The organism is Neptunicoccus sediminis, from assembly GCF_001719615.1.
In the GTDB taxonomy this organism is placed as follows: domain Bacteria; phylum Pseudomonadota; class Alphaproteobacteria; order Rhodobacterales; family Rhodobacteraceae; genus Amylibacter; species Amylibacter sediminis.
On the sequence record NZ_MDVX01000002.1, the window covers coordinates 115,344 to 173,014 of the forward strand.

Below are 57,671 nucleotides of genomic sequence, written 5' to 3' on the forward strand. Positions count from 1 at the left end.
CCCTCTACAGTGTTGAAATGAATGCCTTCCCCTTCCAACTGCTGCAACAGCCCGACCACGGAAATCGCGTTCAACAAGCCAGCCATAGCCGAGGCATCCCGCAGCCGTGTGCGGTTCACATTCAGGCTGCCGTCGTAATTCCCCTCACCGGAACGGGGCACCAGCACCAGACGCATGTCGCCGCCTCGCGCGTTTTTCAGCAGGCCGGCGGATTGCAACACCCCGCCGGCGTCCTTGCTGGTCAATTCCAGCGCGGTGCCGTGTTCTTGGGGAAACAACTGTCCGTCCACCCGCGTACCGCCGTTGATCCGGCCCACAAAACTGCCGCGCAACCCCTGAAGCGTGGTCAGTTTCCCTGAAAACGCGCTGAGCGTCAGACTGTCGGTGATCCGCACCTGATCCAGCGCCAGTTTGATGGTCGAATCGCCCGATCCGCCGGAACCGCCGCCCCCTGTGCCATCGTCAAGAAAGCGCAGGTCGGCCCGTCCGCCGTTGACCGAGATCGTCGAGCCACCAGTCCCCGTCGGGGTCAGAACTGCGGATGTATCAAGCCAGCGTCCCACCGAAACGCTGTCAAACCGTGCGCGGCGCAGGCTGCCGTCAGGGTTCAGCTCAAGCCGGCCCTCGGCGGACAGGCCCGGGGCAGAAAACGCGATGCTGTCCACCTGTGGCTGCGCGCCCAGTTGTCCTGAAATATCCAGCCGCCCCGATGCGCCCGCCGCTTTGGACCAGTTCAGCGCCGGAATTGACAATTGCGCCCCTTGCAGGTCTGAAGACAGCGCAAATGAAGGGGCAGCCCCTTTTCGAAGCGTGATATCCATCGCCCCCCGTGTACGACCGCTGATCGTCCCGTCGGGTAACTGGATGCCCATAGACCGCAGGTTCGCCTCGGACAGATCAAATGACGCGTTTACAGAGCTTTCCTTGGGCAGATCTTTCCCAAAAGCCTGACTCCAGCGGGCTTTTACCGGAACCGAATCCAGCATCACATCCCCCGAAAGCACCACGCCTTTCTCGGTCACATCCGCCATCAACGCATCCGCTGTCAGGGTCTTGCCCTTAATCAGCGTATCAGAGCGCAAACCGCCGAGCCGTGCTTTCAGGTTCATCTTCACATCACGGGTGTCAGCGTCCTTATCCAGCGGCAGTTTGAACGTGCCCGCTACCACTGCTTGCCCTTGGGCCACATCTTCGGACAGGCCAACCTTGTTCAGAAACTGGAACTTCTCCACGTTGAGCAGGCCAAGCGCAGCCCCCACGCTGCCCTTGGCGTTCAGGGTGATTTCTCCGGGGGACGGACGCTGGTGAATATCCGGAATAAACAGCCCCGATCCGGCGACATCTACCTCAGACCCGTCAGGCGCCACCACATAACCGCTGCTCAGGTCGAGCCGCAGATCCTGATGGGTGAGATAGCCAAATCCGGTGCCTTCCTGCAATCGTGGCACGGTTTTGACAAAGCGGAAGTTGGCGGCCCTGATACCAAAGTTGAAGGCGTATTCGAATTTCCCGCTATAAGACCGCATACCGCCACCGAAATTGACGATCTGCCCCTGCGAGACGTTTTCGTTGATCCAGCGGCGGGTTTTATCGACCACAGGTTTGGGCCAAAGCTGTTTCAGCCGCGCCAGCCCGATCCGGTTCACATCCACATCATAGCTGTTTTCCCAATGGGTTTCACCGGCGACGGATTTCCCGCGGACCTTAATCGTGGTGTCCCCGTCAAACACCGCCAGCCGCCCCACTTCGATCGTAAGCGGCGCAAATGAAATCCGCGCATCAAGTGCAGCCGCGGACAGGCCCACATCCTGATCAAACAGATCAGGGCGCACGATATTAATGTCAGACAGGCGCAACTGGCCTGAAAGCGCATCCACACGCCCCGCATCACTGCGGTGCATCTGGGCGAATCCGGTGGCTTGCAACGCGCCTGAACTGGTTTGCAGGTCCACTTGTGTCAGGTTCAGCGCGTCTTTTTCGTGGTTATAATCAAAATAGACCTTTGCCTGACTAAAGGTGATCGGCTGGCTGTCGGGTGTCTCTGCCAGCGCACCTTCGGACAATTGCAAAACCCCGTGCAGGTTGCCAAGGGTGCCGTCACCGGACAGGCTCGCCCGTACAGAACCGGACAGCGTGGTCTCCAGATTGCGCAGCCAGTCAAATGCCTGAAAGATATCCGCTATTTCCGAAGGAGCGGCCTGTGCAAACTGAAAGGACACGGTCGCTTCCTTTGAGCCAAGCACATAATCCCCGTTCAGGATCATTGAGGCCGTCTTGGGCTTGGCCGCACTGGCCGCAGCGCCACCGTCTGCGCCGCTCAGGACCAGTTCGGCCCGCCCCGACAACCGATCACCGTCCCGCGTTATCGTCAGCGTCGAATTGGCCAGCACCCAAGAGCGCCCCGAGGCGCGATCAAGATAGGTCACTTCGGTGTCAAACAGTTCGATCTTTTTCAAACTGCGCAGCCCTACCCTGTTCTGAAGCCCGTCCAGCAATGCCAGCACATCCAACCCCTCGGTCAAGCCCGCGCCATCCCCGAACAGGGTGATCGTGCCATCTTCGGCCCGCTCCAGCGAAAGTTGCGAGCCGACAATCCCGATATCCTCGGGGGCGACGCGTCCTTGTAGTAGCGACAAAAGCGAAAAACGGGTGCGCAGCTCTGGCACCACCAGCAATTTGCGGCCTTCAGCGTCCGCAATCACCACATTGCGCAACTGGATGCTGTTGCCGACACCCTGCGTGCCGGACAAAAGCGACACGCCGCCGATCTGCACGGTCTCCCCCGCAAGCTGCGTGTTCAGACGCTCTTGGACCAGCGTTTGCACCATCGGGATTTCCAGCGGCCCGCTGCGCAATAGCACGCTGACCCCGCCGACAGACAGGACCGTCAGGACGATACCGGCCATCAGCATGGCCATTCCGGCCACCAGAACATGTCTAATCCAGATCAATGCCTCTCCGCTCGTCTTTCATCGGTAACAGTGACATGCGGTTATTTTCCACACTTGATCTCTGCGCGCCCACCCTATTTACGTGACCGGGCCGCTGATACCAGCGCCAGTTTAACAAGTTTTTGCGAACGGGGATATAAATGCCTGAAATCGGTGAAAAAGCGCCTATGTTCACTCTGCCACGGGACGGTGGCGGGTCTGTGTCACTGGCGGATTACAAGGGACGCGCTGTGGTGCTCTATTTTTATCCGCGCGACAATACGCCGGGCTGCACGAAAGAAAGCATCGGTTTTAGCGAGAAAACCGACGCGTTTGAGTCCGCGGGCGCCGTGATCATCGGCGTGTCAAAGGATAGCGTGGCCAGCCATGACAAATTCGTCGCCAAGCACAACCTTGGGGTGACACTGGTCTCGGATGAATCCGGTACATTGTGCGAGGACATGGGCGTCTGGGTCGAAAAAAACATGTACGGCAAGAAATTCATGGGAATCGAACGGGCCACATTCCTGATCGACGGCGACGGTGTGATCCGCGAAATCTGGCGCAAGGTAAAGGTGCCCGGTCATGTGGAGGCTGTTCTTGACGCGGTGAAAACCTTATGAGCCAGCCGACACTGACGGAACTGGCCTGTTCGGTCCTGAACACCGCCGACGGACGCGAGAAAACCGCCAAAAGCCATGCTGCCGCTGAATTGTGGTTTTCCATGAAAGAGGCCGGAACCCCGCTGGAGATCGGCAACAGCCAGCCGCCGGATTTTCCCGCGCGCCCCGATGCGCCCGAACTGCTGCCCCCTAACAAGGTGCCGCGCCGTAAGCTTGGCTCGGTTGAGGGGCGCAACACGCTGATCCATGCCATCGCCCATATCGAACTGAACGCGGTGGACCTGCATTGGGACATTATTGCACGGTTTTCCCATGTGAAAATGCCGATGGGGTATTTTGACGACTGGGTGAAAGCAGCCGATGAAGAAAGTAAACATTTCAACCTGTTATGCGACCGACTTGAAGCGCTAGGCAGCTATTACGGGGCATTCGCGGCCCATGCAGGCATGTGGCGTGCTGCCGAGGAAACCGCAAAAGATTTCATGGGGCGGCTCGCCATTGTGCCGATGGTGCTAGAGGCGCGCGGGCTGGATGTTACACCCGGCATGATCCAGCAGTTCAAATCCGCCAAGGACGCCGAAACCGTCGCCGCGCTTGAAATCATCTACGCCGAAGAAGTCGGACATGTGGCCTATGGCTCCAAATGGTTTCACTTTCTGTGCGGCCGCCATGATATTGATCCCAAAGACGAATTTCACCGTCTTGTGCAGCAGTATTTTCCCGGCGGACTAAAGCCCCCCTTTAACGATGAAAAACGCGCCGAGGCGGGATTGCCGCTGGATTTCTACTGGCCGATGGCGGGCGACTGATCCGGCGATTGGCGGAAACCTGCGGAGCGGACAAGAAAATCTTGCCTGTTTCCAAAGGGTTTTGTAAACCACTTGGGTGTTCTGAAACAAACCGAGCAACGGTCCCGACCAAGGGTGCCAGAATGCAAATGCAGAAGGAAAACGATGAACGGACCGTTTGCAAAACTGAACGCGCTGCTGGCACGTCATGTGCCCGAACAACGCATTTACATGCGTACCGAGCGCACAACCCGCTATTTTCGGGCAACCCCGCTGTTTCAAACGGCAGTCGGGGCGGTCATTACTGTGGGCGTCTGCTGGACCGTTATCGCTACTTCTACCCTGATGATCGACCGGATCAGTGCGCGGTCGGATAAAACGCAGGCGCAGGTGATGCAGCGCGCCTATGAAGCCCGCCTGAACGAGCTGAGCAAGGAACGGGACACCCGTGCCCTTGAAGCGCAAACCGCACAGGACAGGTTCTACATCGCGCTGGAACAGATTTCCCAGCAGCAAAGCGAATTGTTACAGGCCGAAGAAGAACGCCGCGAACTGGCGACCGGCCTGAAAATCATGCAAAAAAAGCTGCAAGTAGCGATTAAGGAACGGGACGAGGCGCAAAAACAGTCCGACAGTGTGATGGCCGAAATGCAGGCTGTGACCGGCAGTCTCAGCACCAAACTGGGCAGCGCGAATGATACAGAAGAAACCCTGACCACAATGGCACGCGCGCTCGAGGACACAGTGGCGCAGCGGGACCAGTTGGAAACCACGGCCGAGGAACTCTATACCCAGATGTCCGAAATGTCGCTGGCCCATCAGTTGAAGGAACAGCAGACCGCGCGGATCTTTGCCCGTCTGGAACAGGCGGTGGATGTCACGCTTGGTCCGCTTGAAAAAGCGCTCAGCAATGCCGGCATCAACACCGACAGTATTCTTGACGAAATGCGGCGCACCCATTCAGGCACCGGCGGTCCACTGACGGCGCTTTCAATTTCGACCAAAGGGGACTCCGCCAGCCAGTTGAACCGGGACGCGGTCGAGATTCTGGACAAGATGGATCGGGTCGGTCTGGCAAAAATGGCCGTTTCCAAACTGCCCCTGTCCTTTCCGGTTGATGGCGGTTATCGCAACACCTCGGGGTTTGGCTATCGTCGCGATCCCAAAACCGGCGGTCGCCGGATGCACAAAGGCAATGACATGGCCGGCGCACGCGGGACAGCGATCCTTGCGACCGGCGACGGGGTTGTTACCTTTGCAGGCCGTCAGAGCGGGTATGGAAAGCTCGTCAAAATCCGCCATGTGCGCGGATTTGAAACTTATTACGCCCATATGAGCAAAATTCGCGTGAAGTCCGGCCAAAGGGTCTCGCGCGGTGAGCGAATTGGTGATATGGGCAACACGGGCCGGTCCACCGGCGTGCATCTCCACTATGAGGTGCGCATAAATGGTACTGCAGTTAACCCCTCTAAATATATGAAGGCAGCTAGAAATGTTTTCTAAAAGCAAAATCAGTGAGACCAACAAGCCGGCCCCCGCGGCAGATGCAAACAAACCCTCCGGTGCGGCTCCAGCGACACCACCGTCCAAACCGGCAACGCCACCTACACCGGCTTCTGCGCCCTCCACACCGCCAAAGGCGAAGCCACCGGCCTCTGCCCTGTCGTCCGATCTGACCATCACGGGCAACTTGCAAACCACGGGTGACATTCAGATCGAAGGCAAGATCAAAGGCGACATCCGCGCCCATCTTCTGACCGTTGGCGAAGGCGCCACTGTGGAAGGCGAGATCATGGCCGACGATGTGGTTGTGAACGGCCGTGTGATCGGCCGTGTTCGTGGCCTGAAAGTGCGCCTGACCTCTTCCGCACGTGTTGAGGGCGACATCATCCACAAAACAATCGCTATCGAAAGCGGCGCCCATTTTGAAGGCTCCGTGCAGCGTCAGGAAGATCCCCTGAACGCCGGTAGCGCCGCGGCTGCAAAACCCGCGCCAGCGACACCAAACAACGGTTGATCCGGTCGATCACCGTTTAAGGGGCGTTAACCGCCCTGCCCGCACATCAAAACAGCCGCCGGAGACGATCCGTCGGCTGTTTTGTTTCAATTCTTATCTATCGCAAACCGGCTGTCTACAATCAGTCCTGCAATTCTTCCGCAAGATAGGCGAGCAGATTGTTGATGTCCTTGTCCTTCTTCAAACCGGCAAAGGTCATCTTGGTTCCGGGCACGAAATCTTTGGGTTTGTGCAGATACTTCGTCAGGTTCTCCGGCGTCCAGACAATCCCCGAATTGATCATCGCGTCCGAATAGCGGAAGCCTTCGACTTCACCTGCGGGGCGGTTAAACACGCCAGCCAGTGACGGCCCGACACCATTCTTACCGGCCTCAAGCTTGTGGCAGGCTTTGCACTTGTTAAAGACCCGTTTGCCCTTTTTCGCATCGCCATCAATCACGACTTTGGCAATCTCGGCCTCTGTGGCTGTGTCCGTTGTCGCTTCGGTGGCGGCGGTATCGGCACCGGTCGTTGTTGTAATCGCTGTTGCGGATTCTTCAGCCGCAACAATCCCGCCCAAAGCGACGAGGCTGGCTGTAGTGGCTGCAATCCAGATACGGTTTGACTTCATCAGAACATCCTTTCCCTGATTGGCTTACCTGACGAACAACCTAGCACTGTGCATCCACAGGACCAGAGAGAAATCCGGTCCAAGGCTGTTCTGCCGCAGGAGAACAGCCTTGGACAGGCTTCAGCTTGGGAGAATTAAATCAGCGTCACACGGGGCTCAGGCGGCCGTCGCGCGGTCCATCTGCAACAGCAGCAATTGGGGGCGTTCGGTTGCGATCCGGCGGTGTTTCAGCGTAGCGACAACATCGCGACCTTTGACAAATCCGATGGTGTTTGCGGCAACCGGGACTTGGGACAGACGGTTTTCAGGGCTGACACGTGGCGCATCCGGCCGCGCCGTGATCGTCGCCGGAGCAACCTGACAGACAATCGGGCGGATCAGCCGCGTGAACACGGCCAGCATCAACGCATTGGCGACCAGCGACAGTGCAAAGATCATGCCAAGCCCTGCAAAAACACTCCACATAACTTGGGTGTTCTGGACCAGACCATTTGCGGCAACACGGGCAAAGACGACCGGAGATGCTTCCGTTGCCAAGGTTGCGGCGTAATGGCTGTACAGCTCTCCAAGGGCGAGCAGGATCAGGCAGGTCACGGAAAGCGGCAGCATCTGTAGCGAGATATGCAGGCTGCGGGACATCAGCGAGCTGCGGGTTTCAGACCGCGCCAGACGGTTGGCAACGCAGATCACCGAAAAGACCAGAGATGCCGGTATGCTAAGCTTCAGGATAGTCATGAAATCTGTGCCGAACATCATCAGCGACAGGCCGAAGATTGCGATATTGGCGCTGACCAGCTCACGACGGAAAAATTCCGAGAAATCCTGTGATACTTTCGGGCGCTGCATCGCGTGAACGCCGTTCTGCGGGCTGTGGGCATCCGTTACATCTATGGAACCGGCGGCGTTCTTGGCAAGGCGGCGCAGATGGCATGTGACAGCCAGCCGGAAGATAATCTTGGACACTGTCACGCACAGCAACACGGCAGCCAGAACACCGCAAAGGGCTGTAACCAATGTATCAAACTGCACCGCACCGGCCACGCCGTTGAAGCGTGCCCATGTTTCCAGCAGATGCCCGCTCGCCAGTTGCAATGCAGCCTCACCGATCAACGTGACGCCGACAAAGACAAAGGCCAGCGTCCAACCGCGGTTGCCATCCACTTCCTGCCCTTCGGTGCGGGCATAAATCGCCGCAACTGGCAGTTGCGTCACAAGGATCAACCCGAAGGACAGCAGGATGCAGTCGATGTGCAGCCCAAAATGTTCAAAGGCGAGGAAGGTCAGCAGATAGGACGCCGCCAGCACAATCAGAACGAGAGCAGACTGCGTGATGATGTAGGAATAAAAAGGTCTGTTCGGAGTGTCGGCAAACATAGACTGTCCTTAAACTGCTATAAGCGGTGTCGGTTGTTAATCTTGTCGTTCGTATTTGATAGTTTTCAATTTGGGCCAAAAAAGGTCACAACTTGGGCAGCATCCTAATTTCTCAAATTAAGAACATGCGATTTTTCCAAGAAAACATTGCAATTTTTAGTCAAAACGGTCCGCTTCCGCCGCCGGCGGGCTGCTCAACCATAGGCTGAACTGTGACGTCCATGCGTCTTTTTCAAGGGGTTTAAGACATCAGGGGAATAGCCGGAACTACAGGCTGGCGGAGAGACAGGGATTCGAACCCTGGGAGGCTCTCACCTCAACGGTTTTCAAGACCGCCGCATTCGACCACTCTGCCACCTCTCCGCATTCGGGTGCCTGCTTGTCGCTGCTTTGGGTTTCGTAATTGCGCGCGCGCCAAACTGCAAGCCTCTTTTTTGTCGGCAACAGGCTGCTGGTTTCTGGGTGTCCTTGGATTAACAGGCTTCCATAACAAAGTGCTTTATGGTTAGGGTATCGTCAAAACCCGCGATACAGCGGGGCGAGGCGGAACACGATTGCGTTTTTGACTTTGGACCGGCGCCAGATCGGTAAAGCAAATGACGCAACCAAGGAGACAGGCACGATGATCTGGACAGGCAATATGAGCAACGGTAAATTTTCTTCTTCCAAAGGCAAGCTGGTGTTCGCACTTCTCGCAGGCGTGGCGCTTGCAGGGTGTGAAGACGGCGGTTTCGAGGGCATGAATCTCGGGTTTGGCAAGAAAGATGCAGAGACAGCAACGGCTGAGACCTCTGGCAAAGTCACACCGGGGTCCGGCAAGCCGATCAAGCTGGTGGAACGGGATGTAGAAGCCCCCGAAGTATTCGAGAAAAACGAAAACGCCCTGTGGGACGGACGCCCGTCACTGGGCGGCGTCTGGATCGCACATCCCGACAGCAAACAGCCCGAACGGGTCATCATCCGGAATGAAAGCAACGGTAAATTCGTCGTTGGCGCCCTGTTCCGCCGCGAGCGGGACAACCCCGGCCCGAGCCTGCAACTCTCCTCCGAGGCCGCAGCCGCGCTTGGGGTTCAGGCAGGCTCTCCGACCAAATTGCGGGTGACAGCGCTGCGCAAAGAAACCATCAACGAAAACGCCGAAATCGAAGCAGAGGTTCAGACCAACGTAACAGAGAGTGTCTCTGCCGTGGCCCTGGATGCGCCGGCAGAGGACGATCTGGCGGCCAAGGCCCGCGCCTCGGTGCAAAAGGCCGAAGCCAAGCCCAAACCTGTGGCAAAACCGGCCACGCCGCCCAAAGCGGCCAAAGGTGCGAAATACGCGCAGATCGGCTTTTTCAGCATCGAATCCAATGCCAAAGCCAATGTCGCCCGTCTTAAAAAGAACGGCGTTCCGGCGAAAATTGTGAAATCGACGACCAATGGCAAAGACTTCTGGCGGGTTCTTGCCGGTCCTGCAAGCTCTGCCAGTGAACAGCGCCAGCTTCTCAACATGGTAAAAGGGCAAGGGTTTGCCGATGCCTACATGGTGTCCGGTTGACGCCATCCCCAATGGATGGCAGCGTTAGGCGGTAAGACAATGTAACCCCGAACAGTAGTAGTCCCCGCTTCCCCAACAGGGGTCGGGGCGTCCTATCTGTTTCGTTCCAACGGAGCGCGGCATGCGACCTAAATTCCTACTCAGCGCGGCAGCAATCTGGCTGGCCACCACCCTGCCCGCCTCGGCCTTTGACACGATCGCACGTTCGGCACTGGTGCTGGATCAGGCCAGCGGCACCGTGCTTCTGGCCAAAGAAGCGGATATTCCGATCCCGCCGGCCTCTATGTCCAAACTGATGACCCTCAACATGCTGTTCGAGGCGCTTCAGGACGGGCGGGTGAACCTTGATACCGAATTCACCGTCTCGCAGAAAGCCTCGGAAAAGGGCGGCTCCAAGATGTTCGTCAAACAGGGCGACCGGATTGAAGTCGAAGACCTGATCCGCGGCATCATCGTGCAATCCGGCAATGACGCCTGCATCGTGGTTGCGGAAAATCTGGCCGGCTCCGAGGCAGATTTCGCACGGATCATGACCGCACGGGCGCGCAAGCTCGGCATGAACGACAGTACCTTTGCCAATGCCACCGGCTGGCCCGATCCAAACCACCGGATGAGTGCGCGTGACCTTGTCACATTGGCCAATCGCCTCATGACGCAATTTCCCGAATACTACGGCTATTTTGCCGAGGATTCGTTCACTTGGGCCGATATTACCCAGAAAAACCGCAATCCCTTGCTGGACAAAGGCATTGGCGCGGACGGGCTGAAGACCGGCCACACCGAAGAGGCCGGCTACGGGTTGGTCGGCACCGCCCGTCAGGACGACCGCCGGGTGATCCTGATGATTTCAGGATTGGACACAGCGGATGCACGCGCCCGCGAAGCCGAGCGGCTGATGAACTGGGCCTTCCGGCAATTCTCACAGGAGACCCTTCTCAAAGCGGGAAAGAACGTCGCCCAGGCAGAGGTCTGGTTGGGCGCAGAGACAACTGTCGGGCTGGAAGTTGCAGATGACATTTCCGCGCTGATCCCCTATTCCTCGCGGGAGGAAATCAAGATGAGCGTCACCTATGAAGGCCCAATACAGGCGCCGGTGGCCAAGGGAACCGAATTGGGCGTGTTGAACATCGAAATTCCCGGCCTGCCATCCCAAAGCTACCCTGTGTATGCCTCAAGTGATGTGCAATATGCCGGTCTGATGAAGCGTCTGAAGGTTTCTGCGCAAAAGCTCCAAGGGGCGTTGCGGTAAGTGAGGAGCGGATTTTTTATTACATTTGAAGGCATTGACGGGTCCGGTAAAACCACCCAGTCGCGCCTTCTCGCTACTTTGCTGCGGGATTACGGCCGGGATGTGCTGCACACACGGGAACCGGGCGGTTCGCCGGGCGCGGAAGACATCCGCCGCCTGTTGGTAGAGGGTGATCCAAACCGCTGGTCGCCCGAAACCGAAATCCTGCTGTTCACCGCAGCCCGCCGCGACCATCTTGAACGCACCATCCGCCCTTCCCTTGAGGCTGGTAAAGTGGTGATTTCCGACAGGTTTGCCGACAGCACCCGCGTTTATCAGGGTGCGGCACGGGCCGAACTGCGCACAACAGTGGACCGCCTCCACGATCTGATGATCGCACAGGAACCGGATTTGACTTTCATCGTCGATATGGACCCTGAAATCGCGCTCGGGCGCGGTTTGGCACGGGGGTCCGGCGAGGACCGTTTTGAAGATATGGGTCTGGGCTTTCAGGAAAAACTGCGTGCAGGCTTTCTGGGGCTGGCGAAACAGTTTCCCGACCGCTGCCATGTGATTAACGGCAACCAGTCGCCGGCCTCTGTGTCCGGTGAAATTCAGACTGTGGTTGAACAATGGCTGTCATAACGGCCGAGGACATCCCGGAACCGGATCGCGCCGAGGGTGCCCCCCATCCCCGCGAAACCTCTGTTCTGGTTGGGCAGGCGCAGGCCGAGGCAGCTTTCCTGTCGGCCTATAACGGCGGACGGATGCACCATGCGTGGATGCTGACCGGACCGCGCGGGGTGGGCAAGGCAACGTTGGCATGGCGGATTGCGAAATTTCTGCTGGCTCAGCCGGAAGACGACGGCGGCATGTTCGGCGCACCACCTGCACCCGAAAGTCTTGATGCGGACCCGAACCATCCGGCCGTGCGCCGCGCCATGTCTCTGGGAGAGCCACGCCTGTTTTTGTGCCGTCGCCCGTGGGACGACAAGGCCAAGCCGCCGCGCCTCAAGAAAGAGATTACCGTTGATGAGGTGCGCAAGCTCAAGAGCTTCCTGGCGCTCTCTGCAGCGGATGGCGGCTGGCGCGTGGCGATTGTGGATGACATCGACCTGATGAACGTCAGCGCCGCCAATGCGCTGCTGAAAATCCTTGAGGAACCGCCCGAAAAGACAGTTCTGCTACTGGTCAGTCACCAGCCCGCCCGCCTGCTGCCCACGATCCGCTCCCGCTGTCGCGATCTGCGCTGCACCGCCCTGTCGCCGCAGGACCAATCGGACGCGCTTATGGCCGCTGGTCTGGAAATTGGTGGCGATCCGGCACTTGCCGAACTGTCCGGCGGGTCAGTTGGGGCGGCCCTGCGGCTGGCCCACGGGGAAGGCGCACAAAGGTATGCGGCGCTTGTTGCCCTGATGGAACAGGCCCCCGGACTTGATCGCGGACAGGCTACTGCCATAGCAGAGAAATGCGGCGGCGCTGCCAATGCGGAGAACTACGACATCACCGTTCTGCTGATCGACCTGCTTTTGACCCGACTGGCGCGGTTTGGCGCCCTGCAACCGGCCATCTGGACCGAAGCCGCCCCCCATGAGGCGCGGATGCTGTCCAAACTGGCCCCCAACAGCGCCGCAGCCCGCAAATGGGCCAACCTCGCACAAGAGTTATCGGCCCGTGTCGGTCATGCCCGTGCGGTTAACCTTGACCCCTCCGGCGTGATCCTTGATATGTTGCTGAAACTTGACGAAGCGGCGCGCCTTTGATCGCACGCCAGTAGGCAGATCACATGACACCACAGATTGTAGACAGCCATTGCCATCTGGATTTTCCGGATTTCGACGGCGAAAGAGACGAAATTATTAAACGCGCCCATGATGCAGGGGTGGCCCGCATGGTCACGATCTGCACCAAGCTGGAGAACGAACCAACCGTGCGCGGGATTGCGGAAACCTATGACTCGGTGTTTTACGCCGCCGGCATCCACCCGATGAGCGCGGCAGACTATGATCTGGTCCCGACCGAGCGTCTGATCGAACTGACCCGCCACCCCAAAATGGTCGGGATCGGGGAAACCGGACTGGATTATCACTATACGGCGGATACGGCACAGATCCAGAAGGACAGCCTGCGCAACCATATCGCTGCGGCGCGGGAAACCGGATTGCCCCTGATCATCCATGCCCGTGCAGCGGATGACGATATGGCCCGTATCCTCAGCGAAGAACACCGCAATGGTGCTTATAACTGCGTGATGCACTGCTTTTCCTCGGGAATGGAACTGGCCAAAGCCGCGCTTGATCTGGGATTTTACCTGTCGATGAGCGGCATCGCCACTTTCAAGAAGAGTCAGGAATTGCGGGATATTTTTGCCACCGTGCCGCTCGACCGTGTGCTGGTGGAAACCGATGCGCCCTATCTGGCGCCAACGCCCTATCGCGGCAAGCGGAATGAACCCGCCTACACCGCCCATACCGCACAAACCGGCGCCGAAATCTTCGGGCTCGACTACGCGGAATTTGCAGCGCAAACCACCGCCAACTTTGACCGGCTCTTTACCAAGGCGGCGCGCTATAAGGCAGCAGCCTGATGGCGGAGTATATCTTTACCATTCTGGGATGCGGCTCTTCGGGCGGTGTGCCGCGGATCGGCGGTCATTGGGGCGCCTGTGACCCGAGCAATCCAAAAAACGCCCGCCAGCGCTGTTCCATGCTGGTAGAACGGATCACGGAATCGGGTAAGACAACGGTTCTGATTGATACCTCTCCGGATTTGCGCCGCCAGCTTCTGGATGCCGAGGTCAGTGCGCTGGATGCGGTGATCTATACCCATGACCACGCCGATCACACCCACGGGATCGACGATCTGCGGATGGTGGTGTTCAACATGCGCAAGCGTTTGCCGATCTGGGCCGATGCCACGACGCAAACCACCCTGCGCCAGCGCTTTGGCTACACCTTTGAACAGGTGCCCGGCACGCTTTACAAACCGATCCTCGAAATGAACGACATGACCGGCCCCGTCACCATAGACGGCGAAGGCGGTGCGATCACTTTTACGCCGTTTCTTGTGGATCACGGTCCGATTCAGGCGAACGGCTTTCGCATTGATGACCTGCTGGCCTATCTGCCGGATGTGTCGGCCATGAACGATACCGCGTGGCAGGCTGTGGCGGATCTGGAGTGCTGGGTGGTGGATGCCCTGCGCCGCGACCCCCATCCGACCCATTCCCACCTGTCCCAAACGCTCGACTGGATCAAGCGGGCGGCCCCCAAACAGGCTGTGCTGACCAATATGCATGTGGATCTGGACTATGACACCCTGTGCGGGGAAATTCCGGATCATGTAACACCGGCGTTTGACGGTATGAAAATCAGGCTCTCTGCCTGAAGAAGAAGATTAAATGTTAGAAGTTTTTACGGTCGTCCTGCCGGTGTTTCTGGTTGTCGGCGCGGGCTATGGTGCTGTGTATTTCAAGCTGTTCCGCGACGACCACGCCGATGCCCTGATGAAATTCACCCAGAATTTCGCCATTCCCTGCCTGCTATTCGGCGCGATTGCCAAACTTGACCTGTCGTCCGTCTTTCAGTTCCGACTGCTCGGCAGTTTCTATGCAGGGTCCATCAGCTGCTTCACCTTGGGCTGCCTTGGCGCGGTGTTCTTTTTCAAACGCCGTCCCGGTGAGGCCGTTGTACTGGGGTTTTGTGCGCTTTTTGCCAATTCGGTTCTTTTGGGTTTTCCCATCGTGGAACGGGCCTTCGGAGCCGAGGCTTTGGGGCCGATCACAGCCATTGTCGCCATCCACGCGCCGTTTTGCTATCTGCTCGGGATCACCACCATCGAACTGGTACGCGCGGACGGGCGCAGCCTGCCGACCACCGCTAAGATTGTGGTGAAAGCGATGTTCAAGAACGCGCTGATGATCGGGCTTGCGCTTGGCTTTACGGTGAACCTGACAGGCATGTGGTTGCCCGAGGGCCTTTGGGCTGCGACAGAGATGATGGCCCGCGCCGCCCTGCCCGCCGCGCTGTTTGGTCTTGGGGCGGTTCTGGTGCGTTACGGCCTGTCCGCCAACATCAAAGAGACCGCCTTTGTTGTGACCTTGCGTCTTGTGGTGCATCCGCTGATCGCGCTGTTTATGGCCACACAGGTCTTTCATCTTGAACCGGATGTCACCCGCGTGGTGGTTCTGACTGCGGCGATGGCCCCCGGCGTAAACGCCTATGTCTTCGCAAATATGTACGATCGCGCCAAAGGCAGCGCCGCCGGTGCGATCCTGCTTGGCACGGCTGGTGCAGTGTTCAGCGTTTCGATCTGGCTGGTCATCCTGCGCGCCTTGTAACCTTGCCACGAAAAACGGGGCCTAAAGCGGCCCCGTCCTAAATTCCTAACTGTCCGGTCCGGTTTAACCCGGTGACATGCCCCGCAGCCGTTCAGAGCGGCGGCGCAGCAGTTCTACCACTGTCAGCAAGGCAATGGAAATCGCGATCAGGATCGTCGCCACCGCAAGGATGGTCGGGCTGATCTGTTCACGCAGTCCGGTGAACATCTGCCACGGCAGGGTTTTCTGACCAGCAGAGCCGACGAAGAGCACGACCACCACCTCATCAAACGATGTGATAAAGGCGAACAGACCGCCAGAGATCACACCGGGCAGGATCAACGGCATCTGGATACGGAAGAAGGTGCGCACCGGCCCTGCCCCCATATTTGCTGCCGCCCGTGTCAGAGAGTTGTCAAAACCCACCAAAGTCGCCGTCACGGTGATGATCACAAACGGAATGCCAAGCGCAGCGTGAGCCATGACAACGCCCCAGTATGTGCCTTGCAGACCGATACGGGAGTAGAAGAAATACATACCCGCAGCCGAGATGATCAGCGGCACAATCATAGGAGAAATCAGGATCGCCATGATTGCGCGGCGGAAAGGAACATGCGGCTGGCTCAGGCCGATCGCCGCCAGTGTGCCAAAGGACACCGACAGGAAAGTCGCCATCGGCGCAATCCGCAGGGAATTCACAACCGCATTCTGCCAATCGGAGTTGGAGAAGAAATCGCGGTAGTGTTTCAGCGAATACCCTTCAGGATCAAACCGCAGCATCTCCGGCGTGAAGGTAAAGAAATCCTCTGCATTAAAGCTGAGCGGCAGGATCACAAGGATCGGCACGATCAGGAACAGAAAGATCAGCGTGCAGATGGTGCGAAAGCCATAGTACCAGGCCCGTTGCAGCGGTGATGCGTAGATTGGAAGAGCCATATTACCTTACCCCAGTTTCACGTTATCAATGCCCACGAACTTGTCGTAGAGCCAGTAGAGCCCAAGCACCACCACCAGCAGCAATGTCCCAAGCGCCGCAGCAAGGCCCCAGTTCAGGCTGGACGAAATATGGTAGGCAATCCGGTTGGAAATGAAGACACCTTTTGTGCCGCCCACGATTTCCGGCGTGATGTAATAGCCGATGGACAGGATGAAACACAGGATGGAACCCGCCCCGATGCCCGGTACGGACTGTGGGAAGTAGACCCGCCAGAAGGCCGTCCAGTCGTTTGCGCCCAGTGATTTCGCTGCCCGCACATAGGAGGGCGGAATGGTTTTCATCACGGAAAACAGCGGCAGGATCATAAACGGCAGCAGAATATGCGTCATCGCAATGATCGTGCCGGTCTGGTTGTTGATCAGTTCCAGCCGCGCGTTATCCGCTACCAGTCCAAGCCAGACCAGCGTGTCATTGATCACCCCTTGTTGTTGCAGCAAAACCTTCCACGCCGAGGTGCGCACCAGAAGCGAGGTCCAGAACGGCAACAGCACAAGGATCAGCAGCAGGTTAGAGGTGCGCAGCGGCAATGTCGCCAGCAGAAAGGCAATCGGATAGCCAAGCAAAATACAGCTGAAGGTGATGATCAGCGACATTTTCAGCGTGCGCAGCAACAGAGTATAGTAAATCTGTTCGTTCTCGGGCACCCGCTCAATACCCTCCGGCCCTTTGGTCAGATCCGCCGCAGCTAGGAAATAACCGTCGGTGAACCGTCCGGAAAAGGCTTTGATGGTCTGCCAGTTTTCAACATCCATCCATTTCTTGTTCATATCCTCAAATGCGGCGACGAAATCCGTCGTTTCTTCCACATCCAGACGCTTCACTTTGCGACCTGTTTGGCGGAACAGGCTGGAAATACCGGATTGTTCATAGTTCAGACGGGACCCAAGCCGCGTGTGACTTTTGTCCTCGACCGCCTCTTTCAAGTCCAGTGCCATTGCCTTGAACGTGGCGTTATCGGGCAATTCTCCGGTGGTTTCGTCCCAGTCTTTCAGGGCCACCACGGTACGGGGCAACACATCCCCGACGATGTTGTTTTCGACCGAGCGGAACAGCATATCCGCAATCGGCGCAATAAAGGTGAGAAGAACAAAGATCAGCAGCGGCGCAATCAACCCGAGCGCGCGCAATTTCTGACGGCGCAGACTTCGCGCAAGGCTGGCCTTCAAGGGCCGTCCGTCATTGCCCAGCACCGGACCTGTGACCGGCGCGGAATGGGCTATATCCTGGGAGCTGTCTGCTGTGTTTACCATGATCTTAGTACTGTCCACCTGTTGAAACCATCGGGTTCAGGGCATCAGGGCGGCCCGAGAGCCGCCCTGTGTTAATGATTATTGCGCAAGCCAGGCTTGGAATTTCGCGTCGATGTCGTCGCGGTAGTCAGCCCAGAACTCGTAGTTGTAGAGGAACGTGTTCTTTGCGTTCTCTGGGTCTGTTGGCATGTGTGGCGCCATGTCGATCCCCAGTTCGGCGTGCTTGCCAACCAGTGGTGCAGAAGACGCACGGGCCGGACCGTAGGAGATGTATTTCGCCTGATCGGCCAGACGCTGTGTGTCTGTCGCGAACATGATGTAATCCAGTGCGGCTTGCTTGCGCTCTTCGCTCAGGTTTGCAGGGATGATCCAACCGTCAAGGTCAAACACCTGTGCGTCCCACATCATTTTAACCGGCTGCTTTTGCTCTTCGATCAAAGAGAACAGGCGACCGTTATAGGTGGACCCCATCACAACTTCGCCGTCAGCCAGCAATTGTGGCGTATCCGCGCCGGCAGACCACCAGATCACTTCGTCCTTGATGGTGTCCAGCTTGGCCAAAGCCTGTTGCTGCCCCTCTTCGGTGCCCAGAACGTCATAGACTTCGTCCTTGGCTACGCCGTCACACAGCAGTGCCCATTCCATGTTGTTGATCGGACGCTTCTCAAGGCTACGCTTGCCCGGGAAGGCTTCCAGATCGAACACGTCACAGATGTTGCTTGGCTCTTTGCCGCCCCATGCGTCCACATCGGTGCGATACGCGAATGTTGTGGAATACACGATTTGCGGGATGAAGCATTCGGACACCAGCAGATCACCGAAATCCTCGGATGCTTTTGTGCCGTCGGGCGCATCTGCCAACATGGTGTCCGCGTCGATTTCCATCGCCAGACCTTCGTCACACAGGCGGATCGCATCAGAAGCAACAACATCCACCACGTCCCAAGTGGTGTTACCGGCTTCTGCCATCGCCCGCAGCTTGGCAACCGCTTCGGCAGAGCTTTCGTCGTTGATGATGTTCACATCTGGGTTCGCCTTCATGTAAGGCTGGTGGTAGGCTGCATCCTGAGAGGCCGAGTATGCACCGCCCCAGGATACAATGGTCATGTCCTTCGCACCAGCTGCAGATGCGGCGACGACGCCGGCTGCTGTGCTCAGAATAATAGACTTCATATTCATAGAAACTTCTCCTTGTTTACAGTTTACCCGTTCTATCGTTGTTCCATCCGTCCACGGGTGCGGAACGGTCGGTGTCTCTTAGGATTTCGTCCCCCTTGCTCAGGCGTCGAGCGCCCTGCAATCCGCAGTTTCCCAGCTGATCAAGGTCTTTTCACCCACTTGCAGGTGTTTGTGACCGGCAGCATTGGGTACTTTCACCACAAATTCGTCGTTGCCATGCACATGCATGCGGCAGCGGATGTGATCGCCAAGATAGATCAATTCCTTGACCTCGGCTTCTGTGGTGACAAGCCCTTCCTCGCCGCCGACATACACCCGCTCGGGGCGCAGCGACATCGTGGTCCGGCTGCCAGGACCGCCGCAATTTACGGCCAGTCCGCGCACTTTTGCCCCGTCATCCAGAGTGATCGCAGCCACTCCGTCCGTCACGGATTCCACAGTCCCCATCAATGTATTGTTTTCACCGATGAACTGCGCGCAGAAAGAGTTTTCAGGCCGCTCGTACAGGTCTTCGGGCGGAGCCAGTTGCTGGATCACACCGTCGTTAAAAACTGCAATCCGGTCTGACATCGTCAGCGCCTCGGATTGGTCGTGCGTCACGTAAACGACTGTAATGCCCAGATTTTCATGAATGTGTTTGATTTCAAACTGCATGTGTTCGCGCAATTGTTTGTCCAGCGCGCCAAGCGGTTCATCCATCAGAACCAGTTCCGCATCAAATACCAAAGCCCGCGCCAGAGCGATCCGCTGTTGCTGCCCCCCCGAGAGCTGTGCCGGACGCCGGCCCGCGAACTCTCCCATTTGGACCATATCAAGGGCCCGCTTGACCTTGGCTTCCCGCTCGGACTTGCCCATCTTGCGCACTTCCAGCGGAAAGGCGAGGTTCTCGCCAACCGTCATATGGGGAAACAGGGCGTAGTTTTGAAAGACCATGCCAATCCCGCGCTTGTGCGGCGGGATGTTGTTGATCGGATTGCCGCCCAACAGAATGTCCCCGCTTGTGGCCGTTTCAAACCCCGCAAGCATCATAAGACAGGTCGTCTTGCCGGACCCTGACGGGCCTAGCATTGTCAGAAACTCACCTTTAGCGATTTGTAGATTGAGATCTTTTACAACAAGTATCTCGCCGTCATAGCTTTTTTGAACGCGATCAAATACGACAAATGCGTCGTCGTGCGAAGTTGCAGTCAAAACTATCTCCCAGTTGACTTTTCAGGCCTGAAGACCCGTTTTTGTAATTTGTGCGATCTGTGCGACCGGATTTTTATCAGGCTGTTTTCAACCCGTTTTTTTGTGTTCAGGCCATTTGACCCTGTTGGTATGTGGTCAGACTAAGCGAACAATCTAGGAAATAGCAACCGCCAAAAACGGCCTTGAAATACTAAATTGCGACACAGTGTCAGACATTTGGCACCTCTTGGGGGTGTCGCGCCCCCGCGCCGGATTCCGGCTGAGGCCGCTCTTGATGGGGTTTGCGGTGAAGAGAAAACCAAGTTTGGGCAAATTGCTGCCCCATTTGCGCCTCAATTAAGCTCCATCAATTTTTTTGAGCGCCAGCTTCAAGAAATTCATAGTGTTTTAACTTTCGGCGCATAAATTAGTGAGCGAGTATCGGATATGACAGCAAATCTTCACACCTATACAATTGCCGCCAATACAACGCCGTTTGCCGTGACCAAAGGTGGCTTTGCCAGTTTCCGCGCTGGTACATGTGTGAAAAACAGCAGGATCAAAAACCTGAAAAGCACACCGAAGCCCAACGCGAATACCAATGCCGCCGATACGCAAATCGTATGGGTGTTGCGGGACCGTTTCACGGATGAGGTTTTTACCGCCCGTCAGGATATTTCCAGCAATCACGCCGCGCTCTACTCTGAACTGGTCAGCGACCGTCCCCTGCTCGAAGACCACATATACGAAACCGTTAGCGTTTCCATGCCCCATACCGGCGAAAATTCGGTGAAAGAAGCAGATTCACAGCAAAACAAGGCTGAAAACCGGCTCGGCATTGCACGGGGCACCCATGTGATGACCAACCGTGGTGAAGTGCGGGTTGAAAATCTGGTGGTCGGGGATCGTGTGATAACACGGGATCGCGGCATGCAGGACATTCGCTGGATCGGTTCCCATACAGTTGACATCACTCGGGAAAACGCCCCAATCCTGTTCCGCAAAGGCGCCATAAAAAACGCCCGCGATCTGGTCGTCAGCGCCGATCAACGTGTCGTCCTTAAAGGGGCCGAGGCGATGGCCGTGTATGGTGTCAAAGAGGTCCTGATCCCTGCGCGTATTCTTGTGGACGACGTCACTGTCATTCAGGCTGTCGGCGGCCGGATGGAGTTTTTCCAGATCGTCACCGACCAGCACGAAGTCATCTACACAGAAGCCGCCGCCTCGGAAAGCTTTATGCCAACACCGGAAAACCTGGACCTGCTGCCCGAAAACAGTCGGGATGAGGTGCTGGAAACATTCCCTGTGCTGCGCCGCAGACCTGACGCCTATGGTCCCTGCGCCCGCGGCTTTATAGACGCCTGATATTTACCCGCTGAATTGCAAAAAACACCGCTGGTGTCCATGCGGTGTTTTTTTGTGTTCATCGGGCTTCGGGCGGTTCAAACGACAACGCGACTGTCTCGCATAAGCCGATGGTCCGTTACTGATTACGCGAGAAAGGCGTAAATCAGCGTGAAACTGACAAACCCGACAAGAAACCCGATTGCGATACCTGATGCGAAGATGCTGGCAATGACCATTACTGATACTCACTTACACTGAACTACTGAAATTCAGACAACTGCGCCTGATACGTTGATGAGGTCGTTATAGCGCCAAAGTTTTGACAAATTTGTTTCTAATTTTTCACAAGTTTGTCCACGGATTCTGAACGTCACTTTAGGTTTGGTCTTTAAATTACTGAAGTTTAATGATTATACTAAACGGATCGCAAAACCAATATCCGCGCACCCCGCACCAACAAGGCCGCTCACCTCCGATAATCCCGCCACATTGCGGTCGCAATCTCCTTCTTAAACGCCCCCTGATCCAACAAATTCTAATCTCTCGCCACCAACTGATTCCCCGCTCCGGCACAAATTAACTGTCAGAGTCACAGAGAAAGACAGGCCGTCCGCTTCGTGATACACCCGCTTTACAGAACATTCACAACAGAGGAGCATGGCGATGGGTGCCTCGGACAGATTTGACGACACGCTCGAAAAGGCGTTAACGGAATTGAAAGATCAGGGGCTGTATAAAAGCGAACGGATCATAACCTCTCCGCAGTCTGGCGTGATACATCTGGGCGAACGGCAGGCCATAAATCTCTGTGCCAACAACTATCTCGGATTGGCAGACAATCCCGAACTGGTTGAGCAGGCGAAAAAGGCGCTGGATCAATACGGCTATGGCATGGCATCGGTCCGCTTTATCTGCGGCACGCAAACCCCTCATAAGGCTTTGGAAAAACGCATTTCGGACTTTCTGGGAATGGAAGACGCAATCCTCTACGCCGCCTGTTTTGACGCAAACACCGGCCTGTTCGAAACCCTGCTCGGGGCGGAAGACGCGATCATTTCGGATGCTCTGAACCATGCCTCTATCATCGACGGCGTCCGCCTCTGCAAAGCGCAGCGTTACCGATACGCAAACTCCGACATGGCCGATCTGGAACGTCAGCTTATCGCCGCCAAAGACGCCCGCTTCCGCTTGATCGCCACTGACGGCGTCTTTTCGATGGACGGATTTGTCGCAAAACTGCCGCAGATTTGCGACCTCGCCGAAAAACACGACGCACTTGTCATGGTCGATGACAGCCACTCCGTTGGTTTCATGGGCGAAAACGGCCGCGGCACGGCAGAACACTGCGGGGTTGAAGGGCGCGTCGACATCATTACCGGGACGCTCGGCAAGGCTTTGGGCGGCGCATCGGGAGGCTATACCGCCGCAAGCGCGCGGGTTGTGGACTGGCTGCGCCAACGATCCCGCCCCTACCTGTTCTCCAACACGCTCGCCCCTGTCATCGCCCAAAGTTCCATAGCTGTTTTTGACATGTTAGCCGATGGCGGGGAATTGCGCGCCCGATTGCGCCGGAATGCGGGCCATTTCCGCAACCGGATGGGCGCACTAGGCTTTGAACTGCTTCCGGGCGATCACCCGATCATCCCTGTCATGTTACGCGACCCGAAACTGGCCAGCGAAATGGCAGCCCGCCTTGACCAGCTTGGGGTTTATGTGGCCGCCTTCAGTTTTCCTGTTGTGCCACGGGATCAGGACCGCATTCGCACGCAGATGTCAGCGGCCCACAGTATCGCCGACCTCGACCGTGCAATCGACGCGTTTGAGACAGCCGGACGCGAGATGGGGGTTATCTGATGAGCAACAAAATGCGCGCCTTGATAAAATCCCGCGCGGAACCCGGACTGTGGATGGAACACGTGCCGATTCCAGAAATCGGGCGACGCGAAGTGCTGATCAAAGTACGAAAATCGGCAATCTGTGGCACGGATGTCCACATCTGGAACTGGGACGCCTGGAGCCAGAAAGCCGTGCCTGTCCCAATGATCACCGGACATGAATTCTGCGGCGAGATCGTCGAGTTGGGCGCGGCGGTCATGAACCTGAAAATCGGACAAAGGGTCAGCGGTGAAGGCCATATTGTCTGCGGTCACTGCCGCAACTGTCGCGCCGGCCGGGGTCATTTGTGTCGCAATACCAAAGGCGTTGGCGTGAACCATCCGGGCAGCTTTGCGGAATATATCGCACTTCCCCAAGACAATGTGGTGCCGATCCCCGACGATATTCCTGATGAGATCGCCGCGATTTTTGACCCCTTTGGCAATGCGGTGCACACCGCGCTGTCGTTTGACTGCGTCGGCGAGGACGTTCTTGTCACAGGTGCCGGTCCGATCGGCATTATGGGGGCGCTTGTGGCGCAAAAAGCCGGTGCGCGGAAAACCGTAATCACCGACATCAACCCGATCCGCCTGAAACTGGCGCAAGAGATGGGTGTCCAATATACCGTGAACGCCGCTGAGGAATCCCTGCGCGATACCATGGCACGGATCGGAATGACCGAAGGTTTTGACGTGGGTCTGGAAATGTCCGGCGCCCCGCCCGCCTTTCGCGATATGATCGACACAATGAACAATGGTGGCAAGATGGCAGTTCTTGGCATTGCGCCGGTAGGATTTGAGATCGACTGGAACAAGGTAATCTTCAAAATGCTCCACATCAAAGGCATCTATGGCCGTGAGATGTTTGAGACATGGTACAAGATGATCGCACTGGTTCAGGGCGGTCTGGATGTCTCCGGTTTGATCACCCATCGCATCGGGATCGATTCCTTTGAAGAGGGCTTCGCGGCCATGATTGACGGTTCCGCAGGTAAGGTCGTGATGGATTGGCCATAGCGGTCCCGAAAACGCCCTGCGGACATGCTGCCGCAGAGCGTCTCCATTTTCACGGCCATCGGCGTCCCCGCCTGTACCGCGTTAAGATGATACCTACGAATTTCTTTCCATTTTCTTAAAATATCCTCGCCGAAGGCGAAAATTCAGCGCTCCGCGCGGGGATATTTGTTGAAAATGGAACCTACCACGGCACTTCTACCACGATCACTGTCACGTTATCGCGGCCGCCACCGTCCAGAGCGCCTTGCACCAGATGCCCGGCGATACCATCCATCGGATCATTGGCGAGCACGTTGAAGATGTCTGCTTCTTCCATGTAACCGCTCAACCCGTCCGAGCATAACAAAAACCTGTCGCCCGGTTCGTAGCGACCGCGCACCTTGGCGACTTCTGGCACATCCCCCACGCCGATTGCACGGGTTATGACGTTGCCGTGGGGGTGGCGTTCTGCCTCTTCGCGGGTCAGTTTCCCTTCTTCCACCCATTCATTCACCAGCGAGTGATCCGAGGACAACTGACGAACGGCACCGTCGCGACAGTGGTACAGCCGGCTGTCCCCGACCCAGAGACAGACGAAATAATCCTGTTGCAAGATCAGTGACAGCGCGGTTGAGCCCATGGTCCCGCCGTCCCGAGCTTCGGCTTCACTCTGGATCGTGCGATGGGCGGCGTGGAACGCATCGCGCACGGCCTGCATCAACGCGGCCCCTTGCAGGTTTTCGGGAATGGCATTTATGGCGTTTACGATGGTTTGGCTGGCGAAGTCCCCTCCGGCGTGACCGCCCATGCCATCCGCCACAGTCCAAAGCCCCAATGTCTCGCGACTGATCATACCGTCTTCGTTCAGATCCCGCACAAGGCCCACATGACTGGCCGCATCGGTCCGAAAGACCGGTCCCTGTTCAAACATCCTGTAGCCCCCGATCCGGTGAAAGAAGTTCTGCAAACTGCGCCGCTTCGGGCATCCCGTCAAAGCGGCGGCTGTCCCGTCTGGGTGCGCCTGCATAAAAGGTGGAGAGCCAGTAGGACCGTCCGTTTGTGCTGCTGTTTTCTGGATCATACACAAAGGGCAAGACATCGAGCCGTCCTGACAACGCGCCCTTGTCGATCTGCGTATCCAGACAGGCGAGCGCGGCGTTTTCCAGTTCCGTCATCAAGGGTTCGTGATCCAGCAGCGCGGGCGTTGCCCCCTGTTCCAGCGGATGAAACAGGGTTAACGGAAAGCGTCGGCCAACCCGGTCCTGACTGGGCATCAAAACCCCTGTCATGGCGCGCTTCCCGCACACATTCGCATCCAGCACAAAGCGCCAGATGGGTGCGTTCTGGTAGGCCGCGTCCCAATCGCCTCTGAGGGTTTCGCGGCTTTTCGCCATGCCTTGTTGGAGAAACTGATCCCATTCATTGATAAAGGATACATCACCGCGGGCGCGGATGAAATCGCCGTGGGCGGGGATTTTTCCATAAAACCCGAACACGTCAGAGCGAATTGGGGCAGCGAAACAACCGCACCGCCTTGGAGGAGAAAGGGTTAATCGCAGAACCGGCGCGCATTTGGAAGACGGCTATACGACCGCCCACATTGAACACGATACGGGTCTGGTCTGCGACATTGGTGCGGCGGATTTCCGAACTGTCGAGCAGGCGGAACCAGCTCCACGGGCCGTCCATCTGGCGCTGGTTCCGCCGCCCTTCGATCGCGGGGCTGAAGGTGACAGAGGTACTGCCCCCCTGCGGCCATTTCAAAGAGGTCGTCTGCTGGGGACCATGAGCATAGTTGAGCGGCTGGCCGTCGATCAGCAGGGTCACTTCCTGCGCGTTAGGGTCCAGCGCGATGGGTTTGAGATCAAAAGTAATGGATGGCAGGCCGGGCGCGAGAAAATAGGCGTCGCGGATCTCGGCGGCCAGTTCGAATTGTTCCAGCACACTGTCCGAAATCCCCAGGTCCTTGCCCGTGGTGCGTTTGAATTTCCACGGGCGCGAGGACACATCCACATGTTCGGCCAGATTATTGGTGAAAAACGTGTCAATCAGTCCTTGGGGCGCAAACAGCCGGGCAAAATCCTGTATGCCCACTTCGGCGCGGGATTTCCGGTTGAACGGATAGCGGTTGTCCAGCGCCTGTTTGCAGAACGGCAGCACCTGCGCCTGCCACTGGTTGTTCAGTTTGGAGCGTTGCCCCCCCGCCGCAGCGCCCGAGGCGGCCTCTATGATCTGGGTGGACCAGCGTTTGATCGGCCCGTCCATCGGCACGATTGTTTCCTGTAACCGCTGCACCGCTTCGCCCTGCCCTGTGACAGTTCCGCTGACCGACAGGCGGTTCAGCTCCTGATAGACAGCAACATATAATTCCATAATCCGGCTGATGTCGCCCGGCGTGTTTTCATCCGGACCTTTGACAAAGGTATGCAGGCTGTTGAAACGGTCCTGCACTTGCTGGCCGGGTTTGGGCGGCGCCGCGCCATCGACGGTGGCGGCGGACTGCAGCACCGCCAAAAGCCGTTGGGTGCGCACGCCGAGCCCTTCGACCGCAAGGGCACTGCCTTCCGCGCCAAAGCCGCTGGCAACGCCTTCCACAACCTCATTCGCGCGGCGTTCGGCCAGTCGTGTCTGCTCGGCCACCTGATTCATGATCTTGAACACGGGCGAAGACGGACCGGACAAGAGGTTCAGCGTCTTGACCGTTTGGGACATGGACGACATCGGCGCAATGTCCACATCCCCCAGAATGGTTTCCCACGCGATGATATAATCGGAATAATAGAGGTCGAGCACATCTTTTGCGATCAGCGCCAGTGCATTTGCATCGCTGAGGTCTTCGGCGCGGGGACCAAGCACCCAATTGTCCTTTCTGATTTGCTCTGCCACATCGAGCGCGGCCGGCAGGAAGACATTGTAGAACCCGTCATAGGTGTAAATCCCTTCCACGCCGCTGGACAGGGGCAAACCGCTTGGGCGGACCATAACCTGATTTGTCGCCGCACCACCGGCCACAAGCAGGGTCCAGTCCGGCAGGGCCTTGGCCTCCGGTCCCTCAACAATGGTGCGATAGGCCCGCGCCGCCACAGGGGTTTCCGACAGGATGCCCTGCACCTGTTCCACCAGCGGACCGTCCAGCGGAATAGAAATCATCGGCTGGTTAATCATATTCGTCAGATGGGTCACAAGCGCCTGTTGTGATGCGGCGTCGGGCTCTCCGGCGAATTCATTTGCCCATTCCAGCGTGAACCATTGCAGCACCAGATCGCGGTCCATCGGTCCCTGCTGACCGAGCATCATATAGACCTTAAGCGCCTCAAACAGCAGGGTTTCATTGTTGAGATTGGTCTGGATCAACTCCTCCATCCGCAACAAAAGACGGGGCAGTAGTTTCTGGTTCAGCGCGGCGCGATAGGTTTGTGCGGCTTCCGTGCCGACTGCGTCGCCCTGATACAGACCATAGGTCAGGCTGCGCGGGGGCAGCGGATCGGTCTGTGACGGGTTGCCCGGCATGGCAAGCAGGATGTTCAGTGGCTCGACAAGCTGGCGCACATCGGTATCGGCAATCGGATTGCCCGGCACATCCGCTACCTTGCTGGAATAAAGTTCAATCTGCGTTTTTGCATCTGCGACCAACTGCCGGTTTCCCAAAAAGCTGTTGGTCCAAATCCCCACAACGCCAAGAGTCAGCAGCACGGCGGCGGCCACGGTGCCGCGCACAATCCAGCGGTAGCGGCGTTCTACCTTGTCATCGGCTGAGACCAGTCCGGCCTCGGGGAAGATTACCTTATCGAGAAGGTTGCGCAGGAAGTAACTGCGCCCCGCGCCCTGCCCCGAACCCACCGCCTGACGCCCCAGCCCGAAGGTCCGCGCCATCCCGCCCATCAGCCGGTCAATCGGCGTGCCTTCTTGTGTGCCAGAGGAGAAATAGACCCCGCGCACCAGTTGGGTCTGGGAAAACTTGCTGTCGAGAAAAATCTCCGACAGGAAATCCCGCACCACCGGACGCAAGCTAGCCACCTGTTGGGGAAATCCGGCAATCATGGAACGGCGTTGCGGGTCGGAAACCTGCGCCAGCCGGTCCAGTGACAGATCGTTCAGATGGGCCAGCATGGTTTCAAACTGCGCATCAAACCCGTCCAGCGGTTTGCGTTTGTCCTTGGGGCCTTCCATCGGATAGGTGAAGCCCCAGACCTGCTCACGGGCCTCCCGGCCCAAATTTTCAAAAAACTCTGTGAATCCAACGAGAAGGTCTGCCTTTGTCAAAAGGATATACACCGGAAACCGCACCCCGAGCTTTTCGCGCAGCTCTGTCAGGCGCAGGCGGATGGCGGTGGCGTACTCCTTGCGTTGCGCATCATTCTGGACCGCAATATCGGACAGGGAAATCGCCACAATCGCGCCGTTAATCGGCTGGCGCTTGCGGAATTTCTTCAGCATATTCAGAAAACCGTTCCACGCACGACTGTCGGCCTCTGCATCGCTGTCCTGTGTGGTGTAGCGGCCTGCGGTGTCGATCAGCACCGCTTCATCCGTGAACCACCAGTCACAGTTGCGCGTGCCGCCAATGCCGCCAATCGCCTGCATTCCCATCTTTTCGGCCAGCGGGAATTTTAGCCCCGAGTTGACAATCGCCGTCGTTTTTCCGGCACCCGGCGGCCCGATCATCAGATACCACGGCAATTGATAGAGCTTCTGGCTGCGTCCGCGCCCGCCCAGCTTGGATTTGCGCAGGGTTTTGAGCGCATCGCGCATCCGGTTGCGCATTTCGGCCATCTCAGCCTTGACCGTTTCGTCCTGTTCATCCGCCGGATCGTCTTCCACCTCGACGATCTCATCGGCCATTTTGCTCTCACGTCGCGCCCGCAACAGCGCGAACAGCAACATCAGGAACAGGGTAACAACGAATATGATCGCTATTGCCACCAAGCGTGCCGTGACGGTTTCCAGCGGGAAACTTCCGCCCAGACCGATTATCGGCCCGATAAACCAGACCAACGCCATCAACAATCCGGCAACGATCGCAAGGATGCCATTGGTGTGGAAAATCCACTGGAAAATGCGCTGGAAAACCGCCATCTAGTTGTTCTCTCTCATTAAAATGACTTCGATCCGCCGGTTCTCTGCCCGACCCTCGCGGGTGCCATTATCGGCTATCGGTTCCTTGTCCGACCGTCCTTCTGCGGACATGCGGGCCGGATCCTGTAGGGTACCCGCAATGGATTGCATCACCTTTTCCGCCCGTTTGAGCGAGAGGTGCAGATTGGATGGAAAGCGGGCGGTTTTGATCGGAATGTTATCGGAATGGCCCGCAATAATGATCTTTCCGGGTTCCTCATTCAGTGCCTGTGCGATCCGGTTCATGATCGGCTTGAACCGGTCCACCAACGTGTCAGAGGCCGGTTGGAACATGCCTGACCCCTTGATCCGCACGGTAACGGTATTGGCATCATCAAAGACGGTAACTAGCTGTTCTTCAATCTCTTTTTCCAAAAACTTCGCCACACGTTCCTTTTGCCCGCTTTCCACCGGCGGTGGTGGTGGCGGTGGCGGGGCCTGACGTTTCAGTTCCACCTGTTCCTGCGCCCCGAGCGCGGCGAGTTGTCCTTGCAACCGTTCCGTATCCCCCGAGAGCGCCCAGGCCAGCCCCACATAGGACAGGCCCAGGACCGCCGTCATCAGGCCGAAGATCAACCAGGCCGGCATCCATGCGCTAAGCGGTTTATGGGGCAGTTTCAGACCTTTCCACACCGGCGCGATCTCCGGTTCCAGCGGGCCGCGCTGGGCGCGGATCAGGCTGGCGAGCCCTGCACGGATTGTTGCATGTTTCTCTGCGCCCCGATCCTCGACACGCAAGCGCCCCTCAAACCCGAGCGAGAGGCACATAAAAATGAACTCTAGAAGAAGAAGGTTAACGGTCGGTTCCTTTTCCAGCCGTGCCAGCAATTCGTAAAAACGGTCGCCGCCGTGGGTTTCCTTGTGAAAGGTGCCAACCATCGACTGCTGCGCCCAGATAGAGCGCCCGCCCCAAGGGGTGTTCAGCACCACATCGTCAATGGTTGCACAGATCGCATAGCGGGCGATTTTCACCTGCTGAGCGGGCACTTGTGCCTGTAAAGCTGCGGTTTCAAAGCCTTGGATCTGTTGCACGACCGCATTGCGCAGCGCGTTCGGGTCATTGTGCTGGGCGCGGTTGCGGATACGTCCGACGAGGGAAAACAGCGGCGCGGCGGCGGCGTTCAGCGGGTTCAGACCGGATCGCGCCGCTGTAATATCCACTGGCGCCGCTGTTTGTGGTGTTGCCGCCATTGCTGGCGGGTTTGGCGCTGGCGACGGGTCTGCAGGTGTCTCAGGGGCAGCGGGGGAACGACCGCCCGGATTGAGGTTCACCACCGTTTTTTCGGTGTCCCCCGGTTCCGCAAAAGGATCGTCCTTATTCACCCTAGCACCTCGTTTTCAAGCGGCTCATCCGTTGCGGATGGCCCATAATTCCATCTCTAGTCCCGGAAACTCTCCGGCTACATGCACCGCCAACCCGCCGGATGTGCGCATTTTCTTCCAATAGGCGCTGTCGGGGTCCAGCTCGAAGTAGACCACCCCCGCGTGATAGGGGATCTGGCGCGGCGCCACAGGCAGGGGGCGCAAACCGATCCCCGGCAGGGCCGAATTCACCAGTTGCCGGATGTCCTCTACCGGACCCAGCTTGGCCTGTGTCGGCATATGGCGGCGGATGTTTTCAGCGGCGGTATCGGCTTTGCAGGCCAGCACCATTTGCGTATCGCTCAGCAGACGTTTGTCCGCGATGACACCGACCGAAACCCCGTATTTGCGCGGTTGCAGCGGGATCGCCACGGCGGTCTGCTCCAACACCGCAGAAAGATACTGGCGCAACGTGCGGATCAAGGGCTGGAAGGTCGCTGTAAGATTGTCATGCTGATAGGGCGGAAACTCCGGCGGGCGTTTTTCCGGTGCCATAAAAGTGGCCAACTCCCCCGCCAGCCCCACCAGCATCATAAAAAGACCGCAGGGATGGGTGTTTTCCACCTGCCCGAGATGACGGATTTGCGGCAGGTAGCGGTTAACCGTGATCAACAACAGGTAATCCGACAGTTCTGCCACGCCCTTGGCCGGACCATTATCAGCCAGCCGCCCCGCAAGCGCATCGCAGCGATGGGCCAGCAGGCCTTCGATTTCGCGCAGAAATTCTGTCAAAGGACTTGCGGCCCGCTGGTCCAGAACCGTCGGGATAAAGGAACGGTCCAACAGGATTTCCCCGTCAGAGCGCACCTCGATCACCTTGGCGATCGGGATCACAAGCTGGTCTTCGAGATCATCCAGATCAAGGGCGAATTGCAAGCGCAGCTTGCCCACGCCGATGGTCGTCGCCTTGCGATCCCGCCCCACCGCATTGGTCACGTCAACCTCTGCGGGTTGATAGCGGGATGCGGAGTTTTCGTGGAACTCCAGCTCTACCTCAACCGCGCCGTGGCGCCGTGTCGGGATCGCCAGAAACACCACCGAATCCTTAACCGTGGTGGGAACCTCCATCGCGGGCGGCAGGTCATCCACCGCCGGAATGCGAAAGCTGGTGCCATCCGGTGTGATCCCGTCACAGGATTTGATCGCGAATTTACCCAGCCTCAACAGTTCGTCATCTATGGTCAGTTCGCGCAGCCCCCAGATATAGGGCGCAGCCCCCCGCGATACACCCGCGATCTGGCTTTCCAGATAGCGGTCATTCTGCTGGAAGTGATGGGGCTGCAAAAACAACCCTTCGGACCAGATGACTTTACTTTCCCAAGACACGTAGCGCGTCCTTCCTATTTTGAGATATTCACACTGTTCGCACCGAGCGAGATGGTCAGCGTATTGACCTTCCCTGCCACGAGCGGCGTTGTTGCACGCCATTTTGCGGTGGAAATCTCTTTGAACCCGACCGCGACACCAATCGCCGCAGGGCCTTCGCCTTCAAAGGCGGCGGACACATTCTTTGTTTGACCCGGTGACAGCAGCACGGATTCCTTGCGCACAAAATCCGCCCCGAGAACCGCCGAAGGCGTGGCCGTCAATGAGGCGTAATCCGTTCCGTTGAATTTAGCCGTGGAGTTCAGGTAATAAATCGTCGCCTTGACCGGCAACCCGCCGTTCACGCCCGCGCTGGCGGTGACGTTCATCGCCACTTGGGTCGGTGTGGGTGCGCAGGCCGTCATCACCGCCAGTGCAGCTACAGACAGGCCCGCAAGCCTCAGTTTCGCTAGCATAATTCCAGTCCTTTCCTAATCCGATTTCAGTTTTTGCAATTGGTCCTTGTAGGCTTTGGCAAATTCCTTGCCGAACAAAGTATTAAAATCTTCTTCCGCGTCTTCGGACAGTTGTTTGTAGAGTTTTTCAAATACATCCCAGTATTGCGCTTTTTTGCCTTTGAGCAAGCCTCCCAAGCGGCCGCTGTCCTCTATTCGGGTGGCGAGTTCCGCCGGATCGAACCGCGCAAGCAGGGTTTTGATCGCGCTTTCCATGCCCGACATCATCGCTACCTCATGGGCCTTGATGTCCATCATCGCTTCGGCGGCGGCTTTATCGGCGCTTTGATACCCGGCGACTGTGGGTTTGATCATCGCCTCCACCGCCTGCTGACCGGAAATGGAAAACTTGATCGGATTGTTACCATCCGGCGAGATTGTCGTCTGGCCCAACCGCAATTCGTCCTTGATCGAGGCCCGCGCCATCAACACCTCTCGCGCGCCTTCCACTAGGGTGCGAAACGCGATGCCGGTGCGTTCCATGATCGGGCCGAGTTCTTCGTCGCTAATCCGGCTGTGATCCACACCGGCAGCCCCCAGAAACTGCCGCGCGAGGGCATGGTCAGAGGCGGATGACGGGTGCGGTGGTGGCGCTTCGGCTTGCGCCGCAGGTTGCGGCGCGGGCGGTTCAGGCTGCGCTGCAGGCTGTGGCGCGGGGGCCGCCGCCGGTTTTGCGGGGACCGGTTCTGGCGGCGTGCCGAGCAGTTCGTCAATCGGGTCACTGCTGTCGCTTTTTGCGGGCTGTTCCGCCCTATCCGGCTCGGGGATGCTGAACGGCTCTGACGAAAAGGTTGTTTCCGGTATCAACCCGCCCCCGGCCGGAGCCGGCTGGCTTGGAGCGGCGGCATTAGGGGGGCCGCCCATCGGTTCGGGGGTTGCGCCCTGTAGGTCATCCTCCCAGTTGTCGGGAATGGCTTGCGCGGTGCTGTTGGAGCGAAAGAAATCCTGTCCGGGTCCCGAATGGTCCGGCACGCTTGCCCCGCCCTCGCGGTCGGGGTTCGGGGCCACGTCGAGAAAATCGTCAATGGTGTTGTCAGGATCATCCGACAGGTCCGGCGTTTTCATATCCATCGCATTCGGGGGTGCCTCCCCCAGCAGATCATCGAGAAAATCCCCGCCGTCCGTGTCCAGACTGCCCACTTCCGCCAGCGTATCAAGCGTGGGGGCCGTATCCTCTACAATCGGCTCCTCCCCCAGCGGGGGTGGCAGATCACCAAACGGATCGGCAGAGGCAGTCGCCGTGACAATCACCACCTGCATTTCATAAGACCCGATCCGCAGCACATCACCGTCATTCAGCGGCGTTGGAAAATCCCCGAGCGGTGCGCTCTCTCCGTTCAGAAACGTGCCATTGGTCGAGGTATCGACAATCACGTAATCCCCGCCCCGTTCCTGCACCACCGCATGGGAAGACGAAATCTCGCGGGTGGGATCGGGCAGAACCACGTTGTTGGTTTCGGACCGCCCGATGGTTAACGCCCCTCCCACAAGCGGAAAAGCGGTTTCACGGCCCGGCTGGGCGCCACTGGACAGGATTTGCAACGTGAGGGTCATGGTCTTGGTCTTGCTCCCGTCATGAAATCAGAACCGTCGGGCAGCCCGGACCAACGATCACCCCTCCGTGCGCGGTGGAATCCGTCAATCGTGCGGCTGGCTTGCTGCCAATCAGACAAGAGGTGGAGCCTTTTATAATAACATCCGGTGGCCCCACACAGGTGCACATTGTCCCGAGGTTGGCTGCTGGCATATTGCCGATCAGGACATTGGGCTGACCGGGGGGAAGAATCGGACCGCCCACATGGGGAACAATGCCAGTCACCATGGGGCAAACATGTGCGTCGGTCACGCGGGCAGCAGGCAGGCTCATCGGGTCAGCTCCTTACTTATCACAATCACTATAAGTGATTTCATTGGTTTCTCCATCTTTATGGCCGGTTCATTGCGGTTTTTCTCCGGTGCCTCCGGCGGCAATGTCCAAGGAAATTGCGACCAGTTCCTGCCAATTGGCCTCTGCCTGTTCCTGATCTTCGTCCCGAAGGGCCGCGTTCAACAGAACCGCAAAAACCAGTGTCGGCGTGGCGGAAGGGGCGCTTTTGACCTCTTCCTCCATGCCTTTGGCGATCCCGTGAAAGGCTGCATCCGCTGCCATCACGGTCGGATCCTCGGGGTCCGCTTGCTCGATCACCTTTTGTACTGCTGCGCGGGTTTCAACATTGGGATGATAGACCCAGGCCCGCGCCACTTGCAGCGCTTCCGTGGGTTCTGCACCCTGGGGCAACATACGCGCCGCCCCGTGACAGGCGAGCCAGACAGATTCCCGCACCGGCAGCCCATGGGCCATGACATGGAAATAGGATGGCACTGCCCGCGCGGCATAAAGCGCAGCAAGCCCCTCGGATAGAGAAACATCCGGTGCGATGCCCAAAGCGGGATCTATCTTGATCTTGTGTTCCGCACAAAACGGTCCAAAGGGCCGGTCGGCTATCTTTTTGAGGTTGCCGAAATCCGCTGCTGTTTTCGTTGCTTCACTCATGCTGCCTGCCCTTAATTGATCTTGACCAAAGCACCGGCCATCTTGATCAGACTGCCTGATACATCGACCATGCTACCTGCGACTTTGACCTGACTGCCTTCAACCTTGAATTGCGTCGACGTCAGCTTGATCGCACTGGATGTCAGTTCCAGCGTTGATCCCCCGCACACCAGTTTTATGGAAGAATTCGCGGTCAGGGTAATGGTCTGATTTGACGTTACATCAATTTTACCGTCCACGCTCAGCGTATCATCCGAAGCAATATCGGTCGTCCGCCCGCCGGTTTCCACCGACAGCGTATAATCCCCGTCACTGATGGTTTTGCTGAAATCGGTCTGCACCGTTTCCGTCAGGTTCCCCTCACCGCTTTTGACACCATAATCGCGAACGGTATTGCGCCAGACCGACTGGGTGTAATCCCCATCGTCCTTTGAACCGTCCCCGATCTTTACATCCGCATTGTTCTTGATGATCTGGAAATAGTCTTTCTCGGACTGCATCCGAATGAATTCGTTGTCCTTTTTCTCCTCCAGTACAAATTCGTGCTTGGCATTGGTGTCTTCATTCTGGTGCGTATCGCTGACCAGACCGATCTGGGTTTTGTTCTCTGGCAGGGTAAACGGCGTGGTTTGCTGGTCGTTGTATACACTGCCAACGATAAGGGGGCGGTCCGGATCGCCTTCGAGAAACTGCACCACGACCTCTTGTCCGATGCGCGGAATGTGGATCATCCCCCAGTTTTTTCCGGCAATCGGTGTGGCGACCCTGATGAAACAGGAAGATTTGTCGTCCAATTGCCCTTCACGGTCCCAGAAGAACTGCACCTTAACGCGGCCGTGCTCGTCGGTGTAGATTTCATCCCCGCTCGGTCCAACGACCACAGCCGTCTGGATGCCGTGGATCACCGGCCAGGGCACGGTAGAAACCGGAACATAGGCAATTTTGGCGTCTTGCGCGATCAGTTCGATCGTCTGGGATTCAATCAGTGCTTTGGGATCGTATTTGCCGCTGCGGGATTTATCGCGCCACTCTTCCGTCTGCTCGATCCGCAGCTTTTGCTTCAGGTCGAGAACCAGATACTCCTTGTTTTGGGCGCGGGCGGGATGTTCTTTCAGTGTGAATTTCCCTGCAGGTGTCATCGCTTTGACAATCCCCTGTCCCCAGACACGGTTCTTCCCCGCAATGATCGCCTCCATGCGTCGGCGCGCCCGTTTGGTGCCAATTGCGCTCTCTTTAAAACGGCCCGGATAGTCGAAAACCTCCAGCTTTTCCGCGTCATCCATGCGTGTGCCAGTCAATTTCGTTTTTGACTTTATGAAATCATAATCATCCAGCGTGACCTTGTCCGTATCGACGCGGTAGCCGTCCTTCCAGTTGTCGATATAGTCAATTTCAGAGCGTTGACCCGCCTCCTTGTCGATCATTTCAATGTTAGGATCGCCCGCAATCGGAGAGAGCGTGGCGCTGTCGTCGCGGATGGTCAGTTGGTCCTTGCCCGAACTGTAGTCAAAATAGAAAAAACGGCCCTCCTCTTCCAGCAGACGGCGGATGAAATCCCAGTCGCTTTCGCGGTATTGTACGCAGTATTCGCGCAACGGCGGGGTTTCACTGACGCTCCAGCTGTGGTCGCTGAAACCGGCATCGCGCAGCACCACCTTAATGATCTCATCAGCGGTCAGGTCCTGAAATATCCGGCAGTTCGCAGTGCGCGTCAGCAGCCAGGGCCAGGCCCGCAAGCGTACCCTGTAATGGGGATAGGTGCCAAACCCCATGCCCGCAGACATCCCCAGAAAGGTGCATTCGACACAGGTGCCAAACCATTTGCGCACATCAGCTTCCAGATCCATCTCAAGTGTGAAGGATTTGGCCAGAAAGTCGCGGCTGTCCAGATCGGGTTTCTCTGCGAGAAACTCTACAGAGAAATCGCTCAGCCGGTCGATGCCCTCGCTGATGTCAGCCGAAAGCATGTAAAGATCGCAGGGCTGGCCTTCGCATTTTACCCGTTGCGAACGGCCCTCAAGCGGCAGTGGGTCGGCCATGGTTTCCTCCTCTGCGGCGTTACCGTAAACCGGCCCGCCGGTGCATCATCACTCACAGATCCGCCAGCAAGGCTGCCAGATCCTCATCCATATCTTCGTCATCACCGGCGCTGTCGTCGTTATCATCGTCGTCAAAACCTGACAACAGATCATCCAGATCACCGTCATTCCCAAGATCCAGATCAAGATCGCCGCCGTCGTCGCTGTCCTCGTCTTCCCCGTCCAGATCGAAACCGAGGTCAAAATCATCGTCGTCCCCGCCGCCAAGATCGAAATCGTCATCATCCCCGCCCAGATCAAAACCGTCATCTTCTGACGTGTCACTCTCGCCTTCTTCTTCTGCACCCACAGCCACGGGCGGCGCGGATTTTGCAGCCCCGCCCCCGAGTGCGACTCCGGTGCGGGACTGGATTTTACCCGATTGCAGCAGTTTTGCTTCCTCACCGGACCACAGGCCCAGCAACTCGCCACCGCCCAGCCCGTTGAAAGAGCCAAGCCGCACCACGTTCTGCCCCTGAATAGAGAGCACCGGTAGATAGCCGCGCTGGACGGTTTCGCTCGCCATGCGCACGTTGATCAGACGTTCGGTTGACGGCAAGGCTACCTGATCGCCGTATTGATCCAGCATGTAATGGAACGGCATATCGTCCAACGTCATAATAGACCCAAGCGACATCTCTGCCCCTTGCTGCGCCAGTGTTTGCGCCAGCAGGATCGCCACCAGCGTCGCCGGATTGCCCATCAGCAGGGAACGCATCCCTTCGCGGGTGTTGAATTCCTCGTAGGCGAAAGGCTCCACCGGATCGGTCTTTTTGCCGTAGGGCATCCGCAACAGGAACCGCGGCGTGGCCAGTGCGATGTATTTCGCTTCGGGTGTTTCGCGCAGGGCGGCCCATGTTTTGGCAATCAGCGGGTGCAGGTCTTCGGCCTTGGTTTGCAGATACCCTGCCCCCATCGCCGCGATAAAAGGCGCATCCATCTGTGCGCTGATCTTTGACATCCGCGCCAGCAGTTCCGCATGGGGCGGCGTTTCTTCAAAGGTATAAAGCCCCAGTACGGCGGCAAGCGGCCCCTGATCCTCGTTCAGACGGGGGCGTTCCACCAGCATATCATAGAGCGCACTCTCCCCCAGATCTTCATGGGCGGCGAGATCGGCGGCAAATTCCTCTACCGCCACATCATAGAGCACCAGTTCCAGATGGCTGCCGGTTTCGATCCGCCGCGCCAGCATGTCCAGCGTACGCCAGTTGGCTTCCACCGCCTGAAAATCAGGGTGGTGCAGAATAGAGGACATGGCCGCGCCCAGCGCCTGATCAACTGCAGCCAAAAGGCTGTCCTGTCCGCTGTCTGGTGCGGCCACTATGAAGGGCGCCACGATGCGCTGGATCATATCTTCAATGGCAGTGGCTTCGGGTTTTGGTGCGGCCTCTGCCCCGATCAGTGCGGCAAATTCGCTGACTTGCAGGGACGCATTCGCCGCTGCGCCGCGGGCCCGACCCTTGCGGGCCAGTTTGAAATCACCAAAGGCGCCGCCCCATTCCTGCAAAGTTGCGGTCAGATTGTCGAGATTGGTGCCCCGTTTCACCTGCGTGCGCAGGGCCGAGAGTTCGCCAAACAACTCTACATTGTCATAAAGTTCATCGGGATGCAGATCGTCGATTTCTCCCAGTTCCACCTCTATGGCAGACCCGTCGCGGCCCAGCGGCAATGTAAGGGTCGTCGCAAATCGCGCGATGACGTCTTCCACCGTGTCGATGTCGAACTTGATCGCTTTGCGGGACGCAAGATCGGCCCCGCCCTCAATCGCGCCCTTATTGGCACGGCCCGAGAAATCCCCGAGAATGGCAATCCGCATCTTGCGCCGGTCACCGGGTTTGATCTCCGGTTTCGGGGCGGTCATCTTGCCAAAGGCAGGATTATAAGGCGCTTTTGCGGCTGTCGCCTCTGCCTCCATGTCGCTCGCCTCCTCTCCCGTTTCGCTAGCATCGCTGGTTTCCGCATCGTCATCGTCAAAATCCGCAAGCATCGCGTCGAGATCATCCGCGTCACTCTCCCCGAGCAGATCTTCCAAATCGGTATCAGCCCCCTCATCCTCTGCAAGCAAGGCGTCAAGGTCGTCTTCCTCTGACGCCTCATCCAGATCGGCATCATCCGCTAGAAGGTCATCCAACTCCGCGTCGGAGTCGTCATCCTCAGCAAGCAGGTCGTCGAGGTCTGTGTCCTCCCCATCCTCCGCAAACAGCGCGTTGAGGTCGTCGTCTTCGTCTGAAGCCTCCCCCGGATCGGCATCATCCGCCAGAAGATCATCTAACTCCGTGTCAGCGTCCTCTCCCTCTACACACAGGTCGTCGAGGTCTGTGTCCTCCCTATCCTCTGCAAGCAGCGCGTCGAGGTCGTCTTCCTCTGACGCCTCACTCGGATCAGCATCATCCGCTTGAAGAGCATCCAACTCCGTGTCGGATTCTTCACTTTCTGCAAGCAGGTCGTCCAAATCCGTATCGTTTTCATCCTCTGCAAACAAAGCGTCGAGGTCCGTCGCCGTATCATCCTCGCCGCTCTCTTCTGCGAAATCAGTGTTCTGCGTCACATCTGACAGAAATTCGTCCAGATCCTCGTCTTCAGCCCCCTCTTTAGGCGCATCCTCGGCAACCTCAGACAGCAACGCGTCGGTACTGTCGTCTTCCGGCTCGTCAGACGCTGCATCTGCCACGTCAGCGAGCAGGCTCTCTATGTCCTCCCCAGCTTCTTCCTCCTCTGGCAACTCCTCCGCCATATCGGACAGTAGATCGTCCACAGAGGTGTCCTCTCCGTCCTCCTCCGGTGCCTCTGCCGAAAGACTGTCCAGCAACGCGTCGGTACTGTCGTCTTCCGGCTCGTCAGACGCTGCATCTGCCACGTCAGCGAGCAGGCTCTCTATGTCCTCCCCAGCCTCTCCCTCCTCTGGCAACTCCTCCGCCATATCGGACAGTAGATCGTCCACAGAGGTATCAGCCTCTACTTCCTCCGGTTCCCCTGCCGAAAGACTGTCCAGCAGCGCGTAGGTACTGTCGTCTTCCGGTTCGTCAGACGCCGTATCCGCCACGTCAGCGAGCAGGCTCTCTATGTCCTCCCCAGCTTCTTCCTCCTCTGGCAATTCCTCCGCCATATCGGACAGTAGATCGTCCACAGAGGTATCTTCTCCGTCCTCCTCCGGAGCCTCTGCCGACAGACTGTCCAGCAGCGCGTCGGTGGTACTGCCGTCTTCCGGCTCGTCAGGGGTGTTTTCTGCGACTTGGGACAGGATGCCTGTCACATCGTCGGTCTGGGCCTGCGGTTCCGGTGCGCTGGCGGCCATCTGTGCGAGCAGTTCGGCGGCGCTGTTATCCGCAGTATTCTCTGCCGGTGCAGCGGCTGCCATACCGGCGAGCACATTCGCTGTGGTGTCGGTTTCTTCTACATCCTCAGGGGCGCTGGCCGCCATAGACGCTAGCACGGCGGCAGCTGTATCTGCCTCTTCTTCCTCGGGTTGTGTCGCGGCCAGTTCCGCCAGAACCGCATCTGTACGGTCTTCTGTCGCGGCAGGCGCGGTGGCGGCAGACTTCATGGCGGAGAGAATATCATCCACCTCGGGGGCGTCGCCCTCTATCGCCTCGCCTGCCAGCAGTGCGCGAAAGGCGGTCGGGTTTTGCAACAGGGACAGGATCATATCCTCGGCCCCGGTCTTGCCGTCCATATAGGTCATCAGGTTGGACAATTGCGTGCGCGCATCGAGCAGCTTTTTCAGCGGCTCGATCTTGCTGGCAATGGCTGCGGGCGAAAAATCCTCCATCCGCTCAAACGTCAGATCAACCGGCAGATTGCCGGACCCTGTCAGCGTATTTGGCACAGAAAACACCGCGCGGGGTTTCATCGCCTTCATACGGCTGTCAAAATTATCCACGTCCACTTCAAGAAACTTGCGGTCCTCAACGCTGCCTTGCGAAACCTCTGAGGCACCGGAGAGATCCGCCATCACCCCCATCACAAAGGGCAACTGGACTTTCTTTTCGGCGCCATACACCTCTACGTCATATTCGATTTGGACGCGGGGGGCGCGGTTGCGGGCGATGAATTTCTGACTATCCGCCATTTTTACCGTCCTTTTCGGATTTCAGTGCCGCAAGTTGTTGCTGGATCTGCTCCAGTTGCTCTTGCACGCGGGCGTTGCCTTCGGACACCACCCCCATGATCCGCTCCAGTTCTGCGTCCTGCTCTTCTTCCACGGCGGCCTGCATGGTGTTGACCAGCAAACCGATAAACAGGTTCAGAACAGCAAAGGCGGTGCAGATGATGAAGGGGACGAAAAAGGCCCAGGCAAAAGGGTGTGCAGCCATAACAGGGCGTACGATCCCCATGGACCAGCTTTCCAGCGTCATAATCTGGAACAGCGAATAAAGCGATGCGCCGACCGATCCGAACCACTGGGGGAAAGTCTCGCCATATAGCATGGTCGCCATAACCGCGAAGATGTAGAACACGATGGACAAAAGGATCACCACCGCGCCCATTCCGGGCATCGCATCCAGCAGCGCCTTGATCACATCGCGCATCTGGGGCACCGCCGAAAGCACCCGCATGGCGCGGATCACCCGCAAGCCGCGTAAGACCCGCAGACTGTCAGACGCCGGCACCAGCGAAATCGTCACAATGGCCAGATCAAAGATATTCCACGCCGACAGGAAAAAGCGCCAGCCATAGGCGTAGAGCTTCAACAGCATCTCCACCACGAAGATCACAATCACCACATCGTCAAACAGGGCCAGCAATCCGCCTGTTGCCGCGACGATCTGCTCTGATGTGGCAAGGCCGAGGGTGATGGCATTCAGGATGATGATCACAAGAATAAACTTGGTGACTGCGGGCTGTTCAAGCCAGACAACCAGCTTTTGGCGATGGTTGCGACTGTTCGTATCTGTTGAGGTATACAGCATGCGTCGTTTCAATCTTGTCAGTCTATTCAGCGTGGCGGCACCGCTGTGGCGCCGCCACAGGGCCGCTTAGCCCAGTTTCTTCAAAACACCGTTCAGCTTTTTGGTCAGGTCAAACAGCGTCTTGCCGCCGGTAACAACGGATTGCGCGAATTCCTGATGGTCGCCTGCGAATTTTAACACGCCGGTGACTTTATCGCTGGAAAATTCGCCGGTTTTATCCAACCGCAAAAGTTGCGCTTTCACTTCGGTTTTGAGCTTGGCAAAAGCCTTCAGCTTTTCGTCAAACTTTTCAGCGGTTCTTGCGGTGCGGCCTGCCATTTCCTTGGCTTTCAACGCCTCTGCTGACACCGCCTTGTTCGGATGGGACGACATCTTGTCCCAATGTTCCTTGGCCTCGGCCGCCGCCGCGATGGCTTTGAGGTTTTCCTTGCGCATCAGGATGAAGCGGGCCTCGGCAGCGTCCAGATGTTTGTTCAGGGATTTCACATGCGCCTTGGTGCCCCCCATCAGCAGCTTGACCTTCTCTTTTGGGCCAAGCTTGCGGTATTCGGCGGCTTTCTTCTTCTTGATTTCATAGTCGATGGCCTTTTCAATGGCATCGACATCTTTCTTGATCTTGTCCAGAAAGCCCTGATAGGCGTTGTATTCCTTATAGACAATCTGGCCGCTTTTGACCAAAGCCGTCACCCCTGTGGCAATCATACCGATCACCACCCCCGCGGTGATGCCTGCTGCCAATGGGGCGGCCAGTCCGGCGGTTGCGATGGAAATGGCAGCCGCGGCCACGACAATCAGAACCAGCACAACAATTTTCAGAACAACCTTGGCCTTCTTGCGGTTCAGCTTTTTCTTCAGCTTCTTTTCCATATACGCGTAGACGTTTTCGATACATTCTTCCGCCAGTTTGGGCACCTCTACATTACGCCAGACATCCACCCCCTGCTGGATCATCTGGTTGGCCACCTTTACAGCAGCATCCATGTCTTTGGGGGGCTTCTTCTTCCAGTCTTTTTCGGTGGCTTCCATGGCCGATTTTATGGCTTTTTCCCGCGCTGCCGCCAGTTTGGCAAAGCCTTTAGTGAACAGCTTCTTGAAAGCCTCCACAAGTAATTTTGTCTCGGTCGGTGTTTCCCCTTCGGGCAGGACGTGATTCAATTCGTATTCACATTTCGGCTTTTGAAACAAAGACCCCTTATATCCGATTTTCAGACTGCCTTTGGATGTTAACGTTGCCATTGTCTTTTCTCCCTGTGATCAAGAAATTCAAAAAATAATCTTGCTACCCAAATTCGTATGTAAACGCGTCCCCGTCTGTGCTGACGCTCACTGTTTTGACGTCTTCTCCGGCCATCATCTTGCGCAGGAATTCCCCTGACACGGCGGGAAGCAGGCTATTGGTCAAGATCGCGTCAATCATCCGTCCGCCGCTTTCCACTTCCTGACAACGCGACACGATCAGATCGACCACCTTATCGTCATAGGTAAAGGGCACACCGTGGGTGTCGCTGATCCGTTTGACCACACGGTTCAGTTGCAACTTTGTGATCGCACCGATCATGTCGGGACTAAGCGGGAAGTAGGGAATAGTGACAATCCGCCCGAGCAATGCCGCGGGAAACACCTTCAGCAACGGTTCGCGCAGCGCCTTGGCGATGCCTTCGGGTTCGGGCATCAGGTCGGGATCCTTGCACATATCCATAATCAGATCGCTGCCCGCATTGGATGTCAGCAGGATCAGCGTGTTTTTAAAGTCGATCATCCGGCCCTCGCCGTCTTCCATCACGCCTTTGTCAAACACCTGAAAGAAAATCTCGTGCACGTCAGAGTGGGCTTTTTCCACTTCGTCCAGCAGCACCACGGAATAGGGCTTGCGCCGCACCGCTTCGGTCAGGATGCCGCCCTCGCCATAGCCCACATAACCCGGAGGCGCGCCTTTCAGCGTGCTGACCGTATGGCTCTCCTGAAATTCGGACATGTTGATGGTGATCATATTTGCCTCACCGCCATAAAGCGTTTCGGCTATGGCAATGGCGGTTTCGGTTTTGCCGACACCGCTGGTGCCTGCCAGCATGAACACCCCGATAGGCTTGCTGGGATTGTCGAGTCCGGCCCGCGCGGTTTGCACCCGTTTGGCGATCATCTCCATCGCGTGATCCTGTCCGATCACCCGTTTCTTCAGCGCATCGGCAAGATTTAGAACGGTGTTGATCTCGTCCTTGACCATGCGACCCACCGGAATACCCGTCCAGTCCCCGACCACGCTGGCCACCGCCTGTTCGTCTACGATGGGCAGGATCAGCGGGCTTTCGCCCTGAACCTCTTTCAATTCCGCGTCCTTGGCCTTTAGATCGGCCAGCAGCACGGCGCGTTCGTCCTCGCTCATCTCGCTGCCCTCGGGCACCTCTGCGGCCGCCTCGCCCTCTACCGCGCCGCCGTCGCCACGCAGGGTGGCCCGCAGGTAGAGGATGTCGTCCACGATCTTCTTTTCCGCCTGCCAACGCTCTGTCAGCCCGTGGAGTCTGTCGGTTTCAGCATTCAGTTTCTCTTGCGCCTCGGTCTCGCGATCCCCGATATCATATCCGGCGGATTTTTCCCGTCCGATGATGCCCAGTTCGGTTTCAAGGGCAGCGATCCTCTTTTGGGAATCCTCCACCTCTGCCGGTGTCGCATGTTGCGAAATCCCGACACGCGCGCAGGCAGTGTCGATCAGGCTGACGGATTTATCCGGCAACTGGCGTGCCGGAATATAACGTGCCGAAAACTGTACCGCCGCCTCGATCCCTTCGTCGAGAACCTGAACGCGGTGGTGTTTTTCCAGCATCCCGACAATGCCGCGCATCATCAGGATTGCCTTTTCCACGCTGGGTTCGTCCACCTTCACCACCTGAAAGCGCCGTGTCAGGGCGGGGTCTTTTTCGATATGTTTCTTGTATTCCGCCCAAGTCGTGGCCCCGATAGTGCGCAGCTCTCCGCGCGCAAGGGCAGGTTTCAGCAGGTTCGCCGCATCCCCTGTGCCCGCCGCCCCGCCAGCGCCAACAAGGGTGTGAGTTTCGTCGATGAACATGATAATCGGCGTGGTAGAGGACTGCACTTCTTCGATCACCTGCTTCAGACGGTTTTCAAATTCGCCTTTCATGCTGGCCCCCGCCTGCAGCGCGGCCACGTCCAGTTCCAGCAAACGCGCACCCTGCAACAGTGGCGGCACGTCTCCTTTGGCGATGCGCAGGGCGAAACCTTCGACGACGGCGGTTTTGCCTACGCCCGCCTCGCCCGTCAGGATCGGGTTGTTCTGGCGGCGGCGCATCAGGATGTCGATCAACTGGCGAATTTCCTCGTCCCGCCCGACGATCTGGTCGATCTCTCCGCTGGCGGCAAGTTCGGTCAGGTCCTTGCAATACTGCTGCAAGGCTTCCTCTTTGCCCATCGCCGCTGGCGCCATCGCCCCCGAAGACTCGCCCGGTTGCGCCCCGGCCCCCGCCCCGATTCCGGTCCCGTCCTGCGGCGCAAGCCCGTCTTCCGGCGATCCGTCGGTAACTTCGCTAAAGTTATCGAGCAGATCGTCCGGCTTTACCTTTTTGAATTCCTCGCTCATCCCGTTCAACACACTGCGCAAGGATGAGGTTTTCACCATACCAAGGACCAGATGCCCCGTGCGCACCTGCGGGCTTTTATGCGCAAGAGACGCGTAGACCCATGCCCGCTCCACCGCGTTTTCAAGATGTTCGGAGAGATCGGAAATGGAGGATGCGCCGCGGGGCAAAGCGTCAAGCGCGGCGGTCATATCCTTTGCCACTTTAGCCGGTTCCAGATCGTAATGCTGGATAATCCGGTGCAGATCGCTGTCCTGACCCTGCAAAATCTGGTGCATCCAGTGGACCAGCTCCACATAAGGATTGCCCCGCATCTTACAGAAAACAGAGGCGCTCTCAATCGCCTGATACCCGAGCTTGTTCAACTTGCCAAAAAGGGCAACGCGGCTGATCTCTGACATAATCCAAATCCTTCCCTGATGCGGGTCTTGTTCGCCCGCGTATGTTCTATCTTCTTGAAACAGTTACATATAAATCATCTAATGGCCGATCCTGCGGCGGTGTTCCGGCCCATGTGGTCCAGCCCAGTTCGCCCTGTTGGCCCAGCTTCACCTGTGGCGCTTGTCCGGCGGCCAGCACAAGGTTCACATCCCAGTCGAGCATCTCGCCAATGTAGTTGCGCACCACGGCTGCCAGTCGGTAAAGGCTGATCCCGCCGGGCAGCAGGCGTTTGTATTCCTCAAGGTCAAGCGGACCGATGCGAATGCGAAACTTGGCCTGACGGGACCAGACCCGACTGCCAAGCGATGTGCCCTGCCCCAACCCGCCCGCAGGGGTTTCGATGCCCAGCTGCCATTGGTCATCCGGTTCCAGTTCCAGCCAACTGCCGACAAAGCTTTCGATTGTGACCGGCACGCGGAAAAACAGCGAGATCATCGCCAGTAGCCCTTCCTCGTTCCTTGCTCCGTTGGACAGCCGCCCCGCAAAGCGCAGTTTGGCAAGGTCCGGCATGGCATCCCGGTCGGTAAAGGCTGCGCCCATCATCCCCGACAGCGCGGCAATGCGGTTGGCGAAGGGATCGTCTTCGGGGCGATCAAAACTCGCCGCCGGTTCCGCACTGGCCCATGCGCGGTAGAACAGGCTGATCAGGCGGTGGTGGAACATATCGGCAAAGCCGGCAAAGGTATGGTCCCGCGCATTGTGTTCCCGCTCGCGTACATATTCGGTGATATGCAGCGGCAGAGGACCGTTTGGCCCGAATACCCCGAACAGATAGCTTGACAGTTCCGCAGGCCCGCCGCCTTTGCCGGTGGTGCGGAAACTTTCCACAGTGGAGGGCGCAAAGGCCATATCCACCTTCTGTTTTAATCGCACTTTGTCCTGACGGGGGCGTTTGGAATTGCCCAGACGCGGCGCGCTGCGATAGCTGGCTTCTATCAGGCGCAGGGCCTGAAAGAAGTTGAAGGTTCTGGGATCGTCGGACAAGGCCGCAAGGCGGCTTAGATCATCCGACGCCTCCCGCTCTTGGCGCTCCATCGGGCGATCTCTCCTCTTTCCGTGCCGCTGATCACCGTTTCGGTGAAACTGTTCAGGGACACATAACTTGCAAAAAACTGTTCCAGCACCGCGCCCAAAAGATAGACGCCAGTGCCTTCAAAATAACTTTCGTCAAAGGTGACTTTCACCTCCAGCCCGCGCACAGCTGTTGACAGAACTTCATCCGCCATACGCCGCACAATGGGGCGGGATTCCACGCCTGCAATCCCTTCAAGCTGTTTGGCAAGATTGCGGTCCCCTTTGGGTGTGTAAATCCCCAGAAGTTCCCGCAGACCAGCCGCAGCCGAGCCGCGATCCGCGTCATCCATCGACAGGTAGTTCAGGCTCAGGTGGCTGATCAGACGCCATGCCGCACTGCCATCCACCGCCGGTGAGGATTTGGGCGCCGAGATCGGAGATACCGCCCTGATCCCGTCCACAGGCCCCCCGTCCGTCATGTCAAAATCCGTATCCCCGCCGCCCGTCTGCAACAACATCGGCAGGTCGCGGTTTGTGCATAAAGCGCGGATCGCCAGTTGTTCCAGCTTGCCGGAATACGGCGCTTCGCTGCGGTCAACGAGGCTCAGGAACACATCCGTCCCAAGGTAAGAGGTGCGCGTGCCTTTCAGCTTCTGGCGTTCGGACCGTTGCCGGAACCGTCTGCGCATGGCGTAATAGGCTTCGTGGTTTTCCCCCGCAGCGGTGTAATCGTCTGCGCTGTAAAACGGTCTGAAATCAATATCATCGCTTTCGTCGCTAGTGATCCCGTCCACATCCAGAATGGTGTGGATTTCAAAATCCATCGGCGCTGTGCGGTCCACAACGACAAAGTGATCCGCATCCTTGCGCTGCACATGCACACGGTCACAGCGCAGTTCCAGCAGGTTGATCGCAGGCGTGCAATATAGCGCGAAATTCTCCGGCGTCAGCGTTTGTTGCAGCGCAGGCCGTGTGTCTTTCAGCAGAATATAGAGGTCGATCTCGTTCTCTTCGCAATGCGCCATGATCTCTGACAGACCGGCAAGACGGGAAAAGAAAAAGCGTTGGGGCAGCGAGAAATATTCCTGCAATAGACGATAGCCGTCAAAGGACTGTCCGGGAAACGGCAGCAGGGATTCTTCGCGGGTAAAGCCGATGGGTTCGATCTTTGCCTTGCGCGGCGCAATGCTCCAGTCGTCGCGCCGGTTTACCGACCGCCCCATGATCCCGATACTGTCGCGCATCAGATGTTCATACAGCGCCCAAGGCGTGCGATCCTGTCCGGGAAGATGCAGGTCGAGATGTTCCACCCCGAGCGTGTTCAACTTGGTGCCCGAAGGTGCCTTCAACCGCAGCCGGATCGCCCCGCGCGCGGTGTTTCCGTCACCAAATCCCGCTGCGACCACCTCTCCGCGGCTGGCAAAATACTGCACTTCGGTGATCTTCAACGGCCAGAGGTCTACGTCATGGGCGGTGCGAAACTCACAGGCGGTCTGATCGCCTTCCCGCAGCGGCGCACGCATCTTTGTGCCCCGTTTCATCGTGTATTTCTCGCTCAGCCCCGCTTCGGGCTGGAACTGCGCAATGAACATCGCAGGTACGGGCGACAGATAGTGCGGATAGATGATTTCCAAAAGGTGCTGGGTGAACTGCGGGTAGCGCATGTCCAGTTCGAGCTGGATACGGGAGGTCAGAAAGGCGAAACTTTCGATCAGACGCTCCACATAGGGATCGTTTATTTCGATCCCGTCCATTCCCAGACGCCCTGCAATTTTAGGATAGGCCTGCGCAAATTCCGCCCCCATCTCCCGCACGAAGGCCAGTTCGGTTTCATAGTGTTTGAGAAGCCGTGTATCCATGCCGCTACATCACCTTGTCGATAACAAGATCACCATCCGCCACATCCAGACGGGTGCGTAGATAGAGCTCCAGCGGGACCGGCGTGGCCCAAAGCTCTCCGCGGATGTCCATCGTGATCTGGCTGTCCGCCGCATCCGGCATGGCCTTGGCCGCTGTTACCTCCAGCGTGCCCGGAATAATGCGCGGTTCCAGTGCGTAGATCGCCTCCTTGATGGAAGATTCCAGCGTTTTCGCATCGGTCTGCAACACCTTGCGTCCGGCAATATCGCTGATGCCGAAATTCAACGTAGACCGCGCCGCATGGGGATAGAGGGCGGGTTCGATAATCTCTTCGTTATTGGCGGTGTTCAGCAACCAGCCGAGATCCCGCAGGATGATGTCCCGCAAACGGCGCACGTCGATATAGCGTTCGGCTGCAGAGTCTTTCGTGTCGGTCGGGGATTTGTCGGTCAACCTGTCCAGCAGGGAAGGTTGCAACCGTTCGCGATCGGAAAGTTCAGTCCGCGCCATCACCGCCCCCCACTGCAGAAAGGGAAATACTGCGCAGGTCCATCAGCGCCAGATCCGCGTTATTGGTGGCAAACAACCGCTGCCCGATTCCAAGATAGGTTTCATCACCCGCATCAATCCAGTCGGTTTCCCGCGCCAGCATGATCCCTGCCCGCTTTGACTGGGCAGACCCGGGATAGCGGGTCGGGATAAAGCCCACCACATCGCCGCCATTGGCCCATGTGATTTCTACAGGGGTCCAGACCTTGTCCCGCAGATCGCTCGGATCATCAAAGGTCATGCGTTTAATGTTGGAAAACGGTGCCCAGTAGTAGCGCCCGTTCATCACCAGTTCCAGCATCGGACCAAGGCGCATATCCGCGTCTGCAATCCATTCAAAAGCCGTGCCGTCGGCTTCACCGCTCTGGCTCGGGGCTGCGTCAAATGCCTCATTGCGCAATGTGGCGGCCTGCGCTGTGTCACCCTTGGCCAGCAGGCCAAGCGACTGGATCATCAGCGCCACCCACTGCGCCGGTTCGCCAAAGATCAGCGGCGCGGTTTCACCGGCAAAGACTTTCTCGCGCACCATTTCGCAGGCAATCGCCTCGCGGTAGGACTGAACCATCGGCATGGTGTCGGGTGCCATCTCGCCGCAGACTTTTAACTGGGTCAGCGCCCGATCCCATTCGCCGCGCACACAGAGCATCTGGAACAGGAACACCCGCAGTTTGCTGTCGGCTGGATCCTTGCGGATGCTGGCGGTCAGGGCGTCATAGGCTGCATCCAGATTGCCCGCCTTCAAATGGTCGATCGCGTCGCTCATGAAAAATCCCGGTTCTAATAAATTCGAGGGATGGAAAGGCCGCTAAAGCCGCCCTTCCAGATACTGTTCCGGTTCGCGAAAAATACAGAACCGGCGGCTGGAAGATTACTTGCCAGCCTTGCCCATGACGGCTTCGTTTGTGGTCTGGTTCCATTCCACAGCACCACCGGACTCCAGTTTGCCTGTCATGTCCTGCTTCATGTAGTCGATCTTGATGCCGGCAAAGGCGACGACAACATTGTCCACAAAGGCTTCGTCCCCGTCGGATCCGGACCATTTCACGCTTTCGATCACCACGTTGATCATCTGGACGTGCACGAACTCGCCACCGGAATCCGAGGCACCACCGCCACCGCCTTTACGCAGGGAAAGATGCAGTTCGGGGATATGATCGCCGGTACAGGCGGCCAGAACCATATCACAGGATGCGGTGTCCATGTTTTTTGAAAATTCAAACCGGTCCAGTTGCACACGACCGGAGCCAAGACCACCGGACGACGACCCGACATTCACCTGATTTTCGACACCAAAAGAAAAGTCGATCAGATCAAATCCATTCTTTGCCTTAACGGTTTTATCGTTGGTTTCCCCTTTGATGGCTTTTTTACCACCAACAAACCATGCATATGCGTCAATCATATTGAATTCCTCCTCGGAATTAAAAGTTAGGTTTCACTAATATTCTGGGTGGCGGCACAGGGACTCGTGAAAGATCCCGAAAATGATCCCCGCAATGTTCCTTGTGCCACCGGCGCTTAATCAGCCCTTCTCGGAGGGCAGTTTTGAGACCAGCCGCAAAGACACCGAAAGCCCTTCCAACTGGTAATGGGGCCGCAGGAAAAATTTGGAAGTGTAATAGCCGGGATTGCCCTCGACCTCTTCCACCACCACCTGTGCTGCGGCCAGCGGACGCTCGGCTTTGGTTGCTTCGGATGAAATTTCCGGAGTCATATCAACGTAATTGCTGATCCATTTTTGCAGCCAGGCTTCCATATCTCCACGTTCTTTGAAGGAACCGACCTTATCGCGTACAATACATTTGAGATAATGCGCAAAGCGGCAGGTGGAGAAGAGATAGGGCAAACGCGCACCAAGGTTTGCGTTGGCCGTTGCATCCGGATCGTCGTATTCCGCCGGTTTATGCAGGGATTGGGCGCCGATGAAGGCGGCCATGTCACTGTTTTTACGGTGGATCAGAGGCATCAGACCGTTCTTGGCCAGTTCTGATTCACGGCGGTCCGAAATCGCAATTTCTGTCGGGCATTTCATATCAACGCCACCGTCATCGGAAGGGAAGGTATGGGTGGGCAGGTTTTCCACCGCACCGCCGGATTCAATGCCACGGATACGGGTACACCAGCCGTAATGCTTGAACGAGCGGGTGATGTTGGTTGCCATCCCATAGGCCGCATTGACCCATGAATAATGGCCGCTGTCCGCCCCTTCCGTGTCTTCCTCAAAGGCGAATTCATCGACCGGATCGGTCTTTTCCCCGTAAGGGTGCCGGCCAAGGAAACGGGGCATGGCAAGGGCAAGATACTGGCTGTCCTCGCTTTCGCGCAGAGAGCGCCACGCAGCATATTCCGGTGTTGAGAATATCTTGGTCAGATCGCGGGGGTTGGCCAGTTCGCTCCAGCTGTCCATTTGCATCAGGGACGGTTCCGCGCCGGTGATAAAGGGCGCGTGGCTGGCCGCTGCAATCTTGGCCATTTCCGAGAGCAATTGCACATCGGGTGGGGAATGGTCAAAGTGGTAATCCCCGACCAGACAGCCGTAAGGCTCGCCGCCGAATTGTCCGTATTCCTCTTCATAGAGCTTCTTGAAGATCGGGGACTGGTCCCATGCCGCGCCTTTGAATTTCTTCAGCGTCTTGCCGAGATCCTTCTTGGATACATTCATCACACGGATTTTCAGCATCTCGTCGGTTTCGGTGTTGTTCACCAGATAGTGCAGACCGCGCCAGCTGCTCTCCAGCTTTTGAAACTCCTCGTTGTGCAGGATTTCATTCACCTGCGCCGTGAGGGTCTTGTCCAGTTCCGCAATAATCGCCTCGATAGAGCGCAGCGCGTCGTCCGACACCAGCCCAGTATTGGCAAGCGCCTGTTCTGCCAGCGTTTTGACCGCTTCTTCAACGGCTGTCTTGGCCGTGTCCGATTTGGGGCGGAATTCCTTTTGCAGCAGGGAGGCGAATTCGTCATTGGCAAAGACCGTACTGCCGGACTGGCCTTCGACTTGTGCTTCAGCTTCAGCCATTGTTATTCCTCCCCTGCATCATCTTTTTGTTTTGGTGCAGCACTCAGCGCTTTCATCAGCGCGGGGTCCTGTATGATCTTGGCCATCAGGTCTTCGGCCCCTGTTTTACCATCCATATAGGTCATCAGATTGGACAATTGGGTACGCGCATCGAGCAGCTTTTTCAGCGGCTCTACCTTGCTGGCAATCGCGGCGGGGCTGAAATCATCCATGCTTTCAAAGGTAATATCTACCGCCATATTGCCTTCGCCGGTCAGCGTGTTGGGCACGGTAAAGGCCGCGCGGGGTTTCATGGACTTCATCCGGTCGTCGAAATTATCCACGTCCACTTCCAGAAACTTGCGATCGGCCACCGCGGGTAGCGGCACTTCCGACTTGCCGGAAAGATCGGCCATCACGCCCATCACAAACGGCAATTGCACCTTCTTTTCAGCGCCATAGACTTCGACATCATATTCGATCTGAACGCGGGGGGCCCGGTTGCGGGCGATAAATTTCTGGCTGTCAGCCATAAGAGCCGTCTCCTCTGCTATTAACTTTCCGGTGCCGTTCGGTCCGGCATCTGATTTCACTTGGGGTCTTAAAAAATTTAGTCGTATTGGTATTTTTATTCGTATTCTTCAGAGGAGAGACCACCGATGGTTGCCACCTCTGCTATGCCGCTTGACGCCATATCTTTCATAATCGTGATGAAATCCGCCGAAACCAGTCGCTTGGCCCGCTTTATAAAGATCGGGACCGGGCTGGAGGGTTCGTTGCGTGCATAATAGTCCAGCATCAGGTCCATCGCGCGCAGCACATCATTGGTCGAATTGATGCCGCTGACACCGCCGCCGCCAGATGCGCCGCCCGCCTGTGGGTCCGTGGCGCCGTCGCCCTCCGCGGTCTCTCCGGTCGCAGTCAGTGGCGCGGATTCGCCCAGACATTCGGCAATCACCGCCTGTCCGCTTTTCAACAGCACCTGCAAGGGCGCGAAATCCGGTCCCTGTCCGGGCACATGTTCCGCAAGGATCGCATCAATTGCGGCTGTGTGCTCCAGTGCGGCGGAAATGCTCTCGCGGATTGCGGTCATATCCTCTTCGGGCGTGTCCTTCAGCGCCGCGCCGACCGCGGCCATATCCGGCGGGTTGTCCATATCGGCGGGCGCTACGATCTCTCCCTTGGCGACCGAAACATGGCGCAGGGAAAAACGCCCCATCATCTTGCTCTCGCTCAGCGGAGCGCGGCGCAACTGGCGCAGCACCGTGTCGTCATCCACCAGACCGACCAGCGCATTCACACGCTCTGTCGGGTCGTTGTCATCATCTGCATCAAGCTGCGGGTGCACCGTGTCCCAATAGTCCTGCAAGGCCCGTCTGATATAATCGAGCACCTGCGCGAAATAGGGATAACCGTGACGGTTCAGACCTGCCTCTGCCAGATAGACCGCAATCCGCAAGTCCATCGTCTTTTCCAGCAGCGCCTCACCCAGTTTGACCACCTCTGCGTAATCCGCATCCTCGGCCTCGATCACCTTGTCCCCGACCTGCTGTTCGCCCTTTGCAGTTGCTGCAATGGCGAGATCCGAGAAGGCAGCGTCATATTCCAGATCAGGACCCGAGGGTTCCTCCCCGTCAAATCCGCCCAGCACTGTGTCTAAATCCAAACTCACGTCTTCAACCCTTAATAAATTAGAGCAAGCCACGTTCAGAGAGCCGTATTAACTAGCTGATATTAAAGAGAAATTGGCTTGTAAGGTACTTATTAGATACTTAGTAAATTAAGTAAAAGCGTAGTTGCCTTTAGGGAACCGCGCAAGAATTAATCGCCAAAACAGTGATTTTCGCGACACTTTCTTATGCTTTTCAATCACAAGACACTTTATCAACTTGACAACTTGGCAAGTAAAATCCGCCGCCCTATACATAATCAAGTTGGGTATTTTCCCGACAGAGATTAAGCCGGACCTCGGTGCTAGGATCATTATATGAAGTGGGCGATTGTAATCACATTGCTGGTTCTTGCCGTGTTGACGGCACCTGTGGGCTGGTATTTTGCCCAATCCCTGAGCCGCACCGATGACGCCCAGAAGATTGCCGCACTTGAAGCACAACTGGCGATTCAGGCGCAAAAGTCCAAAGACCTTACCATCGACCTGAACGCGCTGGCCTCTCGTGTGACCTTGCTGGAAGAAACCGGCGTGGCAGAGCCGGTGATCCAGTCCTTTGCCGATCCCGCAGAGGAGAGAACCGATTCACTTGCCGATAGTTTTGCCCAAGTCGTCCTGATTGCCGACCGGCGCGAGGTGAACAAGGGTCTGTCCAACTCCGGTTCTTCCTATCTGAAGAACCTGTTCGGCCTGCCCCGACCCGACCTCAGCGAAGCCTGCCAGTCAATGACCAATCCCCTGCTCAAGGATCTGGTCAAAACCGAAAGCGTCGGCCCCATCCGTGTGACCATGATCGAACCTGCGATCCTGTCCTTGCGGCAGGTGTTTCGCAACGTGAAGATATTCGAGCCGGAACTCTACGAGCGGATCAACACGGCCGGTTCCCTGTGCGTACGCCACATCCGCGGGCGTCCGGGTTCGGTGTCGACCCATGCCTACGGGTTGTCGGTTGATCTGAATATCGACGGCAAACTCGATACGCTCGGGGATGGCAAAACCCAGCTCGGCCTGATTTTGCTGGCGGATTTCTTCAATAAGGAAGGCTGGTACTGGGGCGCGAGTTTCGGGCGCGAGGACTCCATGCACTTTCAGGTTTCCAAGGAGAAAATCAATCAATGGCTCCGTCAGGGGTTGATCCGCACCAAATAGTTGTGGAAGGTTAAAGGGTTCGTCGGCAATTTCTGCCTTCAATTATTTTCGCACCCATCGTTGCTGACCGACTTTGTGGAATAAATTTATTTAGTGGAAGTTGACAGATGTTTCTGTGTCGCAAGTCTTTTGCTGTAATTTGTCTGCTCGTTACCGGAGCCTCCGGTGCTGCTGCGCAAAGTGTCAACCTTGGTTCCACCAGTTTCGATACCATTGACGAAGCCATTAACGCGCTGGGCACACGGACCTATCAAACGATCAACACCGATTACACCGAAACCTCGGGGGCGACCTTTACCTTTACTGCCCCGCGCGAAACCCTGACCCTGCGGTATCGTCAGGGCAGAACCGGCGTAGTGCTGCGGGATGACACCGGCGCGGTGATTTCACGGTTCGACGGGGAAACCCGCAGCGATAGCGATGCACAACTGGCGGCATTTCTCAGAGAGCGTTACGCCACCGATCCCGAAGCGTTAAAGCTGACGGTGGCAAATACGCCCCAAGATCCTGTCGCGGGCAACCCTGTGTCCCTGATGGCGCGTATGGCGGATGCGAGTTTTAGCTCCGGTACGGATGTCGGTCCTTCCCCGTTGACAGGGGGCAGTCGCGCACGGGGCACGGCAAGCTACAACCATCTGGGAATTTCGCTGCAAACGGGACGCTATACCGGACCCGGCTTTTCGGCCAATGTCACCTCCTTGCCGCTTAGCTTTGCGATGCCTCTGGATGATCCGCGCTGGGCGGTTAAAATTCACGCCCCGCTCAGCTTTTCGACGATCAACGGGCAGGATTACGTGTCCGGTTCTGTCGGGGTGGGCCTGCGGATGCCGGTCACGGCCAACTGGACCCTGACGCCGGAACTGCGTGTCGGTGCGCTGCGCGATACCAGTCGGGGGCTGACCACACGGCTGGCCAATGCGTCGCTGGTTTCCAATTACCGGATGGATCTGCGCAATGGATACGGTCTGGTTTTTGGCAGTGCGCTGACCTATTCGGAAACGCTCGGCTCTGGCAACGGTGGCTATGATCTGGCGAACACGATCAATAAAAACGGTGTTGAACTGTCCGGCCCCATGGAACGCAGTCTTTATGGCCTGCCCACCACTTGGCAGTTTTCCCTTGTGCACACCAAGGTCGGAGGCAGTCCGACCTATATCGACGAATGGACCGATGTGTCCCTGTCCCTTGGCACGATCGGGTCCAAGAACGGGGTCACTTGGGACAGCGTACGGGTGGGGCTGACCTATACCCATGCCAATCGGGGGGTGCGCGGGTTGAACATCAATTTCGGTTACGAGTTTTAGGAGATGGTAATGCCAGCATGGATGGACCGGAAACAGCGCAGCGCCCTGCCCGCCGCATTCCTGATGCTGGCCTTTTTGGTTTTGGCGCAAGTCGCCAGCGCAAAGGACCGCGTGGCCCTGCTGATCGGCAACAGCCGCTATGATAATTCCGCCCTGTCCCTGAAGAATCCGGCCAATGATGTGGCCGCAATGGGCAAGAAACTGGCCGCGCTCGGGTTTGTGGTGATCTCGGCGCAGGATGCCTCGCGCAGCGACATGGACCGCGCATTGGGCGCTTTTGAACGACAGTTGAAGGGCGCAGAGCTCGGCCTGTTCTTTTACGCCGGTCACGGCAGTCAGGCAGGGGGCGAAAATTTCCTGCTGGCCACGGATTTTCAAGGCACCACATCGGGCGCGGTGAAGGAATATTCCCTGACGCTCGGTCGGGTCAGGGACACTTTTGCCAATGCCAAACCGGATGCGGGGATCGTTATTCTGGATGCCTGCCGCGACAATCCGCTGGCGATCACGCTGGACCAGACCGGAAAGCCCGCAGGACTGGCGCGGGCAAAATCCGCGACTGGACTGCTGGTGGCCTATGCCACCGATCCGGGCAACGTGGCTTTTGAAGGCACAAGCGACAATTCGATTTTCACGACTGCGCTGCTGAAACATATCTCAGAACCCGGCCTCGATGTGCGCCTGATGTTCGGGCGGGTGCGACAGGATGTGGTGCTGCGCACACGGGGGGCGCAGGTGCCGTGGGTTGAGGAAAGTCTGATTGGCGAGTTTTCCATGAACCCCTCCATGGCCTCGGGCGGGCGTGAGGCGATGATCGCGCGGGACATCGAAATGTGGCGCCGTGTCAGCGCAAAGACCACACCGCAGGCGTATCAGTCCTATCTTGATGCTTTCCCAAACGGGATGTTCAGGGATTTTGCCCATCAGCGGATTTCACGGCTCAGCTATTCCGCCAATCTGCCACAGGATAAGAAACCCCGGCAAATTACCGAACTGGACGTAACCAGCGACACCGAAAAAATTGCGGCTGCTCTTGGCATTCTG

Annotated in this window: 45 protein-coding genes, 1 tRNA gene and 2 pseudogenes (2 of these 48 cut by a window edge); 17 read left to right on the forward strand and 31 right to left on the reverse strand. The window is 57.4% G+C overall.

Going from position 1 to position 57,671, the window contains the following annotated elements; translation table 11 throughout:
• Nucleotides 1-2,951: the 5' portion of a YhdP family protein gene (locus BFV97_RS04570; RefSeq protein ID WP_083225509.1), read on the reverse strand. The gene continues 337 nt to the left of window position 1, outside the view; the window shows 2,951 of its 3,288 coding nt (coding positions 1-2,951); its start codon is at nucleotides 2,949-2,951; its stop codon lies off the left edge, out of view.
• A gap of 140 nt (nucleotides 2,952-3,091) precedes the next feature.
• Between BFV97_RS04570 and bcp the strand changes: the two genes are divergently transcribed.
• From bcp to BFV97_RS04590, 4 genes are all read left to right on the forward strand, one after another.
• Nucleotides 3,092-3,553, forward strand: a complete 462-nt coding sequence (bcp, locus tag BFV97_RS04575; protein WP_069299173.1) for a thioredoxin-dependent thiol peroxidase — start codon at nucleotides 3,092-3,094, stop codon at nucleotides 3,551-3,553.
• Nucleotides 3,550-4,362, forward strand: a complete 813-nt coding sequence (locus BFV97_RS04580; protein WP_069299174.1) for a ferritin-like domain-containing protein — start codon at nucleotides 3,550-3,552, stop codon at nucleotides 4,360-4,362. Before bcp ends, BFV97_RS04580 begins: the two co-directional genes overlap by 4 nt.
• 144 nt (nucleotides 4,363-4,506) lie before the next feature.
• A complete protein-coding gene (locus BFV97_RS04585; protein WP_069299175.1) occupies nucleotides 4,507-5,844 on the forward strand; it encodes a DUF5930 domain-containing protein in 1,338 nt (445 codons plus the stop codon).
• The gene (locus tag BFV97_RS04590) at nucleotides 5,834-6,358 is read left to right on the forward strand and encodes a bactofilin family protein (protein WP_069299176.1); all 525 of its coding nucleotides are present in this window, start codon (nucleotides 5,834-5,836) and stop codon (nucleotides 6,356-6,358) included. The genes BFV97_RS04585 and BFV97_RS04590 overlap by 11 nt, the downstream gene beginning before the upstream one ends.
• Before the next feature lie 121 nt (nucleotides 6,359-6,479).
• Here BFV97_RS04590 and BFV97_RS04595 read toward each other — a convergent pair whose 3' ends face one another.
• The 3 genes from BFV97_RS04595 to BFV97_RS04605 all read right to left on the reverse strand — a co-directional run bounded on the left by BFV97_RS04595 (nucleotide 6,480) and on the right by BFV97_RS04605 (nucleotide 8,705).
• A complete protein-coding gene (locus BFV97_RS04595) occupies nucleotides 6,480-6,968 on the reverse strand; it encodes a c-type cytochrome (protein WP_083225510.1) in 489 nt (162 codons plus the stop codon).
• Nucleotides 6,969-7,124: 156 nt separating this feature from the next.
• A complete protein-coding gene (locus BFV97_RS04600; RefSeq protein ID WP_069299177.1) occupies nucleotides 7,125-8,342 on the reverse strand; it encodes a hypothetical protein in 1,218 nt (405 codons plus the stop codon).
• A 275-nt stretch (nucleotides 8,343-8,617) separates the two neighbouring features.
• Nucleotides 8,618-8,705, reverse strand: a tRNA-Ser gene (locus BFV97_RS04605).
• A 259-nt stretch (nucleotides 8,706-8,964) separates the two neighbouring features.
• On the opposite strand from BFV97_RS04605, the gene BFV97_RS04610 reads away from it, so the two are divergent.
• From BFV97_RS04610 to BFV97_RS04640, 7 genes are all read left to right on the forward strand, one after another.
• Nucleotides 8,965-9,879 (forward strand): SPOR domain-containing protein, encoded by a 915-nt coding sequence (locus tag BFV97_RS04610; protein ID WP_245667587.1) that lies wholly within the window; start codon nucleotides 8,965-8,967, stop codon nucleotides 9,877-9,879.
• 121 nt (nucleotides 9,880-10,000) lie between these two features.
• The gene (locus BFV97_RS04615) at nucleotides 10,001-11,128 is read left to right on the forward strand and encodes a D-alanyl-D-alanine carboxypeptidase family protein (protein ID WP_069299178.1); all 1,128 of its coding nucleotides are present in this window, start codon (nucleotides 10,001-10,003) and stop codon (nucleotides 11,126-11,128) included.
• Nucleotides 11,129-11,752, forward strand: coding sequence for a dTMP kinase (gene tmk, locus BFV97_RS04620; protein WP_069299179.1), 624 nt, complete (start codon nucleotides 11,129-11,131; stop codon nucleotides 11,750-11,752). It abuts the gene before it with no gap.
• Entirely contained in the window at nucleotides 11,749-12,870 is a 1,122-nt protein-coding gene (locus BFV97_RS04625) for a DNA polymerase III subunit delta' (protein WP_108721644.1), read from the forward strand. The genes tmk and BFV97_RS04625 overlap by 4 nt, the downstream gene beginning before the upstream one ends.
• Nucleotides 12,871-12,893: 23 nt before the next feature.
• A complete protein-coding gene (locus BFV97_RS04630) occupies nucleotides 12,894-13,694 on the forward strand; it encodes a TatD family hydrolase (protein WP_069299181.1) in 801 nt (266 codons plus the stop codon).
• Nucleotides 13,694-14,494, forward strand: a complete 801-nt coding sequence (locus BFV97_RS04635; protein ID WP_069299182.1) for an MBL fold metallo-hydrolase — start codon at nucleotides 13,694-13,696, stop codon at nucleotides 14,492-14,494. Before BFV97_RS04630 ends, BFV97_RS04635 begins: the two co-directional genes overlap by 1 nt.
• Before the next feature lie 13 nt (nucleotides 14,495-14,507).
• The gene (locus tag BFV97_RS04640; protein WP_069299183.1) at nucleotides 14,508-15,446 is read left to right on the forward strand and encodes an AEC family transporter; all 939 of its coding nucleotides are present in this window, start codon (nucleotides 14,508-14,510) and stop codon (nucleotides 15,444-15,446) included.
• A 63-nt stretch (nucleotides 15,447-15,509) separates the two neighbouring features.
• On the opposite strand, the pseudogene BFV97_RS18600 reads toward BFV97_RS04640, so the two are convergent.
• From BFV97_RS18600 to BFV97_RS04660, 4 genes and pseudogenes are all read right to left on the reverse strand, one after another.
• Nucleotides 15,510-16,331 (reverse strand): annotated as a pseudogene (locus BFV97_RS18600) (ABC transporter permease); the annotation flags it as partial.
• A 36-nt stretch (nucleotides 16,332-16,367) separates the two neighbouring features.
• A complete protein-coding gene (locus BFV97_RS18605; RefSeq protein ID WP_069299185.1) occupies nucleotides 16,368-17,672 on the reverse strand; it encodes an ABC transporter permease in 1,305 nt (434 codons plus the stop codon).
• A gap of 78 nt (nucleotides 17,673-17,750) precedes the next feature.
• Complete coding sequence (locus tag BFV97_RS04655; protein WP_425412264.1) at nucleotides 17,751-18,845, reverse strand: extracellular solute-binding protein; 1,095 nt, start codon at nucleotides 18,843-18,845, stop codon at nucleotides 17,751-17,753.
• 105 nt (nucleotides 18,846-18,950) lie between these two features.
• Nucleotides 18,951-20,042: an ABC transporter ATP-binding protein gene (locus tag BFV97_RS04660; RefSeq protein ID WP_069299187.1), complete on the reverse strand. Its 1,092-nt coding sequence runs from the start codon at nucleotides 20,040-20,042 to the stop codon at nucleotides 18,951-18,953.
• Between the two features lie 426 nt (nucleotides 20,043-20,468).
• On the opposite strand from BFV97_RS04660, the gene BFV97_RS04665 reads away from it, so the two are divergent.
• The 3 genes from BFV97_RS04665 (at nucleotide 20,469) to tdh (ending at nucleotide 24,259) form a co-directional block, all read left to right on the forward strand.
• Nucleotides 20,469-21,386: a Hint domain-containing protein gene (locus BFV97_RS04665; protein ID WP_069299188.1), complete on the forward strand. Its 918-nt coding sequence runs from the start codon at nucleotides 20,469-20,471 to the stop codon at nucleotides 21,384-21,386.
• A 645-nt stretch (nucleotides 21,387-22,031) separates the two neighbouring features.
• Nucleotides 22,032-23,222 (forward strand): glycine C-acetyltransferase, encoded by a 1,191-nt coding sequence (locus tag BFV97_RS04670; protein ID WP_069299189.1) that lies wholly within the window; start codon nucleotides 22,032-22,034, stop codon nucleotides 23,220-23,222.
• On the forward strand, nucleotides 23,222-24,259 hold the full coding sequence (tdh, locus tag BFV97_RS04675; protein WP_069299190.1) for an L-threonine 3-dehydrogenase: 1,038 nt from the start codon (nucleotides 23,222-23,224) through the stop codon (nucleotides 24,257-24,259). The genes BFV97_RS04670 and tdh overlap by 1 nt, the downstream gene beginning before the upstream one ends.
• 181 nt (nucleotides 24,260-24,440) lie before the next feature.
• Here the strand turns inward: tdh and BFV97_RS04680 are convergent, their stop codons facing one another.
• The 23 genes and pseudogenes from BFV97_RS04680 to tssA all read right to left on the reverse strand — a co-directional run bounded on the left by BFV97_RS04680 (nucleotide 24,441) and on the right by tssA (nucleotide 54,177).
• Nucleotides 24,441-25,169, reverse strand: coding sequence for a PP2C family protein-serine/threonine phosphatase (locus BFV97_RS04680; RefSeq protein ID WP_069299191.1), 729 nt, complete (start codon nucleotides 25,167-25,169; stop codon nucleotides 24,441-24,443).
• A complete protein-coding gene (gene tagF, locus BFV97_RS04685; protein WP_069299192.1) occupies nucleotides 25,162-25,734 on the reverse strand; it encodes a type VI secretion system-associated protein TagF in 573 nt (190 codons plus the stop codon). The genes BFV97_RS04680 and tagF overlap by 8 nt, the downstream gene beginning before the upstream one ends.
• Nucleotide 25,735: 1 nt before the next feature.
• A complete protein-coding gene (gene tssM / locus BFV97_RS04690) occupies nucleotides 25,736-29,314 on the reverse strand; it encodes a type VI secretion system membrane subunit TssM (RefSeq protein ID WP_069299193.1) in 3,579 nt (1,192 codons plus the stop codon).
• Nucleotides 29,315-30,676 carry a type VI secretion system protein TssL, long form gene (gene tssL, locus BFV97_RS04695; RefSeq protein ID WP_069299194.1) on the reverse strand — a complete coding sequence of 454 codons (1,362 nt, stop codon included), beginning with the start codon at nucleotides 30,674-30,676 and terminating at the stop codon, nucleotides 29,315-29,317.
• A gap of 24 nt (nucleotides 30,677-30,700) precedes the next feature.
• Nucleotides 30,701-32,041, reverse strand: coding sequence for a type VI secretion system baseplate subunit TssK (gene tssK / locus BFV97_RS04700; protein WP_069299195.1), 1,341 nt, complete (start codon nucleotides 32,039-32,041; stop codon nucleotides 30,701-30,703).
• A 14-nt stretch (nucleotides 32,042-32,055) separates the two neighbouring features.
• Nucleotides 32,056-32,496 carry a type VI secretion system lipoprotein TssJ gene (tssJ, locus tag BFV97_RS04705; RefSeq protein ID WP_069299196.1) on the reverse strand — a complete coding sequence of 147 codons (441 nt, stop codon included), beginning with the start codon at nucleotides 32,494-32,496 and terminating at the stop codon, nucleotides 32,056-32,058.
• Between the two features lie 15 nt (nucleotides 32,497-32,511).
• Nucleotides 32,512-34,089 carry a type VI secretion system-associated FHA domain protein TagH gene (gene tagH / locus BFV97_RS04710; RefSeq protein WP_069299197.1) on the reverse strand — a complete coding sequence of 526 codons (1,578 nt, stop codon included), beginning with the start codon at nucleotides 34,087-34,089 and terminating at the stop codon, nucleotides 32,512-32,514.
• A gap of 19 nt (nucleotides 34,090-34,108) precedes the next feature.
• Nucleotides 34,109-34,402 (reverse strand): PAAR domain-containing protein, encoded by a 294-nt coding sequence (locus tag BFV97_RS04715; RefSeq protein ID WP_069299198.1) that lies wholly within the window; start codon nucleotides 34,400-34,402, stop codon nucleotides 34,109-34,111.
• A 69-nt stretch (nucleotides 34,403-34,471) separates the two neighbouring features.
• Nucleotides 34,472-35,068: a DUF6931 family protein gene (locus BFV97_RS04720; protein ID WP_069299199.1), complete on the reverse strand. Its 597-nt coding sequence runs from the start codon at nucleotides 35,066-35,068 to the stop codon at nucleotides 34,472-34,474.
• Between the two features lie 11 nt (nucleotides 35,069-35,079).
• Nucleotides 35,080-37,107, reverse strand: coding sequence for a type VI secretion system Vgr family protein (locus BFV97_RS04725; protein ID WP_069299200.1), 2,028 nt, complete (start codon nucleotides 37,105-37,107; stop codon nucleotides 35,080-35,082).
• Between the two features lie 52 nt (nucleotides 37,108-37,159).
• Nucleotides 37,160-40,690 carry a type VI secretion system contractile sheath domain-containing protein gene (locus BFV97_RS19195; RefSeq protein ID WP_342672142.1) on the reverse strand — a complete coding sequence of 1,177 codons (3,531 nt, stop codon included), beginning with the start codon at nucleotides 40,688-40,690 and terminating at the stop codon, nucleotides 37,160-37,162.
• Between the two features lie 27 nt (nucleotides 40,691-40,717).
• Nucleotides 40,718-41,215, reverse strand: a pseudogene (tssB, locus tag BFV97_RS18990) (type VI secretion system contractile sheath small subunit); the annotation flags it as partial.
• On the reverse strand, nucleotides 41,205-42,056 hold the full coding sequence (locus BFV97_RS04735; protein ID WP_069299201.1) for an ion transporter: 852 nt from the start codon (nucleotides 42,054-42,056) through the stop codon (nucleotides 41,205-41,207). The pseudogene tssB (BFV97_RS18990) and the gene BFV97_RS04735, both read right to left, overlap by 11 nt.
• A gap of 66 nt (nucleotides 42,057-42,122) precedes the next feature.
• Nucleotides 42,123-43,292: a hypothetical protein gene (locus tag BFV97_RS04740; protein WP_069299202.1), complete on the reverse strand. Its 1,170-nt coding sequence runs from the start codon at nucleotides 43,290-43,292 to the stop codon at nucleotides 42,123-42,125.
• A gap of 43 nt (nucleotides 43,293-43,335) precedes the next feature.
• Nucleotides 43,336-46,047: a type VI secretion system ATPase TssH gene (gene tssH / locus BFV97_RS04745; RefSeq protein ID WP_069299203.1), complete on the reverse strand. Its 2,712-nt coding sequence runs from the start codon at nucleotides 46,045-46,047 to the stop codon at nucleotides 43,336-43,338.
• 46 nt (nucleotides 46,048-46,093) lie between these two features.
• Nucleotides 46,094-47,122: a type VI secretion system baseplate subunit TssG gene (gene tssG, locus BFV97_RS04750; protein WP_069299204.1), complete on the reverse strand. Its 1,029-nt coding sequence runs from the start codon at nucleotides 47,120-47,122 to the stop codon at nucleotides 46,094-46,096.
• Nucleotides 47,086-48,960: a type VI secretion system baseplate subunit TssF gene (gene tssF, locus BFV97_RS04755; protein ID WP_069299205.1), complete on the reverse strand. Its 1,875-nt coding sequence runs from the start codon at nucleotides 48,958-48,960 to the stop codon at nucleotides 47,086-47,088. Before tssF ends, tssG begins: the two co-directional genes overlap by 37 nt.
• 4 nt (nucleotides 48,961-48,964) lie before the next feature.
• On the reverse strand, nucleotides 48,965-49,471 hold the full coding sequence (gene tssE, locus BFV97_RS04760) for a type VI secretion system baseplate subunit TssE (protein ID WP_069299206.1): 507 nt from the start codon (nucleotides 49,469-49,471) through the stop codon (nucleotides 48,965-48,967).
• A complete protein-coding gene (locus BFV97_RS04765; protein WP_069299207.1) occupies nucleotides 49,458-50,273 on the reverse strand; it encodes a type VI secretion system accessory protein TagJ in 816 nt (271 codons plus the stop codon). Before BFV97_RS04765 ends, tssE begins: the two co-directional genes overlap by 14 nt.
• 105 nt (nucleotides 50,274-50,378) lie before the next feature.
• On the reverse strand, nucleotides 50,379-50,912 hold the full coding sequence (locus tag BFV97_RS04770; RefSeq protein ID WP_069299208.1) for a type VI secretion system tube protein Hcp: 534 nt from the start codon (nucleotides 50,910-50,912) through the stop codon (nucleotides 50,379-50,381).
• Nucleotides 50,913-51,032: 120 nt separating this feature from the next.
• The gene (gene tssC, locus BFV97_RS04775) at nucleotides 51,033-52,526 is read right to left on the reverse strand and encodes a type VI secretion system contractile sheath large subunit (RefSeq protein ID WP_069299209.1); all 1,494 of its coding nucleotides are present in this window, start codon (nucleotides 52,524-52,526) and stop codon (nucleotides 51,033-51,035) included.
• 2 nt (nucleotides 52,527-52,528) lie between these two features.
• Nucleotides 52,529-53,038: a type VI secretion system contractile sheath small subunit gene (gene tssB / locus BFV97_RS04780; protein ID WP_069299210.1), complete on the reverse strand. Its 510-nt coding sequence runs from the start codon at nucleotides 53,036-53,038 to the stop codon at nucleotides 52,529-52,531.
• A 95-nt stretch (nucleotides 53,039-53,133) separates the two neighbouring features.
• A complete protein-coding gene (tssA, locus tag BFV97_RS04785; protein WP_157888264.1) occupies nucleotides 53,134-54,177 on the reverse strand; it encodes a type VI secretion system protein TssA in 1,044 nt (347 codons plus the stop codon).
• A gap of 315 nt (nucleotides 54,178-54,492) precedes the next feature.
• Here tssA and BFV97_RS04790 point away from each other — a divergent pair, with 315 nt between their 5' ends.
• From BFV97_RS04790 to BFV97_RS04800, 3 genes are all read left to right on the forward strand, one after another.
• Complete coding sequence (locus BFV97_RS04790; RefSeq protein ID WP_069299211.1) at nucleotides 54,493-55,323, forward strand: M15 family metallopeptidase; 831 nt, start codon at nucleotides 54,493-54,495, stop codon at nucleotides 55,321-55,323.
• Between the two features lie 107 nt (nucleotides 55,324-55,430).
• Complete coding sequence (locus BFV97_RS04795; RefSeq protein ID WP_069299212.1) at nucleotides 55,431-56,627, forward strand: hypothetical protein; 1,197 nt, start codon at nucleotides 55,431-55,433, stop codon at nucleotides 56,625-56,627.
• A 9-nt stretch (nucleotides 56,628-56,636) separates the two neighbouring features.
• Nucleotides 56,637-57,671 carry the 5' portion of a caspase family protein gene (locus BFV97_RS04800; RefSeq protein ID WP_069299213.1) on the forward strand. It continues 573 nt past the right edge of the window, so only the first 1,035 of its 1,608 coding nucleotides appear in the window; it begins with the start codon at nucleotides 56,637-56,639; the stop codon falls past the right edge of the window.

What these genes read in the sequence shown, in the direction of transcription:
- bcp (WP_069299173.1), top strand. Translation starts at nt 3,092, where the DNA reads ATGCCTGAAATCGGTGAAAAAGCGCCTATGTTCACTCTGCCACGGGAC.
- BFV97_RS04580 (WP_069299174.1), top strand. Translation starts at nt 3,550, where the DNA reads ATGAGCCAGCCGACACTGACGGAACTGGCCTGTTCGGTCCTGAACACC.
- BFV97_RS04585 (WP_069299175.1), top strand. Translation starts at nt 4,507, where the DNA reads ATGAACGGACCGTTTGCAAAACTGAACGCGCTGCTGGCACGTCATGTG.
- BFV97_RS04590 (WP_069299176.1), top strand. Translation starts at nt 5,834, where the DNA reads ATGTTTTCTAAAAGCAAAATCAGTGAGACCAACAAGCCGGCCCCCGCG.
- BFV97_RS04595 (WP_083225510.1), bottom strand. Translation starts at nt 6,968, where the DNA reads ATGAAGTCAAACCGTATCTGGATTGCAGCCACTACAGCCAGCCTCGTC.
- BFV97_RS04600 (WP_069299177.1), bottom strand. Translation starts at nt 8,342, where the DNA reads ATGTTTGCCGACACTCCGAACAGACCTTTTTATTCCTACATCATCACG.
- BFV97_RS04610 (WP_245667587.1), top strand. Translation starts at nt 8,965, where the DNA reads ATGATCTGGACAGGCAATATGAGCAACGGTAAATTTTCTTCTTCCAAA.
- BFV97_RS04615 (WP_069299178.1), top strand. Translation starts at nt 10,001, where the DNA reads ATGCGACCTAAATTCCTACTCAGCGCGGCAGCAATCTGGCTGGCCACC.
- BFV97_RS04630 (WP_069299181.1), top strand. Translation starts at nt 12,894, where the DNA reads ATGACACCACAGATTGTAGACAGCCATTGCCATCTGGATTTTCCGGAT.
- BFV97_RS04635 (WP_069299182.1), top strand. Translation starts at nt 13,694, where the DNA reads ATGGCGGAGTATATCTTTACCATTCTGGGATGCGGCTCTTCGGGCGGT.
- BFV97_RS04640 (WP_069299183.1), top strand. Translation starts at nt 14,508, where the DNA reads ATGTTAGAAGTTTTTACGGTCGTCCTGCCGGTGTTTCTGGTTGTCGGC.
- BFV97_RS18605 (WP_069299185.1), bottom strand. Translation starts at nt 17,672, where the DNA reads ATGGTAAACACAGCAGACAGCTCCCAGGATATAGCCCATTCCGCGCCG.
- BFV97_RS04655 (WP_425412264.1), bottom strand. Translation starts at nt 18,845, where the DNA reads ATGAAGTCTATTATTCTGAGCACAGCAGCCGGCGTCGTCGCCGCATCT.
- BFV97_RS04665 (WP_069299188.1), top strand. Translation starts at nt 20,469, where the DNA reads ATGACAGCAAATCTTCACACCTATACAATTGCCGCCAATACAACGCCG.
- BFV97_RS04670 (WP_069299189.1), top strand. Translation starts at nt 22,032, where the DNA reads ATGGGTGCCTCGGACAGATTTGACGACACGCTCGAAAAGGCGTTAACG.
- tdh (WP_069299190.1), top strand. Translation starts at nt 23,222, where the DNA reads ATGAGCAACAAAATGCGCGCCTTGATAAAATCCCGCGCGGAACCCGGA.
- BFV97_RS04680 (WP_069299191.1), bottom strand. Translation starts at nt 25,169, where the DNA reads ATGTTTGAACAGGGACCGGTCTTTCGGACCGATGCGGCCAGTCATGTG.
- tssM (WP_069299193.1), bottom strand. Translation starts at nt 29,314, where the DNA reads ATGGCGGTTTTCCAGCGCATTTTCCAGTGGATTTTCCACACCAATGGC.
- tssJ (WP_069299196.1), bottom strand. Translation starts at nt 32,496, where the DNA reads ATGCTAGCGAAACTGAGGCTTGCGGGCCTGTCTGTAGCTGCACTGGCG.
- tagH (WP_069299197.1), bottom strand. Translation starts at nt 34,089, where the DNA reads ATGACCCTCACGTTGCAAATCCTGTCCAGTGGCGCCCAGCCGGGCCGT.
- BFV97_RS04715 (WP_069299198.1), bottom strand. Translation starts at nt 34,402, where the DNA reads ATGAGCCTGCCTGCTGCCCGCGTGACCGACGCACATGTTTGCCCCATG.
- BFV97_RS04720 (WP_069299199.1), bottom strand. Translation starts at nt 35,068, where the DNA reads ATGAGTGAAGCAACGAAAACAGCAGCGGATTTCGGCAACCTCAAAAAG.
- BFV97_RS04725 (WP_069299200.1), bottom strand. Translation starts at nt 37,107, where the DNA reads ATGGCCGACCCACTGCCGCTTGAGGGCCGTTCGCAACGGGTAAAATGC.
- BFV97_RS19195 (WP_342672142.1), bottom strand. Translation starts at nt 40,690, where the DNA reads ATGAAGTCTGCCGCCACCGCGCCTGCCGCGACAGAAGACCGTACAGAT.
- BFV97_RS04735 (WP_069299201.1), bottom strand. Translation starts at nt 42,056, where the DNA reads ATGCTGTATACCTCAACAGATACGAACAGTCGCAACCATCGCCAAAAG.
- BFV97_RS04740 (WP_069299202.1), bottom strand. Translation starts at nt 43,292, where the DNA reads ATGGCAACGTTAACATCCAAAGGCAGTCTGAAAATCGGATATAAGGGG.
- tssH (WP_069299203.1), bottom strand. Translation starts at nt 46,047, where the DNA reads ATGTCAGAGATCAGCCGCGTTGCCCTTTTTGGCAAGTTGAACAAGCTC.
- tssG (WP_069299204.1), bottom strand. Translation starts at nt 47,122, where the DNA reads ATGGAGCGCCAAGAGCGGGAGGCGTCGGATGATCTAAGCCGCCTTGCG.
- tssF (WP_069299205.1), bottom strand. Translation starts at nt 48,960, where the DNA reads ATGGATACACGGCTTCTCAAACACTATGAAACCGAACTGGCCTTCGTG.
- tssE (WP_069299206.1), bottom strand. Translation starts at nt 49,471, where the DNA reads ATGGCGCGGACTGAACTTTCCGATCGCGAACGGTTGCAACCTTCCCTG.
- BFV97_RS04765 (WP_069299207.1), bottom strand. Translation starts at nt 50,273, where the DNA reads ATGAGCGACGCGATCGACCATTTGAAGGCGGGCAATCTGGATGCAGCC.
- BFV97_RS04770 (WP_069299208.1), bottom strand. Translation starts at nt 50,912, where the DNA reads ATGATTGACGCATATGCATGGTTTGTTGGTGGTAAAAAAGCCATCAAA.
- tssC (WP_069299209.1), bottom strand. Translation starts at nt 52,526, where the DNA reads ATGGCTGAAGCTGAAGCACAAGTCGAAGGCCAGTCCGGCAGTACGGTC.
- tssB (WP_069299210.1), bottom strand. Translation starts at nt 53,038, where the DNA reads ATGGCTGACAGCCAGAAATTTATCGCCCGCAACCGGGCCCCCCGCGTT.
- BFV97_RS04790 (WP_069299211.1), top strand. Translation starts at nt 54,493, where the DNA reads ATGAAGTGGGCGATTGTAATCACATTGCTGGTTCTTGCCGTGTTGACG.
- BFV97_RS04795 (WP_069299212.1), top strand. Translation starts at nt 55,431, where the DNA reads ATGTTTCTGTGTCGCAAGTCTTTTGCTGTAATTTGTCTGCTCGTTACC.